Origin of the sequence: Cellulomonas sp. KH9, assembly GCF_900114185.1 — a bacterium.
Classification (GTDB): Bacteria; Actinomycetota; Actinomycetes; order Actinomycetales; family Cellulomonadaceae; genus Cellulomonas.
This window is the reverse complement of the sequence record NZ_FOSE01000006.1, coordinates 57,672-114,442: the sequence shown is the minus strand read 5'-3', so window position 1 is coordinate 114,442 and position 56,771 is coordinate 57,672. Positions and strand designations below refer to the sequence as shown.

The following is a 56,771-nucleotide window of genomic DNA, read 5'->3' as shown; positions in this document are numbered from 1 at the left end:
GCCGCCCCTGCCCGGCGTCCCGGCCGGCGCAGCGCCGCTGCGGCTGCGGGGTCGGACGTTCGGCGTCGACCACCCCGTGGTCATGGCGGTCGTCAACCGCACCCCCGACTCCTTCTACGCCGCGGCGCGCCACGGGGCGGATGCGGTCGACGCCGCCGTCGACCGCGCCGTGGCCGAGGGTGCCGACGTCCTGGACGTGGGCGGTGTGCGTGCCGGTCGCGGGCCCGTCGTCGACGAGGCCGAGGAGATCGCCCGCGTGCTGCCGGTCGTCGAGCGCGTCCGTGACCGGCACCCGGACCTGCTCGTGAGCGTCGACACCTGGCGTGCGGGCGTCGCACGGGCCGCGGCGGACGCCGGCGCCGACCTGCTCAACGACACCTGGGCGGGTCACGACCCGGCCCTGGTCGAGGTCGCCGCCGAGCGCGGGCTGGGAGTCGTGTGCTCGCACACCGGTGGTGCGACCCCCCGCAGCGACCCCTTCCGTGTCACCTACCCCGCGCCGGACGGCGCCGACCCGCTCGACGGCGTCGTCGCGGACGTCGAGCGGACGGTGACGGCTGCGGCCGCCCGGGCCGTGGCGCTGGGCGTGGACCCCGCCTCCGTGCTCCTCGACGCGACGCTCGACTTCGGCAAGACGACCTGGCACTCGTTGCACCTGCTGAGAAACACCCCGAAACTCGTCCGGATCGGGCACCCTGTCCTCGTGGCGATCTCACGCAAGGACGTGGTGGGCGAGACCCTGGACCTCCCGCCCGAGGACAGGCTCGAGGGCACGTTGGCGGCGACGGCGGTGGCGGCCTGGCTCGGTGCCCGGGTCTTCCGGGTGCACGACGTCGCCGCGACCCGGCGGGCGCTCGACATGGTCGCCGCGATCCGCGGCGAGCGCGCACCGCTGCGGGCGCTGCGAGGGCTGCTGTGAGCCCCGCGACCCCCGCGGGCGGGACGCCCGCGGCCCGGACCCCGGCCGGCGGGACGCCGGGCACCGTGGCCACGCCCGACGCCGCGGACGCCGAGAACGCCGAGAACGCCGAGGGTGTCGCGGCCGCAGCGCCCCGGCGTGCCGAGGGACCGGTCCACCGCCTCGCCGGACGGGTGCGGGCGTGGCCCTGGTGGGTGCACGTCCTGCTGGTCTGGGGTGCGTCGCGCCTGCTCGCCGCGGTCGCGTTCCTCGTGACGGCCACCGTCCAGAAGCCCACGTCGTGGACCGCGGGCGACCCGCCGTACCAGCTGTTCGTCGCGGTGCCCTTCGACGCCGGGTGGTACCAGCAGATCGCCGACAGCGGCTACCCGGCCGAGCTGCCCCGCGACGACCAGGGCCTGGTGCAGCAGAACCCGTGGGCCTTCTTCCCGCTGTACCCCATGCTCGTGCGGACCGTCATGACGCTGACGGGCGGCTCGTGGGTGGCGGTCGCCCCCACGGTGGCGCTCGTGCTGGGGGCCGCGGCGATGCTCGTCGTGCACGAGGTCGTCCGGGTCGGCGCACCGCGCGCGGTCGCGGCCCGCCCCGGGCTGCCGCTGGCGACGGTCGCGCTGGTCTGCGCGTTCCCGTCCGCGGCCGTCCTGCAGGTGGCGTACACCGAGTCCACCGCGCTGCTGCTGGTGGCGACGTCGCTGCTGCTGATCGTGCGGCGCAGGTACGGCTGGGCGGCGGTCGCCGTCGTGGCGCTCGGCTTCGCCCGCGCCGTGGCCCTGCCCATGGTCGCGGTGGTCGTGGTGCACGCGGCGGCCCGCTGGTGGCGCGCGCGGCGCGGTGAGGACGACCTCGGCCCGCGCGACGCCGTGGGTCTGCTCGGGCTGACGCTGGCCGCGGGGGTGTCCGGCGTCGCGTGGCCCGCGATCTGCGGGTGGGCGACCGGTGTGCCGGACGGGTACCTGCAGACGCAGGAGGCCTGGCGCGGCGTGCGGGAGGTCACGCCCTTCCTCGGGTGGACGTACGTCCCGCAGTTCTGGCTCGGGGAGTGGGCCGTGCCGGCCATGGTCGCCGGGTTCGGCCTCATGGCGGCCGTCCTGCTCGTGCCGGCCGCGTGGCGGCTGGGCCCCGAGCTCCACGCGTGGTCGGCCGCGTACGTGCTCTACATCGTCGCGGTCATCGAGCCCGGGTCGAGCCTGGCCCGTTTCCTGCTGCTCGCCTTCCCGCTGGGAGCGGTCACCGCCGGGGCGGTCCGGCGCCCGCCGTGGGCGCGGCGCACCTGGTTCGTGGCGGTGCTCGTCGTCATGCTGGCGCTGCAGGCCCTCTGGATCCGGCAGATGTGGGAGTCCAACCCGGCCGGCGACTGGCCACCGTGACCCGTTCGTGCCGCCCGCACCCGGGCGGCGTCCTCGTGCGGTGAACTAGGATGTCCGGTGGACAACCGGCAGATCAGGCGGTTGTCGGGGCGACCCGGCAGCGCGCCGGGCCGGCAACGTACGAGGCGAAGGAGAGGCCCGGATGGCCGCGATGAAGCCGAGGACCGGCGACGGACCGCTCGAGGTGACCAAGGAGGGTCGCGGCATCGTCATGCGCGTCCCGCTCGAGGGCGGCGGACGGCTGGTGGTCGAGCTGAACGCGACCGAGGCCGCCGAGCTGGGCGAGGCCCTCACCTCCGTCGTCGGCTGACGACCTGCGGATGAGCGCCCGCACCACCGGCGTGGCCCCGCGGACCGCGCCGCGCACGCCTCCGACCGTCGACCTGCACGCGGCGACCGTCGTCGACTCCCCGATCCTCGCGGACGGGTCGGTCGACGCGGTCGCGGTGCAGGTGGCCCCGCGGCGTCCGGGCGACGACGCCCTGCAGCCACGCTCCGGCACGCCCCAGGCCGCTGCCCGGTACGGCATCGACCTGGCCGAGCTGGCCGAGCGCGCCGGCCTCACCGGTGCGGCCGGTGAGGCCTTCACCGTCCACCTGCCGCTGCCCGTCGGCTCCTCCGTGGTGCTGCCCTGGGCGGGGCTGCCGCCGCGCATCGTCCTCGTCGGCGTGGGGGACGAGAGCCCCACGGCGCTGCGCCGTGCCGGTGCCGCGCTGGCCCGGGCGACCCGCGGCCTGCGGCGCGTCGCCGCGACCGTCGGCGCGCAGACCCATGACGACGACGCCGCTGCCGCACGTGCCGCGCGCGCCGTGGCCGAGGGCTACCTGCTGGCGGCCTACACCCTGCCGCGCATCGCCGCGGAGCCTGCGTCCCCCGCGCAGGCACCCGCCGACCTGGTGCTGCTGGGCCGCGACGGCCCCGCGGTGCGGGAGGCGGTCACGACCGCCGCGACCGGCGCCGCCGCGACGTGGCTGGTCCGGGACCTGGCGAACACGCCGTCGAACGTCAAGAACCCCGCGTGGATGGCCGACCGCGCCCGGCACCTCGCGTCGAAGGCCGGTCTGGACGTCGAGGTCCTGGGGCCGCGCGAGCTCGCCGCCGGCGGGTTCGGCGGGATCCTGGCCGTCGGCGCCGGGTCCGCCTCCTCGCCCCGGCTCGTCCGCGTCTCGTACACGCCGGCCGGCGGCGACGGCCGCCACGTCGTCGTGGTCGGCAAGGGCATCACCTACGACACGGGGGGCCTGTCGATCAAGCCCCGCGAGGCCATGGTGCCCATGAAGACCGACATGGCGGGATCGGCCGTCGCCCTCGCCACGGTGCTCGCCGCGGCGCAGGCGCAGGTGCCGCACCGGGTCACGGCCGTGCTCCCGCTGGCGGAGAACCACGTGGGCGCGGCGTCGTACCGGCCGGGTGACGTGGTGACGATCCACGGCGGCACGACCGTCGAGATCGCGAACACCGACGCCGAGGGGCGTCTCGTCCTCGCCGACGCCCTGGCCTGGGCCGACGCGACCCTCGACCCGGACGTGCTCATCGACGTCGCGACGCTCACGGGTGCGGCGACGCTGGGTCTGGGCCGTCAGCACGCGGCCCTCTACGGCACGGACGACGCGCTGGTCGCGGGCCTCTCGGCCGCCGGGGAGCGCACCGGTGAGCTCGTGTGGCACATGCCGCTGGTCGCGGAGTACGAGGAGGCCGTGCGCTCGTCGGTCGCGGACCTGCGCCACGTCCCCGAGGACCGCCGGATCGGTGGCGGGTCCATCACCGCCGCGTTGTTCCTGCGCCGGTTCGTCGGGCAGCGCCGGTGGGCGCACCTCGACATCGCCGGTCCCGCGCGCTCGACCTCCGACAAGCACGAGGTCACCGAGGGTGCGACCGGCTACGGCGCCCGGCTGCTGCTGGAGTACCTCTCCGCGCTGGACTGACTGTGAGCACGACGGTGCCGCCGACCCCAGGGTCGGCGGCACCGTCGTGTCCGGGGTCAGGCGCTCGCGCCGACCAGCTGCTCGACGTCGTCCCCCGCGTCGGCCTGCGGCGGGCCCGCGGGGCGGCTGCGCGCGCGTCTCACCGCCGTGCTCGACCAGCCCGACCCGCTGGTCGTGCGGCTGCTGTCCGAGGTGGCCGCCACGATGTGGAAGGTGTCCTGGGACCGCTGGAGCGAGCTCGTCCACGCGGACCCCGGGGCCGACGCCGGCGAGGTGATGCGCCGGTGCTCGGCAGCGCTGCGGGTGGTCGTGCGCTGACGAAGGGGCCGTCGGCGCACGCTCGACGCCTCAGCGGCGGACGGCCACCAGCAGGCCCTCGCCCGTGGGCAGCAGCGCCGGCAGCAGCCGGTCGTCCGCGCGGACGTGGCGCCCGACGTCGCGCACGGTCGTCGTGGCCTCGTCGCGCCGGGCGGGGTCGGCGACGCGGTCGTGCCACAGCGCGTCGTCCACGGCCAGGACGCCGCCGGGACGCAGGAGGCGGACGGCCTGCTCGACGTACCCGGGGTAGTTCTCGACGTCCGCGTCGATCACGACCATGTCGTAGCCGCCGTCCGTGAGCCGCGGCAGCACGTCGAGCGCGCGACCGGAGATGGCCCGCGTGCGGGTGCTGCGCACGCCTTCCTCGGCGAACGCCTCCTTCGCCGCGCGCTGGTGCTCGAGCTCGAGGTCGATCGTCGTCAGGACGCCGTCGGCCGGCATGCCCCGCAGCAGGTACAGCGACCCGACGCCGGCGCCCGTGCCCACCTCGACGACCGCCCGTGCCTGCGCCGCCGCGGCGAGCACGCGCAGCGCGGCGCCCGCACCCGGCAGGACGGGGGTGCACCCGAGGTGGGACGCACGCTCGCGGGCCCGCAGCAGGACGTCGTCCTCGTCGAGGAACTCCTCGCAGTACACCCAGCTCTGCGCCTTGTCGGTGGAGATGACGGCCTCCTCGTCGCGGGCCCCGAGCGGGCTCGTCCTTGCCGGTCAGCGTAGTCCCGCGGCGTCGGCGGTGGCCGGACGCGGTGCGCGTGGCGCAGCCTCGTCACCGAGCGGTTCCGCCCACGACGAACAGGGGTCGAGGACGCTGCCGCGACCTGGGAGACTGAGGCCCAGCACCCGGACCGAGGAGAGTGCCCGTAGATGAGTGCCCAGCCCCCCGAGTGGCAGGCCCCGTCGTGGGAGGAGATCGTCCGCGAGCACTCCGGCCGCGTGTACCGGCTCGCCTACCGGCTGACGGGCAACCGGCACGACGCCGAGGACCTCACGCAGGAGACGTTCGTGCGCGTGTTCCGGTCGCTGCACACGTACAGCCCCGGCACGTTCGAGGGCTGGCTGCACCGCATCACCACCAACCTCTTCCTCGACCAGGCGCGGCGCCGGCAGCGCGTGCGCATCGAGCCGATCGGCGACGACACCGAGCGCTGGACGTCCCCGGACCGGCTGTCGACGCCGGAGCGCGCCTTCGAGGCGGGCAACCTCGACCACGACGTGCAGCGCGCGCTCGACGACCTGCCCCCCGAGTACCGCGCAGCGGTGGTGCTGTGCGACATCGAGGGCCTGTCGTACGAGGAGATCGCGGTGACCCTCGGCATCAAGCTCGGCACCGTGCGCTCGCGGATCCACCGCGCGCGGGCGCGCCTGCGCGTGGCGCTGGAGCACCGCCGTGCCGAGGTCGCCGGGCACGCCGACGTCACGGCCGCGCAGCCGGACCCCGCGGAGGTGGTCCGGTGATGCACCTCGGGTCGCGCATCAGCGCGCTGGTCGACGGGCAGCTCGACGCGGCAGCGACCGAGCGCGCGCTCGCGCACGTCGCGACGTGTGCGGCGTGCGCCCGGGAGCTCGCCGCGGCGCGGGACGCACGCCGCGCCCTCGCGGCGGCCGCCGAGGACCCCGTGGTGCCGACGGCGGACCTCACCGCCCGTCTGCTCTCCCTGTCGACCCAGGCGGTGCCGCCGGCGCCCGGGCCGCGCGACCCGTTCGCCGTCGCGGGTGGCGCGGCGCTGCCGCACGCGGCGACGCACGCCCTGCGCGGCGACGTCGTCAACCGCCGCACCCCGGTGCGCCTCGTGGTCGGGTCCGTCGCGGGCCTGGGTGCGGTCGCCGCCGGGTTGTTCGTGCTGGGGGAGCGGCCGGTCGTCACGCCCACGTCGCACCCCGCCGCGGTGCTGGGCATGCTGGCGCACTCCTCGGCCGGCCCCGCCGCCGGGACGTCCCCGGCCGACGACGACACCGTCGCCTGGTTGCGCGGGCACGGGTGGACCTTCCCCGGGACGCTCCCCGAGGGGTGGAGCGTCGGCGCCGTCACGTGGTCGTCCGGCAGCCCGCAGGTGCTCTCGGTCGAGGTGGAGTGCCCCGGTGGGACGTTCCTCGTCACCGAGCAGCAGGGCCGCCTCGACACGGACGGGCTCGCCGGGGCACCCGTGCGCGAGGTCGGCGGCCGGCAGGTGCACGTGCTGTCCGTCGAGCCGTGGCACGTCGCGTGGCAGTCCGAGGCCACGGTCGTGCAGGTGGTGGCCGCGCAGGACGACGGCGACATCGACGCCCTGGTCGCCGCGTTCCCGTCCGGCGGCTACGACGACACGGTGACCGGACGGATCGGCCGCGGCTGGCAGACCGTCTCGGCCGTGTGGGAGCGCCCGTGACCGCCGGCCTGCCGCCGTACGGCGCCGCAGAGCCCGCCGCCGACCCGGGGGCTCCCGGCGACGCCGCCGTGCCCGTCGCCGTCGCGGCCCCGCAGCCCGTCGCGGCCCCGCAGCCCGTCGGAGCCCCGCAGCCAGCCGCAGCGGAAGCGGCACCCGCCGCGCCCCCGGCGGTCGCGCCCGCGTCCCCGCGTCACCCCGAGGCCCCGGCCGCCGCACCCGCACCGCTGTTCGCCGCACCGTCGTCGTACCGCCGGACGGACGTCGTGGGCGCCCCGGTCACCGGTGCGGTCCCGGGCACGGGGCAGGCGCGCACGCACGGCGACCACCCCGGTGCGGCCCCGGCGCCGGGCACCGTCCCGCTGGTCCCCGGGTTCCCCGGCGCCCCCGGCCACGGCGGTCCGCCGCCGGGTGCCGCGCCGCCCGACGCCCCGCTGCCCGACGCCCCGCGGCGTCGTCGCCGGCGGCGGGTGCTCTCGGTGGCCTGGGTGGCCCCGCTCGTCGCGCTGTCGCTCGCCGCCGGGTTCGCCGGTGGCCTGCTCGGCGCCCGCGCGCTGCCGGACGACGGCCGCCGTGTCGACGCCGGCCTGCCGGTCGTCCTCGAGCCCGGCGTCCCCGTCGACCGCGAGCCCGGCTCGACCGCGGGCATCGCGGCCGGGGTGCTGCCCAGCGTCGTCTCCATCGAGGTGACCACCGCGGACGGCTCCGGCTCCGGCTCCGGGTTCGTCCTGCGCCAGGACGGGTACGTCCTCACCAACAACCACGTCGTCGCCGGTGCGTCCGACGGTGGGCTCGTGGTCCAGTTCTCCGACGGCACGGAGCTGGCGGGCACGGTCGTCGGTGCGACCGGCGACTACGACCTCGCGGTGGTCAAGGTCGACGCGACGGGCCTGACCCCGCTGGCGCTCGGCGACTCGGACGCGGTGGTGGTGGGTGACCCGGTCGTCGCGATCGGTGCGCCGCTCGGGCTGGTGGGCACGGTGACCACGGGCATCGTCAGCGCGCTCAACCGCCCGGTCGTGGCCGGTGACGCGGGGGACACCGCCTTCATCAACGCGATCCAGACGGACGCGGCCATCAACCCCGGCAACTCCGGCGGCCCGCTGGTCAACGCCCGGGGGGAGGTCGTCGGCATCAACTCGGCGATCGCCCAGCTGCCCGGCCGGCTCACCGGTGTCGGCAGCATCGGCCTGGGCTTCGCGATCCCGTCCAACCAGGCGCGTCGCACGGCCGAGCAGCTCATCGAGACCGGCCGTGCCACGTACCCGGTGATCGGTGTGCTGCTGGACCCGGAGTACTCCGGCGAGGGCGTGCGCGTCTTCGAGCAGGACCCGCCGGACACGTCGGCGGTCACCAAGGACGGTCCGGCCGACGTCGCGGGGATCCGCCGCGGCGACGTGATCCTCGCGATCGACGGCCGACCGGTGACCGCGTCGGAGGAGCTCATCGTCTCCATCCGCGCGCGCACACCGGGCGACACGGTCGTGCTGCGCGTCCGGACCGGCGACGACGAGCGTGACGTGCGGGTGCGGCTGGTCGAGGGTCCGTCGGGCTGAGAGCCCGGCCGTCGCGCCCGTCGCGGTAACCTGAGCAGGTGTTCGGGATCAACGGCGGCGAGCTGCTCATCCTGCTGCTCGTCGCCGCCCTGGTGGTCGGACCCGAGCGGCTGCCGGCCTACGCCGAGCAGCTGGCGGGGTGGGTGCGGCGGCTGCGGGACGTGGCCCGCGACACCAAGGACCGCGTCGACGCGGAGCTCGGTGACGGTGACGTGGACTGGGCGGCGCTCGACCCCCGGCGGTACGACCCGCGCCGCATCGTGCGGGACGCGCTCCTCGACGACCCGCCCGCGCACGAGCCGTCCCGGCCCACCGTCCCGCGCCCCGGACGCGCGCGCGCCGCGGCGGCCGGCGCCGCACCGGCGGCCGCGTTCGCCGGCGCGCCTGCGCCACCGGGCGGTCCCGCGCCGTTCGACGACGAGGCGACCTGACCGTCCCGGCGTCCGGCACCGCAGCCCGCTCCACCCGCACCACACCGGCCTCGGCCGACGACCCCCAGGAGGACCCCCGCATGACCCAGGTGCTGTCCTCGTCGCAGCCGGCCACGCCGTCCGCCGCAGGCCGACGGATCTTCTCGGGCATGCAGCCGACGTCGGACTCCCTCCAGCTCGGCAACTACCTCGGGGCGCTGACCCAGTGGGTCGCGCTGCAGGAGACGCACGACGCCATCTACTGCGTCGTCGACCTGCACGCGCTCACGGTGGGGCCGGACCCGAAGGTGCTGCGCGAGCGGACCCGGCGGACGGCCGCGCAGTACCTGGCGGCCGGGGTGGACCCGGAGCGCTCCATCCTGTTCGTGCAGTCGCACGTGCCCGAGCACGCCGAGCTCGCCTGGATCCTCTCGTGCCACACGGGGTTCGGTGAGGCGGGGCGGATGACGCAGTTCAAGGACAAGTCGGCCCGGCACGGCTCGGACGGCACCACCGTCGGGCTGTTCACCTACCCGGTGCTGATGGCGGCGGACATCCTGCTGTACGACACGGCGCTCGTGCCCGTGGGCGAGGACCAGCGCCAGCACCTGGAGCTGACACGCGACCTGGCGCAGCGGCTGAACTCCCGGTTCGGGGCGGGCACGGTCGTCGTCCCCGAGCCGTACATCGTCTCGGCCACCGCCAAGATCTACGACCTGCAGGACCCGACCGCCAAGATGAGCAAGTCGGCCGAGAGCCCCAACGGGCTCATCGAGCTGCTGGACGACCCGAAGGTCGTCGCCAAGCGCATCCGGTCCGCCGTGACCGACGCCGAGCGGGAGATCCGGTACGACCCGGCGACCAAGCCGGGGGTGTCCAACCTCCTGACCATCCTCTCGGCCCTGTCCGGGCGCACGATCCCGTCGCTGGAGGCGGACTACGTCGGCAAGGGCTACGGGGACCTGAAGAAGGACCTCGCGGGGGTCGTGGTCGACTTCCTCACCCCGTTCCAGGAGCGGGTGCGCCACTACATGTCGGACCCGTCGGCGCTCGACGACGTCCTGGCCGACGGTGCCGCGCGGGCCCGCGAGCTCGCCACGCCGACGCTCGAGCGGGTGTACGACCGTTCGGGTCTGCTGCCGCGGCGTCGGACGCGCGCGTGAGGCTTCCCCGGGCCGCCGCGGGCGAGACGGTCGTCGGAGTCGCGATCGCGGTGCCCGAGCCGTTCCGCACCCAGCTGCACGACGCCCGGGTGCGGTTCGGCGACCCCGAGGCGCGCAACATCGTGCCCCACGTGACGCTCGTGGGACCCACCCCGGTGCCGGACGACCGCCTGGCCGCGCTGGACGAGCACCTCGGGACGACGGCCGCCCGCCACCACCCGTTCCGCATCCGGCTGCACGGGACGCAGACGTTCCGGCCGGTGTCCCCGGTCGTGTTCGTCGCGCTGGTCGAGGGAGCCCCCCAGTGCGCGGGGCTGGAGTCGGCGCTGCGCACCGGCAGCCTGCAGGTCGCGACGCAGTTCCCCTACCACCCGCACGTCACGGTCGCGCACGACCTGGACGACGCGGCGCTCGACGCGGCACAGGCCTCGATGGTCGACTACGACGCCGCGTTCGACGTGACCGGGATCCACCGGTTCGTGCACGACGGGACCGGTTGGTGCCCGGTCCGGCGGTTCGCCCTGGGCGCCGCGCCCGACGCCCCGGATGCCCCGGCGGTGGCGCGCGCCTAGATTCGTCGCCATGGATCGGCGCACCACCCGGCACGAGCGGACCGTCGCAGCACCGCCCGCGGGCGCCGGAGCGGCCCACCGGCACGCCACCGAGGAGGCGCCGGACCCGGTGCCCGGACCGCGCTGGGCGTCGGGGTTCCCGGGCCTCGTGCAGCGCGTGCAGGCCCTGCTCGCGTGGTGGCAGCGGACGCGCGTGGCCCGCGCCAACGCCCGGTTCGGCGCGGTCGGCGGCGGGCTGCTCACCGGCGGGATCGCGTACACGACGCTGTTCTCGGTGTTCGCGGGGCTGACGATCGGCTACACCGCGTTCATGGCCGTCCTCGGTGGGAACGCCGAGCTGCGCGCGACGGTCCTGCGGACGATCGGGCAGTCGCTCCCGGGGCTGATCGACACCGGCGACGGCACGGGCCTGCTGCAGCCGGACGAGCTGGAGCTGAGCACGGGGCTCGGCATCGCGGGCGTCGTCGCGTTCGTGGTCCTGCTCTTCACCGCCATCTCCGCGACGGCGGCGCTGCGCACCGCGGTCCGCGCCATGTTCGGCGCGCGCACCGCCGACAACGCGGTGCTGGGCAAGCTGCGGGAGCTGGGCGCGTTCCTCGGGATCGCGCTGGCGGTGCTGCTCTCGGCCGTGCTCGGTATCGCGGTGACGACGGCGGCCGACTGGCTGCTGGGCGTGCTGGGCTGGTCGGACACGTCCGGGCTCGTGGTGCGGGCCGCGGGCGTCCTCGTCGCGTTCGTGGTCGACGCGGCGGTCTTCGTGATGATCGTGCGGGTGCTCGCCGGTCAGGCGCCCGCGCGGCGCGACCTGCTGGGGGGAGCCGCGATCGCCGCGGCCGGGCTCGGCGTCGTGCGGGTCCTCGGCACCTCGGTCGTGGCCGGCTCGGTGCAGCGCAACCCGGTGCTCGCGTCGTTCGCGGTGATCGTGGTGCTGCTGCTGTGGATCAACCTCATCGCCCGGATCGTGCTGCTCGCGGCGGCCTGGACCGCGAACCCGCCGGCGCCGTCACCGGCCGATCAGGTGGACGACGACGCGAGCGCGGCCAGCAGCGCCGCCAGCCGCGCGGCGTAGGCCGCCACCCCGGCCCGGGTGCGCGCAGGCTCACCGACGCGCAGCAGGTTGAGCATCCCCGGGTCGCCGGCTTCCTGACCGGCGGCGATGCGGTCGGCCGACGCGGTCATGCGCACGACCACGTGACGCGCGACGGCCTGCGCGGCAGGCGCCGGTCGCCCCAGCGCGGCCGCCTGCTCCCCGTACGCCCGGGTGAGCAGGCGCAGGCGGCGGGCGCCCTCCTGCGCGCCGGGGTCCGTGAAGAAGGGCACGCCGCTCCAGGCGAGCATCGCCAGGTCGTCCAGCGGGACGCCCGGTCCCGCCACGTCCCAGTCCACGACGCCCACGACGTCGTCCGCGCCGGGCCCGGCGACGAGCATGTTGTACATCGTCGCGTCGTGGTGGCACACGATCTCGCCCGGGGCGAGGTCCCGGTCGTCGAGCCGCCAGCGGACCGGACCCGGCCGCAGGTCCGCGACGGCGTCGTGGAACCGTGCCAGCCAGGCCGCGCCGGACGCGAGACGGGCGTCGCTCACCTCGGCCAGGTCGACCACCTCGCCGGGCAGGTGCTCGAGCACCTCGCGGCCCTGCTCGTCGATCCCCAGCGGCGCGGGCACGCCGTCGAGGCCCCGGGAGCGCACGTGGCTGAGGAGCGTGTGCACGGCGGGCGTCCACGGCCCGGCCGGGCGCCGCACGGTGCGGCCCACGCGCACGGCGCCGCCGACGTTGCCGCCCTGCAGCCGCACCTCGGGGGCGCCGGGGTCGGGCTCGACGTAGCGCGGCAGCGCGTCCAGCCGGTCCCGGGCGTCCGGCGGGTCCGCCGTGCGCTCTGCGGGCGGGGTCTCCGGCAGGACGGGGGGCAGCTCGTCGGCGGGCACGCGTCAGCATGCCACGACGGGCGCCCCCCGCCTGCGGCGGAGGACGCCCGTCGGGCGTGCGTCGGTGGTGCGGTGCGTCAGAAGGCGCGCGTGATCATCGCGCGCTTGACCTCCTGGATCGCCTTCGTGACCTCGATGCCGCGGGGGCACGCCTCGGTGCAGTTGAAGGTCGTGCGGCACCGCCACACGCCCTCCTTGTCGTTGAGGATCTCCAGGCGCTGGGTCCCGCCCTCGTCACGGCTGTCGAAGATGAAGCGGTGCGCGTTGACGATCGCGGCGGGGCCGAAGTACTGCCCGTCGGTCCAGAAGACGGGGCAGGACGACGTGCACGCGGCGCACAGGATGCACTTGGTCGTGTCGTCGTACCGCTCGCGCTGCTCGGGGGACTGCAGGCGCTCCTTGCTGGGCTCGGTGCCCGTGGTGACGAGGAACGGCATGATCTCGCGGTACGACGCGAAGAACGGCTCCATGTCGACCACGAGGTCCTTGATCACCGGCAGGCCCTTGATGGGCTCGACGAGGATCGGCTTGCCCGGGTCCAGGTCCTTGAGCAGCGTCTTGCACGCCAGGCGGTTGCGGCCGTTGATCCGCATCGCGTCCGAGCCGCAGATGCCGTGCGCGCACGACCGGCGGAACGTCAGCGAGCCGTCCTGCTCCCACTTGATCTTGTGCAGCGCGTCCAGGACGCGGTCGGTGCCGTGCACGTCGACCGTGAACTCGTCCCAGCGGGGCTCGGCCTCGAACGGCTCGCCGAACGCCGGGATGGCGTCGTCCGTCGGCAGGAACCGGCGGATCCGCAGCGTGACCTGGAACGACGGGACGGCGCCGGCCTCGGGCGCGGGGGCTTCCACGGTGGCGGTCATCAGTACTTGCGCTCCATCGGCTGGTAGCGGGTGACGGTGACGGGCTTGGCCCCGAGGACCACCTGGTAGCCGTCGAAGGTCTCGGCCCGGCGGAACGACGCGTCGGAACCGGTGACGGTGGCGTCCGCGGCGCCGGCCGCGACCGGACGCCGGTAGGCCATCGTGTGCTGCATGAACCGGGAGTCGTCGCGGTCGGGGAAGTCCTCCCGGAAGTGGCCGCCGCGCGACTCCTCCCGGTTGAGCGCCCCGACGACGACGGTCTCGGCGATGTCGAGCAGGAAGCCGAGCTCGACGGCCTCGAGCAGGTCCGTGTTGAACGTGCGCGTCTTGTCCTGCACCGACACGGCCTCGTACCGCTTGCGCAGCGCCTTGATGTCGGACAGCGCCTGGGTCAGGGACTCGGACGTGCGGAACACCTGGGCGTTCGCGTCCATCGTCTCCTGCAGGTCGCGGCGGATGTCCGCCACGCGCTCGCCGTCGGGCCGGGTCCGGATGGTCTCCAGGTCGGCCTCGACGCCCTCGGCGGCGGCCGGGGGCAGGTCCACGAAGGACGCCGTCGCGGCGTAGGCGGCGGCCGACCGGCCGGCGCGCTTGCCGAAGACGTTGATGTCCAGCAGCGAGTTGGTGCCCAGCCGGTTGGAGCCGTGCACCGAGACGCAGGCGACCTCACCGGCGGCGTACAGGCCCTTGATGACGTCGGTCGGGTTGCGCAGCACCTCGCCCTCGATGTTCGTGGGGATGCCGCCCATGGCGTAGTGCGCCGTGGGGTAGACCGGCACCGGCTCGGTGTACGGCTCGATGCCGAGGTAGGTCCGCGCGAACTCGGTGATGTCCGGGAGCTTGGCGTCGATGTGCGCCGGCTCCAGGTGCGTGAGGTCGAGCAGGACGTAGTCCTTGTTCGGGCCGGCGCCGCGGCCCTCGCGCACCTCGTTGGCCATCGACCGGGCGACGATGTCGCGCGGCGCGAGGTCCTTGATGGTGGGGGCGTAGCGCTCCATGAACCGCTCGCCGTCGGCGTTGCGCAGGATGCCGCCCTCGCCGCGGGCGGCCTCGGAGAGCAGGATGCCCAGGCCCGCCAGGCCGGTCGGGTGGAACTGGAAGAACTCCATGTCCTCCAGCGGGATGCCGCGGCGGTACGCCAGCGCCATGCCGTCACCGGTGAGGGTGTGCGCGTTCGACGTCGTCTTGTAGATCTTGCCCGCGCCGCCCGTGGCGAACACGACGGCCTTGGCCTGGAAGACGTGGATCTCGCCCGTGGCCAGCTCGTAGGCCACGACGCCGGTGGCGTTGACCTCCTCGCCGTCGGGCACGTCGCCCGTCGCGAGGTCGTGGTCCACCAGCAGGTCGAGGACGTAGAACTCGTTGAAGAACTCGACGTCGTTCTTCACGCACTGCTGGTAGAGCGTCTGCAGGATCATGTGACCCGTGCGGTCCGCGGCGTAGCAGGAGCGGCGCACGGCGGCCTCGCCGTGGTTGCGGGTGTGCCCGCCGAACCGGCGCTGGTCGATGCGGCCCTCGGGCGTGCGGTTGAACGGCAGGCCCATCTTCTCCAGGTCGAGCACCGCGTCGATGGCCTCCTTGGCCATCACCTCGGCGGCGTCCTGGTCGACCAGGTAGTCACCGCCCTTGACGGTGTCGAACGTGTGCCACTCCCAGTTGTCCTCCTCGACGTTGGCCAGCGCGGCGCACATGCCGCCCTGTGCCGCGCCGGTGTGGGAGCGCGTGGGGTAGAGCTTGGAGATGACGGCGGTGCGCACGCGCGTCGAGGACTCGAGCGCGGCGCGCATCCCGGCGCCGCCCGCGCCGACGATGACGACGTCGTACTGGTGGGTCTGCATCGGCTGTGAGGCCTTCCTTGCTGGGACGTCCGGGGGTCAGGCCGTGCAGAACGAGGGCAGCAGGTCCGCCGGGCTGTTCGGGGGGCACGGGTCGAACGTGAAGATCACGAGCGTGCCGAGGACGATGACGACGACGGTCGCGGCGTACAGGGCGAGCTTCAGCACCATGCGGGTGCCGTCCTTCTCCGCGTAGTCGTTGATGATCGTCCGCACGCCGTTGGTGCCGTGCAGCATGGCCAGCCACAGCATGAGCAGGTCCCACACCTGCCAGAACGGCGAGGCCCACTTGCCGGCGACGAAGCCGAAGTCGATGGCGCTGATGCCCTCGCCCGCGATCAGGTTCACGAACAGGTGGCCGAAGATCAGGACGACGAGCAGCACGCCCGACGCGCGCATGAACACCCAGCCGTACAGCTCGAAGTTGCCGCGCGTCGTGCGGCGCGACGGGCCCGGGCGCGACGCGCGCGGGGCCTTGGGATCGGCGATGGTGCTCATCAGTGGCCCCCGAAGACGTTCATCAGGTGACGCGGCAGGAAGCCCGCCATCGTCACGACGACCAGGCCCAGGACGACCCACAGCATGACCCGCTGGTACCGCGGGCCCTTGGCCCAGAAGTCCACGAGGATCAGCCGGATGCCGTTGAAGGCGTGGAACACGATGGCGAGCACGAGCCCGGCCTCGCCGATGCCCATGATCGGGTTCTTGTACGTGCCGATCACGTCGTTGTACGCCTCGGGGGAGACCCGGACCAGCGCCGTGTCGAGCACGTGCACGAGCAGGAAGAAGAAGATCGCGAAACCGGTGATGCGGTGCGCGACCCAGGACCACATGCCTTCGCGCCCGCGGTAGAGCGTTCCGGCCGGCCGCGCTGGCGCGGTGGGCGCTGAGGACACGGTGGGGGCCTCCTGTGGCGAGTTCGCGAGCGGACGTCGATGTCCTGAAGTCCCCTCACTGTAATGACCTGCGCCACGTCCGGACCGCGCCCCGAGGGGTGCCGCCGCGGCGCGGCGGGCCGTTTGTGACCAAGCCCACACGCACACCCGGCCCGTCCGGGACCTCCGTCCGTCGCGCGCACCGCACCGCCGGGGCCGGTCCGCGGCGGTGCTCGCGGCACCCGGCCCGGCCGCTACGGTGTCGGCATGCCGGACGCACCCATCGCCGACTTCCACGCCGTCGTCCCCGCCGGGGGCGCCGGTACCCGCCTGTGGCCGCTGTCGCGTGCGGGCCACCCCAAGTTCCTGCTCGACCTCACGGGCACGGGCCGGACCCTGCTGCAGGGCACGGTGGACCGCCTGCTCCCGCTCACCGGCCCGGGCCACGTGCTCGTGGTGACCGGTGCGCGGCACGCCGCCGCGGTCGCCGACCAGCTGCCGGAGCTGGGTGCCGAGCACGTCCTGGCCGAGCCGAGCCCGCGGGACTCCATGGCGGCGATCGGCCTGGCGGCCGCCGTGCTGGCGCGACGGCACGGGCCGGACGTGGTGCTCGGGTCGTTCGCGGCGGACCACGTCATCACCGGTCTGCCCGGGTTCGAGGCGACGATCCGCGAGGCCGTGGCGGCCGCGCGCACCGGCGCCGTCGTCACGATCGGCATCCCGGCCACCGAGCCGTCGACGGCGTTCGGGTACGTGCAGGCGGGCGAGCCGCTCGGCGCGCCCGGTGCGCCCAGCGCCCGGCGCGCGGTCGGCTTCACCGAGAAGCCCGACGCGCAGACCGCGGCCGCGTACCTGGCCGCGGGCGGGTACAGCTGGAACGCGGGCATGTTCGTCGTGCGCGCCGGCGTCCTGCTGGACCACCTCGCGCAGCAGCTGCCCACGCTGCACGACGGGCTGCGCCGCATCGCGGCCGCGTGGGACACCGATGACCGCGACGCCCGGCTCGCCGACACGTGGCCGGGACTCACGCGGATCGCGATCGACCACGCCATCGCGGAGCCGGTGGCCGCCGCGGGCGGGGTCGCGGTGGTGCCCGGCACCTTCGGCTGGGACGACGTCGGCGACTACGCCTCGCTGGGCGCGCTGCTCGGCACCGGCGACGGCGGCCCGACGCTCGGCACGCCGGACGACGTGCTGCGCATCGACGCGGACGGTGCCGTGGTCGCCACCGCCGGGCGCACGGTCACGGTCGTCGGCGTGCCCGACGCCGTGGTGGTCGACACGCCCGACGCCGTGCTCGTCACCACGCGCGCCCACGCCCAGCAGGTCAAGGCGGCCGTCGACGGGTGGCGTGCCCGGGGCCGCGACGACCTGCTCTGACGAGGAGCGGAGGCGGGCTCCGGCGATACCCTCGTCCAATGCCCGCCACGCCCCTCGACCAGCTCGTCCCCGTCAGCGCCCAGGACGTGCCCGCGCTGCGCACGCTCGGCCCGGAGCCGGCCGACCCCGGTGCGCGTGACCTGGCCGACGTCCTGGACGAGCTGCGCGCCGAGCTCGTCGGGATCCGGCGCGACCTGCACGCCCACCCCGAGCTGGGGCGCACCGAGGAGCGGACCACCCGGGTCGTCGCCGAGCGGCTGTCGGCCGCGGGCCTGACGCCGCACCTGCTGCCCGGGTCCGGCCTGTGGTGCGACATCGGCCCCACGGTCGCCGGGTCGGGTGCGCGCCGGGTCGCGCTGCGCGCGGACCTCGACGGGCTGCCCGTGCCGGACACGTGCGGCCTGCCGTGGGCGGCGGAGCACCGGGGCGTCGCGCACGCCTGCGGGCACGACGTGCACACCACCGCGGTGCTCGGCGCGGGGCTCGCGCTGGCGCGGCTCGCGGCGGACGGCGGGCTCGACGTCGGCGTGCGGCTGATCTTCCAGCCCGCCGAGGAGGTGCAGCCCGGCGGCGCCATCGACGTCATCAACGAGGGCGGGCTCGACGGCGTCGGTGAGATCTTCTCGGTGCACTGCGACCCGAAGCTGGACGTCGGCCTGGTCGGCACGCGCATCGGCCCGATCACCTCGGCGTCCGACGAGGTCACCGTCACGGTGACGGGCGAGGGCGGCCACACGTCGCGCCCGCACCTCACGGGGGACGTCGTGTTCGCGCTGGGCCAGGTCATCACGCAGGTGCCCGCCGTGCTGGGCCGGCGGCTGGACCCGCGGTCCGGTGTGAACCTCACGTGGGGTGCCGTGCGCGCGGGGACCGTCCACAACGCGATCCCGGCCACGGGCACCGTCATGGGCACGCTGCGGTGCCTCGACGTGCGGGCGTGGGAGCGGGCGTCGGCGGTGTTCGAGCAGGCCGTGGCCGACGTCGTGCACCCGCTGGGGGTCGAGGTCGAGGTGAAGCACCAGCGCGGGGTGCCGCCCGTGGAGAACCGGGCGGAGAGCACCGCCGTGCTGGAGGCGGCCGCGCACGACATGCTGGGACCGGAGGCCGTGCGGCTGACCGAGCAGTCGCTCGGCGGCGAGGACTTCGCCTGGTACCTCACGAGGGTGCCCGGCGCGATGGCACGGCTCGGCACCCGCACCCCGGGGGGTCGGACGTACGACATCCACCAGGGCGACCTGCGGGTCGACGAGCGTGCCGTGGAGGCCGGCGCGCTGCTCCTCGCGCGGGCCGCCCAGTTGGCGGGTCGGCGGGGTCGCGTCTGATCCGTCCGTATCGACGTGCGGACAGCGCGACCGAGGGGCGGGAACAGGTTGCGAATTCATCACGGAACCTGCAGGGATACCCATCGGTAACAGTTCGGTGACCTGCAGGTGCCTAGGGTCCACAGTGATCAAGCCGACTGGTCGGGCACGTCGGCGGTGCAACGGTGCGCCGTCCGTCAGCCCGGCACCTGTGCGGCGGGACGACGAGAAGTGGGAGACCTGTCGTGAAGAAGATCGTTCGAGTGGCCGCAGTCGGTGGGGCGCTCGCCCTCACGCTCGCGGCGTGTGGCAGTGCACCCGACGCCGAGGAGCCGTCCGCAGGCGGCGACAAGGCCTCCGACTTCAAGGCCTGCGTCGTCTCGGACGCCGGTGGCTTCGACGACAAGAGCTTCAACCAGCTCAGCTACGAGGGCACGAAGGAGGCGACCGAGGAGCTCGGCGCCGGCTTCGCCGAGGTCCAGTCGGACTCCGAGGCGGACTTCGCGACGAACCTCGAGAGCCTCGTCGCCGAGAACTGCAACGCCATCGTCTCCGTCGGCTTCGCGCTGTCGGCCGCCACGGTCGAGTCGGCCGAGGCCAACTCCGCCATCGACTACATCCTGGTCGACGACGCCGCGGACAACGACTTCGACGGCACCAAGGACGCGGACAACATCAAGCCGCTGCTGTACGACACGGCGCAGGCCGCGTTCCTCGCGGGCTACCTCGCCGCCGGCTACTCGGCCGACAACGGCGTGTCGAAGGTCGGCACGTTCGGCGGCCAGCCCTACCCGACCGTCACGATCTTCATGGACGGCTTCAAGCAGGGCGTCGAGTACTACAACGAGGTCAAGGGCGCGGGCGTCCAGCTCGTCGGCTACCAGGGCGGCGACCAGGGCTCGTTCACCGGCGGCTTCGAGGCCAACGACACGGCCAAGCAGGTCGCGGCCGGCATCATCGACCAGGGCGTCGACGTGATCCTGCCCGTGGGTGGCCCGATCTACCAGTCCGCGATGGACGCCATCGCCGACTCGGGCCGTGAGGTCGCGCTCATCGGTGCCGACGCCGACGTCTTCGAGACGGACCCGTCGACGCAGGACCTGGTCCTCACGTCGATCCTCAAGAACATGAAGCTGTCGACCTACGAGGCCGTCCTGGCCGCGGGCGAGGGCGAGTTCGACCCCGAGGCGTACATCGGGACGCTGGAGAACGACGGCGTGGGCATCGCGCCCCTGCACAACTTCGAGTCCAAGGTCTCCCCGGAGCTGGTGACCGAGGTCGAGGACCTGAAGCAGCAGATCATCGACGGCGACATCCTGGTCACCTCGTACCTCTCCGAGTGATCGCCGCGGCACACGCGTGACACCACCCGGACGGGCCGGCGACGGCCCGTCCGGGTGGTCACGTGCGACGATCGCAGGATCCGGCGGCCACCCGTCCGGACCACCAGCACCGCACCGTCCCGACCCGTCCCGAGGACAGTTCCATGAAGCTCGAGCTGCGCGGCATCACCAAGCGCTTCGGCGCCCTGGTCGCCAACGACCACATCGACCTCACGGTCGAGCCGGGCGAGATCCACTGCCTGCTCGGGGAGAACGGTGCGGGCAAGTCCACCCTGATGAACGTCCTGTACGGCCTCTACCAGGCCGACGAGGGCGAGATCCTCCTGGACGACGAGGTCCAGCACTTCGCCGGTCCGGGCGACGCCATGGCGGCCGGCATCGGCATGGTGCACCAGCACTTCATGCTCGTCCCCGTCTTCACCGTCGCGGAGAACGTCATGCTCGGCCACGAGCAGACGACGACCGGCGGCCGGCTCGACCTCGACGCGGCGCGCAGCCGCGTGCGCGAGATCGCCGACCGCTTCGGGTTCCACGTCGACCCCGACGCCGTGGTCGAGGACCTGCCCGTCGGCGTGCAGCAGCGGGTCGAGATCATCAAGGCCCTGTCGCGCGACGCGCGCGTCCTGGTGTTCGACGAGCCCACCGCGGTGCTGACGCCGCAGGAGACCGACGAGCTCATGGACATGATGCGTCGGCTGAAGGCCGGCGGCACCGCCATCGTCTTCATCACCCACAAGCTCCGCGAGGTCCGCGCCGTCGCCGACCGCATCACGGTCGTGCGCCGCGGTGCCGTCGTGGGCGAGGCGTCGCCCACCGCGACGGACGCCGAGCTCGCCTCCCTCATGGTGGGCCGCCCGGTCGAGCTGGTCGTGCACCGCGAGCCGCCCCGCCCCGTCGAGGGCGGGCTGACGGTCGAGCACCTGCAGGTCACCGACGCGCGGGGCACCGTCCTCGTCGACGACGTGTCGTTCGAGGTGCCCGGCGGGGAGATCCTCGTGGTCGCGGGCGTGCAGGGCAACGGGCAGACCGAGCTGGCGGAGGCGCTCGCCGGGCTGCAGGAGTACGTCACCGGCAGCATCCGCCTCGGGGACACCGAGCTCGTCGGGCGCTCGGTGCGCCGCGTGCTGGACGCCGGTGTGGGCTACGTGCCCGAGGACCGCACGCAGGACGGGCTGGTCGCCGAGTTCACCGTCGCGGAGAACCTCGTCCTCGACCGCACCGACGGGCCGCCGTTCGTGCGGGCCGGGGCGCTGCAGCTCCGAGCGCGCGACCGGTTCGCCCGCGAGATGGTGGAGCAGTACGACATCCGCACCCAGGGGATCGACTCCCCGGTGGGCCGGCTGTCGGGCGGCAACCAGCAGAAGGTCGTCGTCGCGCGGGAGCTGTCGCGCGACCTGCGCCTGCTCGTGGCCGCCCAGCCCACACGCGGCGTCGACGTCGGCTCCATCGAGTTCATCCACAAGCGCATCGTCGAGACGCGGGACACCGGTGTCCCGGTGGTCGTCGTCGCCACCGAGCTGGACGAGGCCGTCGCCCTGGGCGACCGGATCCTCGTCATGTACCGCGGCCGTGTGGTCGGCATCGTCCCGTCCGACACCCCGCGCGACGTCCTCGGCCTCATGATGGCCGGCATCGCGCCGAACGAGGGAGAGGCCGCGTGAGCGAGCCCAGGGAACCCGGCGACCAGGGAGTCGCCGACGTGGTCGTGCCCGACACGGTCGTGACCGACGTCGGGAGCGACGACGCCGGGCCGGCGCCGGTCCGCGACACCCGGTGGAACGACGCGCTGCTGCGCGTGACGTCCGGCGGCTGGGCGGTCTCGCTCGGCGCCGTGGTGCTCGCCGTGCTGGCCGGGTCGGTGATGATCGCCTTCACGGACGAGGGCGTGCAGTCGGCGGCCTCGTACTTCTTCTCCCGCCCCGGTGACACGTTCGCCGCCGTCGGCCAGGCCGTCGGTGGTGCGTACGCGGCGCTCTTCCGTGGCGCCGTCTACAACTACACGGCGGACACGTTCGCGCAGGGGATCCGGCCGCTCACGCAGTCGATGACCTACGCGACCCCGCTCATCGCCGCCGGCCTCGGGCTGGCGCTGGCGTTCCGCTCGGGCCTGTTCAACATCGGCGGCCAGGGGCAGATGCTCATGGCCGCGGCGGGCGCGGGCTGGGTCGGGTTCGCGTGGGACCTGCCGGCGGGGCTGCACCTGCTCGTGGCGCTCGTCGTCGGTGTCGCGGCCGGTGCGCTGTGGGGCGGTCTCGCGGGCCTGCTCAAGGCCGCGACGGGGGCGCACGAGGTGATCGTCACGATCATGCTCAACTACATCGCGTTCTACCTGCTGTCCTACCTGCTGGCCACGCCGGGCCTGCTGCAGGCGCCCGGGTCGGCCAACCCCAAGTCGCCGCCCATGGCGGACACGGCCCTGCTGCCGCGGCTGCTGGGCCCGGAGTTCCGCCTGCACCTCGGCTTCCTGCTCGCGCTCGGTGCGGTCGTGCTGACGTGGTGGCTGCTCGAGCGCTCGAGCCTCGGGTTCTCGCTGCGGGCCGTGGGGGAGAACGCCCGTGCCGCCCGCGTCGCCGGCATCCACGTGCCGCGCGCGACGGTGCTGGCGATGCTCGTCAGCGGTGCGCTCGTGGGCCTCGCGGGCAGCACCCAGGTGCTCGGACTCATCACCACCGGCTTCAGCTACGACATCGACGCGGGCATCGGGTTCGACGCGATCACCGTGGCGCTGCTCGGGTCGTCCCACCCCGTCGGGGTGCTGTTCGCCGGCCTGCTCTTCGGCGGCTTCAAGGCGGGTGGGTCCGTCATGCAGGCGTCCGAGGGGATCCCGATCGAGATCGTCCTGGTCGTGCAGTCCCTGATCGTCCTGTTCATCGCGGCGCCGCCGCTGGTGCGGGCGGTGTTCCGGCTCCCGCAGCCGGGCCGTCGGGCACCCGCGGCGACCCGCCCGTCCGGCGCGTCGCGCCGTGAGGAGGTGCAGCGATGAGCACGACGACGGTGGCGCCCACCGAGGCGCCCGGCGGTGCCGTCGGGCACCGCCACGTGACCGTGGTGTCCCGCAAGGGGCCCGTGGTGCTCGGCGTGGTCACCGTGCTGTTCGCGCTGCTGCTGCTGGGGCGTCCGCGCGAGGGCGACGCGACGTTCCGCCTCGCCAGCTCCGGGGACCTCATCAGCCTGCCGAGCGTGCACGTGCCCGGCACCGCGACCGGCTGGGTCTGCGTCGCGGTCATGGCGCTGCTGACGCTCCTGGCCCTGCTGCGGGTCGTCCGTCGGCACAAGGTCCCCGTGTGGGTCTCGGCGCTCTTCGCGGCCGTGTTCCTCATCGGGTTCCTCGCGTGGGCGGCCGCCGGCAGCCCGAGCGACATCCCCGCGGTCCGCGTCATCGGCGGGGCCGTGCTGCTCGCGGTGCCGATCGTGTTCGGCGCCCTGGGCGGTGTGATCGGCGAGCGCGCCGGCGTCGTCAACATCGCGATCGAGGGCCAGCTGCTCGCCGGCGCGTTCTGCGCCGCGGTCGCCGCCTCGGTCACCGGCAGCCCCTGGGTCGGCCTGGTGGCCGCGGTGCTCGCGGGCATGCTGGTCGCCGCCGTGCTCGGCCTCTTCACGATCACGTACCGCGTGAACCAGGTCATCGTCGGTGTCGTGCTCAACGTGCTGGTGATCGGCGTGACCAGCTTCCTGTACTCGCAGGTGCTGGTGCCGAACGCGCAGCTCAACAGCACCACGCGCTTCTCGAACATCGCGATCCCCGGTCTCTCGCACATCCCGGTGATCGGCCCGTCGCTGTTCAACCAGACGGTCGTCGTCTACCTCATGTACCTGGTGGTGCCCGGCGTGTGGTTCGCGCTGTACCGCACCCGCTGGGGCCTGCGGCTGCGCGCCGTGGGGGAGCACCCGAAGGCCGCCGACACCGTCGGCATCAAGGTCGAGCGCACGCGGTACCGGGCGCTGCTGGTGGCGGGCGCGATCGCCGGCGTCGGCGGCGCGTTCTACACGGTCGTGTCGGTATCGGCCTTCGGCAAGGAGATGACCGCGGGTGCCGGGTTCATCGCGCTGGCCGCCGTCATCTTCGGCAAGTGGGACCCGGTGCGGGCCGCGCTGGCGGCCCTGCTGTTCGGGTTCGCCTCGAACCTGGAGGGCGCCCTGAGCATCGTCGGCGCCCCCGTGCCGAGCCAGTTCATGCTGATGCTGCCGTACGTCGTGACGCTGCTCGCCGTGGCGGGCCTGGTCGGCCGCTCGCGCGGCCCGGCCGCGTCCGGCGAGGCCTACGTCAAGGAATGACCGGAGAGGGAGACATGCCCAGCAGCACGCGGACCGTCGACTGGGACGGCCTGCGGGCCGCCGCACGCGACGTCATGACCCGCGCCTACGCGCCGTACTCGCAGTTCCCGGTGGGGGCCGCCGCGCTGGTCGACGACGGGCGGGTGGTCGCCGGCTGCAACGTGGAGAACGCGTCGTACGGCGTCGGCCTGTGCGCCGAGTGCAGCCTGGTGTCGATGCTGCACGTCACCGGCGGCGGCCGGCTGGTCGCGTTCGTCTGCGTCGACGGGCACGGCGACGTGCTCATGCCGTGCGGACGGTGCCGGCAGCTGCTGTTCGAGCACGGCGGGCCCGACCTGCTGCTCGAGACGGTCAGCGGCGTGCGACCCATGAGCGAGGTGCTGCCCGACGCCTTCGGGCCGACGGACCTCACCGTGCGCGGTGGGGGTCAGGACAAGGAGCAGGGATGAGCGAGCAGTTCGACGCCGTCGACGTCATCGTCGCCAAGCGGGACGGGCGCCGGCTGACCGACGGCCAGATCGACTGGGTGGTCGACGCGTACACGCGCGGGGTCGTCGCGGACGAGCAGATGTCGGCCCTCGCTATGGCGATCCTGCTCAACGGCATGGACCGCGCCGAGATCGCGCGGTGGACGGCGGCGATGATCGCCAGCGGCGAGCGCATGGACTTCTCCGGCCTGTCACGGCCGACGGCGGACAAGCACTCCACCGGCGGCGTGGGTGACAAGATCACGCTGCCGCTGGCACCGCTCGTCGCCGTGTTCGGCGTGGCCGTGCCGCAGCTGTCCGGCCGCGGTCTCGGCCACACCGGGGGCACCCTCGACAAGCTCGAGTCGATCCCGGGCTGGCGCGCCGCGCTGAGCAACGACGACATGATGCGCCAGCTCGAGGACGTGGGCGCGGTCATCTGCGCCGCCGGGTCGGGGCTGGCACCCGCCGACCGCAAGCTCTACGCGCTGCGCGACGTGACCGGCACCGTCGAGGCGATCCCGCTCATCGCGAGCTCGATCATGAGCAAGAAGATCGCCGAGGGCACCGGCTCGCTGGTGCTCGACGTGAAGGTCGGGTCCGGCGCGTTCATGAAGGACGCGGAGCGCGCGGGTGAGCTGGCCCGCACGATGGTCGCGCTGGGCACCGACGCCGGGGTGCGCACGGTCGCGCTGCTCACCGACATGTCGACGCCCCTGGGCCTGACCGCGGGCAACGCGCTCGAGGTGCGCGAGTCGGTCGAGGTGCTGGCCGGCGGTGGCCCGGCGGACGTCGTCGAGCTGACCGTCGCGCTCGCGCGCGAGATGCTCGCCGCGGCGGGGCAGCCGGACGCCGACCCGGCGGCGGCGCTCGCCGACGGCCGGGCGATGGACGTGTGGCGCCGGATGATCGCCGCGCAGGGCGGCGACCCGGACGCCGAGCTGCCCGTCGCGCGGGAGCAGGAGCAGGTGCTCGCGGAGAGCGACGGCGTCCTGACGACGCTCGACGCGTACGCCGTGGGCGTCGCCGCGTGGCGCCTGGGCGCGGGCCGGGCCCGCAAGGAGGACCCGGTGCAGGCCGGCGCGGGCGTCGAGATCCACGCCCGCCCGGGGGACACCGTCCGGCGCGGCCAGCCGCTGCTCACCCTGCACACCGACACCCCCGGGCGCTTCGCCCGCGCGCACGAGGCGCTGGTGGGCGGCGTCGTCGTCGACCCGCAGGGCGTGCCCGGTGCCGCCCGCCCGCTCGTGCTCGACCGCGTCGCGGCGGACTGACGTCCGTGCGGCCCGGTCGCGGCACCTGCGCGCCCGGGTCACGATGAGGAACGTCCCCTGCTGCCGCACGACCACGGAGGAGCCATGAGCACCGTCCCCGGAGCACAGTCCTGGCGCGACGCCGGCCTGGCGCCCGTCGACACCGAGCAGCCGCTGACGCTGGCGGACGTCGACGACACCGCCGACGACGACGGGACGGAGCCGGAGGACCACGTCCCCGGCTTCCCCCGGCCGGACCGTGAGGGCCACGCCGAGGAGGCCGACGTGGTCGAGCAGTCCGCCGAGGTCCACCTGGACGACGACGAGGGCGCCGACGCGTGACACCGATCCCTGACGAGCAGGACCTCGACGCGACGCTGCGCGCGCTGCCGAAGGTCCTGCTGCACGACCACCTTGACGGGGGGCTGCGTCCGCGGACGATCGTCGAGCTGTCCGCGGGGATCGGCCACGAGCTGCCGACGACGGACCCGGACGCCCTCGGTCGCTGGTTCGTCGAGGCGGCGGGCTCGGGCTCGCTGCCTCGGTACCTCGAGACGTTCACGCACACCCTGGCGGTCATGCAGACCGCCGAGGGGCTGCGCCGCGTGGCACGCGAGGCCGTGCTGGACCTCGCCGCGGACGGCGTCGTGCACGCCGAGGAGCGGTACGCGCCCGAGCAGCACCAGGAGCGCGGCCTGACGCTGCAGCAGGTCGTCGACGCGGTGCGCGACGGCATCGCGCAGGGCGAGGCCGAGGCGCGGTCCGCCGGGCACGAGATCCGGGTGGTGCAGGTCCTGTCCGCGATGCGGCAGGCGGACCGGTCCGACGAGATCGCCGCGCTCGCGCTGGCGAACCGGGACGCGGGCGTCGTCGGCTTCGACATCGCCGGCCCGGAGGACGGGTTCCCGCCGTCGCGGCACGCCGCCGCGTTCCGCGTCGTGCGGGACGCGAGCTTCCCGGCCACCGTGCACGCGGGTGAGGACGCCGGGCTCGACTCCATGGCGCAGGCGCTGCACGTCGCCGGTGCCGTCCGGCTGGGGCACGGCGTCCGGCTGGCCGACGACGTCCACGAGGGGCCCGACGGGTCCTGGCGGCTGGGGCTGCTCGCGCACTGGGTGCGCGACCGGCGGGTCCCGCTCGAGGTGTGCCCGTCGTCCAACCTGCAGACGGGTGCGGCCGCCTCGGTGGCCGCCCACCCCGTGACGCTGCTGCGGCGCGCGGGGTTCGAGGTCACCGTCAACACGGACAACCGCCTCCAGTCCGGCACGTCGCTGTCGCGCGAGCTGGGGCTGCTGGTGCGGGAGGCGGGGTGGACGCTCGACGACGTGGTCGACGTGACCGTGACCGCCGCCCGGCACACGTTCCTGCACCAGGACGAGCGCCGTGCGCTCGTCGACCGCATCACCGGCCCGGCGGTCCCGCCGGGCGCAGCACGCCCCGGGAGGCACCGCGCATGACCACCGACGACACCCCGACCACGCACGTCCCGCTCGACGCCGTCGGCCTCGCCCGCTTCGTCGACCACACCCTGCTCAAGCCGGAGGCCACGCGGGCCGACGTGGAGGCGCTGGTGGCCGAGGGCGTCGAGCTCGGGGTGTACTCCGTGTGCGTCTCGCCCTCGTTCCTGCCGCTGGAGATCCCCGTCGGGCTGGACGGCGCGCCGGACCTGCTGGTCGCGACGGTCTGCGGGTTCCCGTCGGGCAAGCACCACAGCGACGTCAAGGCGGCCGAGGCGGCCCGTGCGGTCGCGGACGGCGCCGCCGAGGTCGACATGGTCATCGACGTGGGCGCCGCCAAGGAGCGCCGCTTCGCCGACGTCGCCCGCGACATCGCCGCCGTGCGTGCCGCCGTGCCGGCCCCGACGGTCCTCAAGGTCATCATCGAGTCCGCCGCGCTGACGGACGACGAGATCGTGCACGTCTGCCAGGCGGCCGAGGCGGCGGGCGCGGACTTCGTCAAGACGTCCACGGGCTTCCACCCGGCGGGCGGCGCCACGGTGCACGCCGTGCGGCTGATGTCGCAGACGGTCGGTGGGCGCCTGGGTGTCAAGGCGTCGGGCGGCATCCGGACGGCGGCGGACGCGCTCGCCATGGTCGAGGCGGGGGCCACCCGCCTGGGGCTGTCGGGCACCGCAGCCGTGCTGGCGGGCCTCACCGCCGACGGCGACTACTGACGCTCGCGTCCCGGGTCATGAGAGAGGCGTGAGAATCCACCGTCCAGGCGGGTGAATCCGCGCCGATCCGGACGTTTCGGGCGTTGACTGGTCGGCTGAGGGCGGACCATGGTGGACGGTCGTCCGGATGGGCACGTTCACGGCCGACCAGCAGGTCAGCAGCGGGTCCGCCCGGTCCACCCGGACCCCGACGGCGCGCACCGCCGGGAGGAGACGCACGCGGCATGGGCCCGATCAGGCGCGGCACGGTCGTCGTGGCGCTCGTCGCGGCCTTCGTGCTGGGCGCGGCCCTGGCGACCGCCCTCGGGGACAACGGGGCGCACCGGCTCCGGCTCGCCGTCCCCGAGCCCTGGCGCGCCGCGTGGTCCGAGGCGCACGTGCTCGAGGGCGACCGGGTGGCGCTCGCGTGGGGCGCGCGCGCCGGCGCCGACCCGACCGCAGCACCCCGGGCCGTGCGGTTCGACCCGGCCGTCGTCGTCGCCCAGCTCGACGCGCTGCAGGCGCTCGGCGTCGACGACGCCGGGCTGGGTGCGGACGAGGGCCCGCTCGCGGAGCACAAGCTCCTCGTCGTGGTCGACGGGACGTGGGCGCAGGGGCCGGGTGCGGCCACCGCCGTGGACCGTCCCGCGACCGCCGACGTGCCGCCCGGCGACCCGGTGCCGCCCACCCGCGGGGCGGTCGTCGACGGGGTCGCGCTCCTGCGGGTGCAGCCCGACGTGCTGGCGTCCTCCCTCGACCCCGGGGTCGCCGCGGCGGCCGTCGCGACCCCGACGGCGTCGGCCTCCGCCGGGGCGACGCCGACCCGCGCGGGACCCGCCCCGACCGGCGGCGCGGCGCGGTCCTCGGGGGTGCCCGCCGGCACGCCGTGGGAGCTCGCCCGTGGCGTCGCGGAGGCCCTGCAGCACCTCACCGAGGCCGCGCACCCCGGGCACGGCCTCACGGACGAGTCCGCCGCGACCCTGCGCACGGCGGCGTCCGCGTACCTCGCGACGCTCGCGGTCCCCGGCGAGCACGCCGACGTCTCGGACCACCTCCTCGCCCCGCACCTCGCCTGGGGGAGCGCGCGGCAGGGGGCGGCGGGGTGGCTGCTGCTGCAGTACCTCGCCGACCGGTCGTCGCCGCGGCTCGTGGGCGACCTGTGGACCGGCTCCTCCGGCACCGAGCACGTGCTCGGCGCGTACGCGCGGCTCACGTCCTCCAACGCCGCGGCGCTCAACCGGCGGGTGACGCAGTACGCCATGCGCGTCGCCGTCGACGACCTCACGCCGGGCGGGCTGCACGGGGACCTCGACCCCGTCCTCCTCGCGCACCGCACCACCCCCGTGGAGGCCGTGGCGGACGACCCCGGGCACCACCGGGTGACCGGCACGTTCGCGCCCGGTGCGTACGGCTACACGGTGGTGCGGCTCGTGCCCGACGGGTCCGGCACGGACGTGCGGGTCCGGGTGCGCGGGCACGTCGAGAGCGGGGCCGGTGAGCACCGCGGCTGGAGCTTCGGGCTCGTGGCGGTCGGGCCGGGCGGTCCGCGGTACAGCCCCGTCACCGAGGCCACCGACGGTGAGCTGCGGCTCGCGCTGCGCCCCGGCGAGGACGAGGTCTACCTGGTGGTCGCCGCCACGCCGACGGAGGTCGTCGCCTCGGGGCTGGAGACGTTCCCCCGGACCGCCCGCTACCCCTACGAGTTCCGGGTCGCGGGCGCGACGGTGTCCGACCCGGCCGCGGACCTCGTCGCCGAGGGCGGCCACCGGCACCCGCACGGGGGCGGCTGGGTCGACGACACCGCACGCGTCGACCCGGCCGCGTACGTCGCGACCGGTGCCGTGGTGCGGGGTGACGCCGTCGTCGGCCCGGGGGTGCGTCTCGAGGGGCGCGCCTGGGTGGAGGCCGGTGCCGAGCTCACCGGCGACGTGGTCGTCCGCGACGTCGCCCGGGTGCTGGGCTCGGCGCGGCTGTCGGGTGCGGTCGTGCTGGGGGGTGACGCCGTCGTGGGGTTCACGTGCGACGCCGGCGCCTACACCACCTACCGTCCGGGCGCGGTCTGCGACCCGTCCGCGGTGGACACCGACGTGAACCCCGTCGTGCCCCCGTTCGCCCCGGGGGAGACGGCCCTCAGCGACGGCCTGCCCACCGTCTCCCCGTCGAGCGGGCCGACGCCCGACGGGGACACGTCGCCCCCCGTCGCGTCCCCGCCGCACCCGACACCGGCAGCGCCGCCCGCCGCCGCGGATCCCACCCCGGCCGCGCAGCCCGGTGTGGCGGCACCACCGGCTGCCGTGCCCGCGGGCGCCTGCACCGCCACCTACGAGGTGGTGGGCTCCTGGCCGGGCGGCATGCAGGCCCAGGTCACCGTCACCGCGACGACCTCCGGGGTCCGCGGCTGGCTGCTCACCTGGACGCAGCCCGACGGGCTGGAGATCACCGAGCAGTGGGCCGCGCAGATCACCCGCAGCGGGAGCACGGTGACCGCGGAGAACATGCCGTGGAACGGCATCATCGAGAACGGCGGGAGCGTGACCTTCGGGTTCAACGGCACGGCCGAGAGCGACACCGCCCGGTCCGTGCCGCAGGTGCGCTGCACGCGCACCGGCTGAGGCGCTCCCGGCGCGGTCGGGCCGCGGGCCGCCGCCCCGCGGTCAGTCCCCGCTGAGGCCCAGCGCCGCCCGCACGTCGGCCGCCAGGTGGTCCAGGCGCTCGCGTGCCGTGCGGTGCGCGGCGTCGAGAACGCCACGGTCCGCGTCGGCCGCCACGGGGACGACGACCTCGAGGTACGCCTTCACCTTGGGCTCGGTGCCCGAGGGGCGCACCACCACGCGGGTGCCGTCCGCCGTGAGCAGGCGCAGCCCGTCGGTCGGGGGCAGCCCGCCGCGGTCGTCGTCGGTGCCTGCGGCCAGGTCGACGAGCTCGACCACGGGGGAGCCGGCCAGCTGCGCCGGCGGCTGCTCCCGCAGGGCGGACATCGTCGCGCCGATCCGGCCGATGTCGGCGAACCGCGCGCTGACCTGGCCGGTCGCGTGCAGACCGTGGGCACGGGCCAGGTCGTCCAGCGCGTCGACGAGGGTGCGGCCCTCCGCCGCCAGGCGGGCGGCCAGGTCGCACACCCGCACGGCGGCCGACATGCCGTCCTTGTCGCGCACGTGCGCGGGGTCGACGCAGTACCCCAGCGCCTCCTCGTACCCGAAGACCAGGCCGTCGACGCGGGAGATCCACTTGAAGCCGGTGAGCGTCGAGGCGAACCGCAGACCGGCGTCGGCGGCGATCGCCGCCAGCAGCCGGGACGACACGATCGAGCACGCGAGCGTCGGTGCCGCACCGTCGGGGCGCTCGTCCGGGCGCACCCGGGCGGCTGCGTCGGCGCCGAGCAGGGCACCGACCTCGTCGCCCGTGAGCATGCGCCAGCCGTCGGCCTGCGGCGTCTCCGGCCCGCGGGCCGGGATGTGCGCGCGGGGGTCGATGAGGGCGACGGCGCAGCGGTCGGCGTCGGGGTCGACGGCCACGACGAGGTCGGCCCGCATCGCCGCGGCGAGTGCCAGCGCGAGGTCGGTCGCGCCCGGCTCCTCGGGGTTGGGGAAGGCCACCGTGGGGAAGTCCGGGTCCGGCTCCGCCTGCTCGGGCACCAGCGTGACGTCCGTGAAGCCCGCGCGGGTCAGCACGTCGCGCGTCAGGGCGCCACCCACCCCGTGCAGCGGGGTCACGACGACCTTCAGGCGGGCACGGTGCTCGGGGTCGCCGCCCGGGGCGACGGCCGCTGCGTCGGCGGCGTACGCCTCGACCACGTCCTCGCCGAGGACGGTCCAGCCGGACGCGGCCCGCGGCACGGCCGCGACGGACGGCACGCGGGCGATCGCGGCCGCGATGGCGGTGTCCGCGGGCGGCACGATCTGCGCGCCCTGCCCGGCGCCGGTGACGACGCGTCCGCCGAGGTAGACCTTGTACCCGTTGTCCTGCGGCGGGTTGTGCGACGCGGTGACCATGACGCCGGCGTCGGCCCCGGACCGCCGGACGGCCGAGGCGAGCACCGGGGTCGGCAGCGGCCGCGGCAGCAGCAGCACGTCGATCCCGACCGCCGTCATGACCGCCGCGGTGTCGAGCGCGAACGTGTGCGAGTTGTGGCGGGCGTCGTAGCCGACGACCACACGCGGCGGTGGGGTGGCGCCCTCGAGCTCACCGGTGAGGAAGTCCGCCAGCCCGGCGGCCGCGCGGATGACGACGGCGCGGTTCATGCGGTGCGGTCCGCCGCCCAGCTCCCCGCGCAGCCCCGCGGTGCCGAACTGCAGGAGCCCCGAGAACCGGTCCTCGAGGTCGGCGCGGGCGGCCCGCGCCTCCTGACGTGCCAGGTCGGCGACCGGGTCGTCGGCCCCGGGACCGGGCGTGTCCTGCGCGGTCCGCAGCAGCGACGTCAGCTCGTCGGCCGTCCGCGGGTCCGGGTCGTCGGCGACCCAGGCCTCGACCCGGCGCACCAGGTCGTCCCAGGCGTCGCCCTGCGCCGGGTCGGCGGTCGGGCTCTGGTCGGTCGCGGCGGGCGCCGGGGCGTCCCCGCGCAGCACGTCGTCGTGGTCCGTGGCGCTCACGGACACCAACCTACTGGCGGGGCCGCGGCCCGGCATCGTCACCGCGTGCGCCTCACAACCGCCGCACGACCTCCGCGAGCAGGGCGCTGATCCGGGGTCCGGCGGCGCGTCCGGCCTCGAGGACCTCGGCGTGGTCGAGCGGCTCGGGGCTGATGCCCGCGGCCAGGTTGGTGACCAGCGAGATGCCGAGCACCTCCAGGCCCGCGTGCCGCGCGGCGATGGCCTCGAGGGTGGTCGACATGCCGACGAGGTCGCCCCCGATGCGGCCGGCCATGGCGACCTCCGCGGGCGTCTCGTAGTGCGGGCCGGGGAACTGGACGTACACGCCCTCGTCGAGCGACGCGTCGACCTCCCGCGCCACGGCGCGCAGCCGCGGGGAGTACAGGTCGGTGAGGTCCACGAAGGTCGCGCCCTCCAGCGGGGACGTCGCCGTGAGGTTGATGTGGTCGCGGATCAGCACGGGCGTGCCCGGCCCCCACGCCAGGTTCAGGCCGCCGCAGCCGTTGGTGAGGACGACCGTCGACGCGCCGGTGGCCGCGGCGGTCCGCACGCCGTGCACGACGCGGCGCACGCCGCGCCCCTCGTACAGGTGCGTGCGCGAGCCCAGCACCAGCGCGTACCGGTCGGGCCGGGTGCCGTCGCCCGCGATCCGGACCGAGCGCAGCGTGCCGACGTGGCCCGCCACCGCGGCGCGCGTGAACCCGGGGACCTCGTGGCTCGGGATCTCGGCGACGGTCTCACCGAGCAGGTCCGCCGCGCCTCCCCAGCCGGAGCCGAGCACGAGCGCGACGTCGTGCCGCGCGACGCCGGTGCGCTGCGCGATCACCTCCGCCGCGAGGCGTGCCACGTCGAAGGGGTCGGTCGTCGGGTCGTCGAGGCTGGGCAGCGCGCCACCGGTCAGGTCGCGGGCGGGGGAGACGTCGGTCATGGGAACAGGCTAACCACGTGCCGGCCGGGCAGGATGGGGCCCGTGACCAGCGAGCAGACCTCCGCAGCCCCCGACCAGCCGCAGGTGCCGGCCCTCACCGCCGCGTCGACCGTCCGCGAGGCACCGGACGACCCGCCCGCCGGGCACGTCGTGATCGTGGGCGGTGGCCCGGGCGGCTACGAGGCCGCGCTCGTCGCGCGCCGCCTGGGCGCCCGCGTGACCGTCGTCGAGCGTGCCGGCCTCGGTGGTGCGGCGGTCCTCACCGACGTGGTGCCGTCCAAGACGCTCATCGCGACGGCCGAGTGGATGACCATCGCCGACCGCGCACCGGAGCTGGGGATCCGGCTGGACGCGCTCGCGGCCGTCGGTGCGGGGGCGTCCGGTGCCGGGGCCGGGACCGCGCTGCGCCACAGCATCGACCTGCAGGCGGTCAACGCGCGGGTCAAGCAGCTGGCGACCGCGCAGTCCGACGACATCCGGGCGCGGCTGGCGCGCGAGGGCGTCGACGTCGTCACCGGCACGGGTCGGCTGCTCGACCCGGCTCGGGTGGCCGTGACCGGTGCGGACGGCCGGGAGCACGAGCTCGCGGCCGACGTGGTGCTGCTGGCCACCGGCGCCACGCCGCGGGTGCTGCCCGACGCGCGCCCGGACGGCGAGCGGATCCTCACGTGGACGCAGATGTACGACCTCGACGAGCTGCCGGAGCGCCTCGTCGTCGTCGGGTCCGGCGTGACGGGCGCGGAGTTCGCCGGTGCGTACACGTCGCTCGGGGCGGACGTGGTCCTGGTGTCGAGCCGCGACCGGGTGCTGCCGGGGGAGGACGCCGACGCCGCCGAGCTCATCGGGCGGATCTTCACCCAGCGCGGCATGACGGTGATGTCGCGCTCGCGCGCGTCGGCCGCGCGCCGGACCGCCGACGGCGTCGTCGTGACCCTGGAGGACGGCCGCACCGTCGAGGGCTCGCACGTGCTGCTCGCGGTGGGCTCGGTCCCCACCACGCGGGGGCTCGGGCTCGAGGAGGCCGGTGTGCGCCTCACGCCGTCCGGGCACGTCGAGGTCGACAAGGTCTCGCGCACCAACGTGCGCGGCGTGTACGCCGCCGGCGACTGCACCGGCGTGCTGCCGCTGGCCTCGGTCGCGGCCACGCAGGGGCGCATCGCGATGTCGCACGCGCTGGGCGACGCGGTCCGGCCGCTGTCGCTGCGGGGCATCTCGGCCAACATCTTCACGGCGCCCGAGATCGCCACGGTGGGGCTCTCCGAGGCGCGGCTGCGCGAGACGGGGACGCACTACCGCACCAGCACGCTGCCGCTGTCGCGCAACCCCCGCGCCAAGATGCTGGGCGTCCGCGACGGGTTCGTGAAGATCTTCGCCCACGCCGGCACCGGCACGATCCTCGGTGCCGTCGTGGTAGGCCCGCGGGCGAGTGAGTCGATCTTCCCGCTCACCCTGGCGGTGACGCACCGGCTCACGGCCGACCAGGTGGCGGAGGCCTCCACGGTGTACCCGTCGATGTCCGGGACGATCGGTGAGGTGGCGCGCATGCTCCACCAGCGGGCGATCGACTGACGGCGCGGCCGGCGCCGCCGGCGCGGTCGCCCGTCAGCCGTCGAGGCGGGCCCGCAGGAGCGGCCAGGCGTCGGCGAACGCCGGCAGCAGGTCCCGGTCGGCGACCTCGTCGACCGGGACCCAGGCGACCGTGATGCTCTCGGCGTCGGTCACGGCGGGCTCGACCGGGCCGCGCGCGTCGCCCAGCACGGTCGTGTAGCTCCAGTCCGGGTGGTGCAGCACGTGCTCGCCGCGCACCCGCACCGCACCCGGGTCCACGCCCGCCTCCTCCTGCGCCTCGCGCAGCGCGGTCTGCACGGCGGTCTCGTCGGGCTCCCGTGCGCCCCCCGGCAGGCCCCAGGTGCCGCCCTGGTCGCTCCAGGGCGCGCGGTGCTGCAGCACCACGTCGGTGGCGCGCCCGGTGTCGTCGCGCCGGACCAGCAGCAGCCCGGCGGCCCCGTGCAGGCCCCAGTGCCGCCGTCCGCAGGCGCACTGCACCCACCCGTCGCCGGGGCGACGGGGGTGCGGGCCCGTGCGCGGCGCGGTCAGCCGACGATCTCGCAGATCGCGCTGCCGGCGCTCACGCTGGAGCCGACGCCGGCGGTGAGCGAGCGCACCGTGCCGGCGCGGTGCGCGACCAGCGGCTGCTCCATCTTCATGGCCTCCAGGACCACCACCAGGTCACCCTCCGCGACCTGGGCGCCCTCCGCCACCGCGACCTTGACGATCGTGCCCTGCATGGGCGAGGCGAGCGTCGTGCCGTTCGAGCCGCCGCTGCGTCCGGCCCGCGGGCGCGACGTGCGCCGCGGACCCGCGCCGGGGCGGGCACCGGCGCCCCCGCGACCCGGGCCGGTCCCGGAGGTGCGTCCGAGCCCCAGGGCGGCCGGCAGCACGACCTCGAGCCGCTTGCCGCCCACCTCGACGACCACGCGCTCCAGCGCACCGTCGGGCAGCTGCGCCTCCTCCTGCGCCGGGGCGGGGCGTCCCAGCCCGGCGACGGTCTGGGCGAACTCCGTCTCGATCCAGCGGGTGTGCACGGTGAACGGCGTGGTGTCGTCCGCCGGGACGAACGCCTCGGACTCCAGGACAGCGCGGTGGAAGGGCACGACGGTCGGGATGCCGACCACCTCGAGCTCGGCGAGCGCGCGGCGCGCCCGCTCGACCGCCTGGCGGCGCGTCGCACCCGTGACCACGAGCTTGGCGATCATCGAGTCGAACAGGCCGGACACGGTGTCGCCCTCGACGACGCCGGAGTCCACGCGCACACCGGGGCCGGAGGGGAAGCGCAGGCGGGAGATGCGGCCGGGCGCCGGCAGGAACCCGGCGGCCGGGTCCTCGCCGTTGATGCGGAACTCCAGCGAGTGCCCGCGGGTGACGACCTCGGTGTAGCCGAGCGGCTCGCCGGCGGCGATGCGCAGCTGCTCACGCACCAGGTCGATGCCGCTGATCTCCTCGGTGACGGGGTGCTCGACCTGCAGGCGGGTGTTCACCTCGAGGAACGAGACCGTGCCGTCGGCGCCCACGAGGAACTCGCAGGTGCCGGCGCCCACGTACCCGGCCTCCCGCAGGATCGCCTGCGACGCGGCCACGAGCGTCTGCTGCTGCGCGTCGGTGAGGAACGGTGCGGGCGCCTCCTCCACCAGCTTCTGGTGGCGGCGCTGCAGCGAGCAGTCGCGCGTCGAGACGACGACGACCGTGCCGTGCGCGTCGGCGAGGCACTGCGTCTCGACGTGCCGCGGCCGGTCCAGGTACCGCTCGACGAAGCACTCGCCGCGGCCGAACGCCGCGACGGCCTCCCGGACCGCGGACTCGTACATCTCGTCGATCTCGTCGGCCTCGCGTGCGACCTTCAGACCGCGCCCGCCGCCGCCGAACGCGGCCTTGATGGCCACGGGCAGCCCGTGCTCCGCCGCGAACGCGTGGATCTCCGCGACGTCGCGGACCGGCTCCGGCGTGCCCGCGACGAGCGGTGCGCCGGCGCGCTGGGCGATGTGGCGGGCACTGACCTTGTCGCCCAGCGCCTCGATCGCCGCGGGCGGCGGGCCGACCCACACGAGGCCGGCGTCGGTCACGGCCTGCGCGAACTGCGCGTTCTCCGACAGGAAGCCGTAGCCGGGGTGGACGGCGTCGGCGCCGGAGCGCCGGGCGACGTCGAGCAGCTTGGGGATGTCGAGGTACGTCTCGGCCGCGCGGGCGCCGTCGAGGGCGTACGCCTCGTCCGCGACGTGCACGTGCAGCGCGTCGCGGTCGGTGTCCGAGTAGACCGCGACGGAGGCGACACCGGCGTCGCGGCAGGCACGGGCGATGCGGACGGCGATCTCCCCGCGGTTCGCGACGAGGACCTTGGTGATGAGGGGCACGGCTCACGGTAGCGCGCCAGAGTCGCAGGTCCTGGCTGCGTCGCGGGCCCGCGTCGCAAGACTGGGGCAACCCCCAAGCCCTGCGCGGGCACCTTGTAGGAACCCACCACCGCGCGCGCCGACGGCGGGCGGGACGCGCCCGCGTGCGGTGCGGTCAGCGCTGCCAGAGCGCGGGGACGGTGAGGTCGATGTCCGCCAGCAGGTGGCGCAGCAGGGGCAGGCTCACGCCGACGACGGTGTGGTGGTCGCCCTCGATGCGCTCGACGAACGGTCCGCCGAGACCGTCGATCGTGAAGGCGCCGGCCACGGTCAGCGGCTCTCGCGTCGCGACGTACGCCGCGATCTCGTCGTCCGAGAGGTCCGCGAAGTGCACGACGGTCGAGGCGGTCGCGCCGAGCGTCGCCCGCGTGCCGCCGTCGGCCGGGTCGCGCTCGTCGACCAGCCAGTGGCCCGTGTGCAGCACGCCGCTGCGCCCGCGCATGGCCTGCCAGCGGGCCACCGCGTCCTGCGCGTCGACCGGCTTGCCGAGCACCTCGCCGTCGAGCTCGAGCATCGAGTCGCAGCCCAGCACGACGACGTCCTCGTCCTGCCAGCCCTCGACGTCGAGCTCGTCGAGACGCCGGGCCACGTCCTCCGCCTTGGCCTGCGCGAGCACGAGCACCGCGTCCGCCGGCTCCAGGTCGCCGAAGCGCTCGCGGGCCGCGGCGAGGACCGCGTCCTCGTCCACGCCGGACACGGCGACCAGCGGGGCCAGGCCGGCAGCGGTGAGGCTCGCGCGGCGGGCGGGGGAGGCGGAGGCGAGCAGCAGGCGGGTCACGGCCCGACCCTAACGGCCCGCTCCCGCGCGGGCCGCGCCGCCCGCGCCCACGGCCCCGCGTGGGCGCGGGACGTGGGACCTGCGTGGCACCCAGGTGTGCAGGGCAGAATGGCGCACCGGATGCAGGGCGAGGAGGCCACGGTGATGGACACGACCAGGGGCGTGCGCGACGGTGACGTCGCCGAGCCGGAGCACGACGACGTGCTCGACGACGAGCTCGGCCTGCCCGACGACCCGGACCTGCTCGAGCCCGCGCCCCCGGCGTGGCGGCGACGCACGGCGATCGAGATGCTCGTCTCGGGTCTCATCGGCCTCTACACGTCGTTCGTGCTGTCGTACGAGGCGATCCCCATCGCGGTGGCGAAGGCCACCAGCACGACGGCGACGCTGAGCTGCGACCTCAACTCGGTCATCTCGTGCGGCAAGGTCGGGGCCAGCTGGCAGGCGGAGCTGTTCGGCTTCCCCAACGCGTTCCTGGGCATCGCGGCCGAGGCGATCGTCATCACCGTCGCGGTGGCGATGATCGGCGGCGTCGTCTTCCCGCGGTGGTTCATGCTCAGCGCGCAGGCGGTCTACACGGCCGGGCTGGTGTTCGCCTGGTGGCTGTTCCAGCAGTCGTTCTTCGTCATCGGCGCCCTGTGCCCCTGGTGCCTGCTGATCACCGCCACCACGACCCTGGTGTGGGCGGGCCTCACCCGCGTCAACGTGCGCGACGGCCACCTGAACCTGCCCGGCCGCGCCGGGCCGTGGGGCCGGCGGTTCGTCGCGTCCGGCAACGACTGGTTCGTCACCGTGGCCGTGCTGGTGCTCTTCGTCGCCGTCGTCTTCGCCAAGTACGGCTGGACGCTGCTCTGAGCGGTGCGGTGGGGGCGGGTGCGCCCGCCCCCACCGGCACGCGTCAGGACGTGAGCGCCGTCGGCAGCACCGCCAGCGGCACCGACCCGAGCGAGAGCGCGCGGGCGTGGAAGTCACGCAGGTCGAACACCCGGCCGCGCGCGGCGGCGTCGGCACGCGCCGCGTCGCGGTACTGCTCCCACAGCCGCTGCCCGACCTTGTACGACGGCGCCTGACCCGGCCAGCCCAGGTAGCGGGTGTACTCGAACCGCACGAACGACTCCGGCATCTGCACGTTCGCGAGCAGGAACTCCCAGCCGGACTGCGGGGTCCACGTCCCCACCTCGGCCGGGGCCGGCAGGCCCAGGTGCATCCCCAGGTCGAACACGACTCGCGCCGCGCGCAGCCGCTGGCCGTCGAGCATGCCGAGCCGGTCGCCCGGGTCGTCGAGGAACCCGAGGTCGGCCATGAGGCGCTCGGCGTACAGCGCCCAGCCCTCCCCGTGGCCCGACGTCCAGGCGACGAGCCGGCGCCACGAGTTGAGCGTGGCGCGCTCGAAGACGGCCTGCGCGATCTGCAGGTGGTGCCCGGGGACGCCCTCGTGGTAGACGGTCGTGCGCTCGCGCCACGTCGAGAACGACGTGACGTCCGGCGGCACCGACCACCACATCCGACCCGGGCGCGCGAAGTCGTCGCTGGGCCCCGTGTAGTAGATCGCGCCCGTGCTCGACGGCGCGATACGGCACTCCAGCGTGCGGACCGGCGCAGGGATGTCGAAGTGCGTGCCGTCGAGCGCCTCGATCGCTGCGTCGGACGTCGCCTGCATCCAGCCGCGCAGCGCGTCGGTGCTCGCGAGCTGACGGTCGGGGTCCGCGTCGAGCAGCGCCGCGGCCTGCTCGACGGTCGCACCGGGGCCGGCGACCTGCGCCGCGACCTCGGTCTGCTCGGCCTGCACGCGGGCCAGCTCCTCCAGGCCCCAGGCGTACGTCTCGTCGAGGTCCACGTCGGCGCCCAGGTGGTGGCGCGACCACAGCGCGTAGCGCTCACGGCCCACGGCGTCGGCCTCGGGGGCGACGGGCGCCAGCTCGTCCGCGAGCACCTGCGCCAGGTCGCCGTACGCGGCCCGGGCCGCGGCCGCCCCGCGCTCCAGGTCGGCGTGCAGCGGGTGGTCGTCGCCCAGCACGCGGCGGGCGTCCGCACCCCGGACCAGTCGCGTGAACGGAGACGACTCGGGGTGCGCCGCCTCCCGGGCCTGCCCGATCACGGCCTCCACCTGGCGCACGGCGGCGACGTCGCCCCGCGCGGCCGCGGCCCGCAGGGCCGTCACGTACGAGGCCAGCGACGCGGGCACCCGGGCGAGCCGCGCGGCGACGTCGTCCCACGCCTGCTCGCTGTCGGTGGGCATGAGGTCGAACACCTCGGCCACCTGCTGCGACGGCGAGGCCAGGTTGTTGAGCATGCGGTCGTTCTCACCGGCGTCCTGCAGGTCGATGCCGGTGCGCAGCGACCAGTGCATGGCCGCCACCGTGACCTCGTCGACGGCGTCCGCGGGGGACAGGCCCTCGAGGGCGAGCAGCGTCGAGCGGGCGCGGTCGGCGCGCTCCGCGGACGCCTCCGGCGAGAAGTCCGTGAGCTCGCGGTCGTGCCCCAGGACGCCCAGCTGCGTGGCGCTGATCGGGTCGAGCCGGGCGAGCGCCGTCACGTAGGCGTCGGCGACGGCGTCGACGGGGCTGGTGGGGCGGGACGCGGGCGCTGGTGTCGTCACCCGGGCCACCCTACGGCGGGGCGTCGCGCGCTCCCAGGGGGTCGGTGGGCGGGGTGGTGCCCGCCGCGACGTCAGGGGTGCAGGCTCCAGCGCCACGCGTCGGGCCCGCGGCCGGGCAGCGCACCGGCGCGCGGCCGGGGGGCGGTCCAGCGCGCCCGGGCCGACCGGGCGGCGCCGTCGGTGTCCGACGCGGGTGCGGCGTGGTGCGCGCTCGCCGCGACCAGGCCGGCCACGAGCGCGGCGAGCTCCACGTCGTCGGGCGTCCCGCGCACCACCTGCACGTGCGGGTCGACCCGCACCGCCGTGGCGGGCTCCTGCCCGGTGGTCACAGGTCGTCCTCGTCGTCGTCCTCGTCGTCCAGCAGCACGGGGGTGCCACGCCCCGCGCCCCACTCGCCCACGACGTAGCCCCGCTCCGTCAGGGTGTGGGCGATCTGCGCACCGCCGTCGTCGACGAGGTCGATGACGGCGTCGAGCGTGAGGTCGCTGACGGTCGACGGCAGCTCGACGACGAACCCCAGGTGGAACGTGTCGTGGTCACCCGGTGCGACGGGGGCGTCCGCGTCGGCGTCGGCGTCGTCCCAGGTCATGCCGGTCAGGTCGGCGTGCAGCCCGAGCCGCGCGTGCAGCAGGTCGTACAGGCGGGCGTTGAGCGTGCCCACCCGGCCCTCGAGCGCCAGGACCCGCGGGTCCTCGTCCGCCTCGCGCGCGCCGAACTCGGCCCGCACGCCCACCGCCGTCTCGACGTACGCGTGCAGCGCCTCGGCGAGCTCGTCCACCGTGGCGTGCAGGTCGCGGGCGTCCACGCCCGCCAGCGGCTCGCGGCCGTGCGACGCCGGGTCGTGCTCGTCGGGGTGGTCGTGCTCGTGCTCGCTCATGCCGGGCTCCTCACAGCGGGATGTTGCCGTGCTTCTTGGGCGGCAGACTCGCACGCTTGGTGCGCAGCAGCCGCAGGGACCGCACCACCTGGGCGCGGGTCGCCGAGGGCTCGATGACGTCGTCCACGTAGCCGCGGTCGGCCGCGTCCCACGGGTTCACGATCGCGTCCTCGTACTCGGCGGTCAGGCGGCGCCGCTCCGCCTCGACGTCGCCACCGGCCTGCGCCACGGTCTGCAGCGCGCCGCGCTGCAGGATGTTCACCGCCCCGCCGGCGCCCATGACGGCGATCTGCGCGGTCGGCCAGGCGAGGTTCACGTCCGCGCCCAGCTGCTTGGAGCCCATGACGATGTACGCGCCGCCGTAGGCCTTGCGCGTGATGACCGTGACCAGCGGGACCGTTGCCTCCGCGTACGCGAAGATCAGCTTCGCGCCGCGCCGGATGATGCCGTTCCACTCCTGGTCGGTACCGGGCAGGAACCCGGGGACGTCGACGAACGTCAGCACGGGGACCCCGAAGGCGTCGCACGTGCGCACGAAGCGCGCGGCCTTCTCCGCCGCGTTGATGTCGAGCGTGCCCGCCATGTGCATCGGCTGGTTCGCCACGACGCCCACCGGCTGGCCCTCGACGTGGCCGAACCCGACCACGACGTTCTGCGCGTACAGCGACTGCACCTCGAGGAAGCTGTCGTCGTCGAGCACCGTCTCGATGACCGTGTGCATGTCGTACGGCTGGCTGTCCGAGTCCGGGACCAGCGTGTCGAGCGCGAGGTCCTCGTCGGACGGCTCCAGGTCGGCCTCGTGCGCGTAGGCCGGCGGGTCGGCCAGGTTGTTGGTCGGCAGGTACGCCAGCAGGGTGCGCACCCAGTCGATCGCGTCGTCCTCGTCCGAGGCCATGTAGTGCGCGACGCCGGAGCGGGTCGAGTGCGTCGTCGCGCCGCCCAGCTCCTCGAAGCCCACGTCCTCGCCCGTGACGGCGCGGATCACGTCCGGGCCGGTGATGAACATGTTCGAGGTGCCGTCCGCCATGACGATGAAGTCGGTCAGCGCGGGGGAGTACACCGCCCCGCCCGCCGACGGCCCGAGGATCAGGCTGATCTGCGGGATCACGCCCGAGGCCGCGACGTTGCGACGGAAGATCTCGGCGAACTGGGTCAGGCCCGCGACGCCCTCCTGGATGCGGGCGCCGCCGCCGTCGCTGATGCCCACCAGCGGCACCCCGGTCCGCAGCGCGAGGTCCATCACCTTGGTGATCTTCTGCCCGTGCACCTCGCCCAGCGACCCCCCGAAGACGGTGAAGTCCTGCGAGTACACGCAGACCGGCCGCCCCTCGACCGTGCCGTGGCCGACGACGACGCCGTCGCCCGCCACGCGGCGGTCGGCCAGGCCGAAGTTGGTGGAGCGGTGCCGGACGAACGCGTCGAGCTCGACGAACGAGCCGGGGTCCAGCAGCGCCTCGATGCGCTCGCGGGCGGTCTTGCGACCGCGGGCGTGCTGCTTGGCCGCGGCCTTCTGCTCGGCGACGTCGACGGCGGCCGCGCGGCGCGCGCGCAGGTCGTCGAGCAGGCCGGCGGTGGTGCGGGCCGGTGCGGCGGGGCCCGTCGGGGCGGGGTCCGTGGGGCCGGGTCGCGCGGTGGGGTCGTCCTGGGTCACCCGACGAGGCTAGTTGTGGACGTCCACCAGCACCGTGCACCCCGCCGACCGTGTTGGTGGCGGACCGCTGTGGGGACCCCACAACCGGGCGTCCGCGCCGTGCGTCCCCGTGCTCGCAGCACGCGCCTCGCGCCTCCGTGCCGCCGTGCCGCCGTGCCGCCGTGCCACGCGCCGCGCCGCCTCGCGCGTCCGCGCCCCGCGCCACCCCGTGCCCGGCACGCGCACCCCCCCCGCCACGCGGCTCGTGGGGCGCGGGTGCGGGGGGCTGGGACATGATGGCGCGATGACCGACCGCCCGCCCCTGCAGGTCGCCGCGCTGCGTGAGCTGCTGCTCGCCCCCGCCGGACCGCTGGCCCGCCTCGACGTGGTGCCGGAGACCGGGTCCACCAACGACGACGTCGTGGCCGGCCTGCGCGACGACCCCGACGCCTGGCCGCACGCGAGCCTGCTGGTCACCGAGCACCAGGTCGCCGGCCACGGCCGCGCGGGACGCACCTGGACGTCCCCCGCGAGGGCCGCGCTGACCTGCACGTTCGTCGCCCGTCCGCGCTCGGGCCCCGCGACGTACGGGTGGCTGCCGCTGCTGGCCGGGCTGGGTGCGGTGCGCGCGCTGCGGGCGACGGCCGGTGTGCGGGCGGTCCTCAAGTGGCCCAACGACGTGCTGGTCGAGCTCGGTGAGGACGTCGAGTCGCTCGACGGCTGGGGCACCGCCCGCAAGGTCGCCGGCGTGCTGGCGCAGGCGGTGCCGCAGGTGCAGGGCGTCGCCGTCGGGATCGGGCTCAACGTCGACCAGTCCCGCGACGAGCTGCCCGTGCCGTGGGCGACGTCCCTCGCCCTGGCCGGGGCCCGGTCGGCGGACCGCGCGAGCCTGCTGGTCGCGCTGGTCGGCGCGCTGGACCAGGTCGCGCGCCGCTGGGTCGAGCACGACGGTGACGCCGTCGCCGCGGGCCTCGTGGACGAGGTCGCCTCCGTGTGCTCCACCGTCGGACGGCCCGTGCGGGTGGAGCTGCCCGGCGGTGACGTGCTCACGGGCACCGCGACCGGGCTGGACGACGACGGCGCGCTGCTGGTCCGCGACGCGCAGGGCGTCGGGCGGCGGGTGCTCGCCGGGGACGTCGCGCACCTGCGGGTGATGGGGGACACAGGGTCGTGAACTAGGCTACGACCCGTGCCGGGAGGTGTGCGGGACAGCGGGCGGCCCGGGGCCGGTGCGCCCGACGAGCAGCCGCGTCCTGCCCCGCCGACGGGGACCACCGAGGCCCTCGACGAGCTGCTCCTGGGCGGTCCGCGCACGCTGAGCGCGCGCGACCTGGCACGTCGCACGGGCATCGAGCTCGAGGTGGTGCGGATCTTCTGGCGCACCCTCGGGCTGCCGAGCAGCGGCGACGACGAGGTCATGTTCACCGAGCGGGACGCGCAGGCGCTGGCCCTCGCGCGGGCGCTGATCGAGGAGCACGGGCTCGAGCCCTCCACGGTCGTGACCGTGATCCGGTCGTTGGGGCACACCTCCGACCGGCTGGCGCTGTGGCAGGTCGAGGCGCTGGTCGAGGACATGGAGACGCGCTTCGGGCTGGACGACACGTCCGCCCGCCTGCTGGTGCTCGACCGGCTGCGGGACCTCGCCCCGCTGCTCGAGCAGCAGCTGCTGCACTCCTACCGCCGCCAGCTCGCCGCCGTGGCCGACCGCTACGCGGCCGAGTTCGGTCACCTGCGGGACGTGGCGACCGACGGCAACCTGCTGCCGCTCGCCCGCGCGGTCGGGTTCGCGGACATGGTCTCGTTCACCCGGCGCACCGCCGGCCTGGGCTCCACGGACCTGTCGCACTTCGTCCAGCGCTTCGAGACCGCCGCGCGGGACGTGGTCGTCGGGGCCGGTGGGCGGGTCGTCAAGACGATCGGGGACGCGGTGCTCTTCATCGCCGACACCCCCGGGGTGGGGGCTGCGGTCGCCCTGGGCCTCGCCGACGCCTTCGGGACGTCGCTGGACGTCGAGGCCGCGAAGGGCGCCGGCGGGCTGGCGGAGGGCGCGCGGGGGGTCACCCCCGTGCGGGTGGGACTGGTCTGGGGCAGGGTGCTGTCCCGGTTCGGTGACGTCTTCGGGCCGAGCGTCAACCTCGCGGCCCGCCTCACGGACGTCGCGGACCCCAGCTCGGTGCTGGTCGACGCGGCCACGGCGCAGGTGCTGGGCGGCGACCCGCGCTTCCGCCTCACCGAGCAGCCCGCCCGGGAGCTGCCGGGGGTGGGCGAGGTCGTGCCGTACCGGCTGGAGTCCGCCCGGCGCTGACCGACGCGCTCAGCCGAGGTCGGGCCCCGCGGGCGTGAGGAGATCGGGACCGTCGTTGGCCACCGCGTTGACGCGGGTGGACACGGGGGTCGCCCGCAGCGGGGGCGGGTCGACGGTCAGCAGCTCGCGAGCGTCGTCGGCGCCCACCGCGGGGTCGAGCCAGGCGGACCACGCGTCGGGCGGCAGGATCAGCGGCTGCCGGTCGTGGATCGCGGCCAGGGCAGGCGTGGCCGGGCGCGTCACCACGGTGACGGACACGATCCAGCGCGCCGGGTCGTCGTCCGCCCGGGCGGGGTCCCGCCAGAACTCGTACAGCCCGGCCAGCGCGGCGACGTCACCGTCGGCGGGGTGGATCCAGAACGGCTGCTTGGGTGCACGGCGACGCGGCGCGCCGGCCGGCGGCTGCGGGCCGGCCTGCCACTCGTAGTAGCCGTCCGCCGGCAGCAGCGCGCGCCGGGCGGCGAACGGCTTGGCGAAGGCGGGCTTGTCCGGCAGGGTCTCGACGCGCGCGTTGATCATGCGGTTGCCGATGGACGGGTCCTTGGCCCAGGACGGCACCAGGCCCCACCGGGCCACCCGCAGCTGGCGGGTGATCTCACCCGTCGCCCGGTCGGCGCGCTCGACGACCATCCGGACGCCGTCCGTCGGGGCGACGTTCCACGAGGGCGGCAGCAGCCGCACGTCGTCCGCGACGGTCGCCACGGCGAACTCGTCGGCGATCGCCTGGTCCTCCCGGAAGGACGCGTACCTGCCGCACATGCTGGTCAGCGTGCCACCCGGCACCGACACCCGCAGCGTGGGGCGCGTTCGCGTGTCGAATCGATTCGTGAACCGTCGCCGTCGGTGCCACGATGGAGGGCGATGCACCAGCCAGATCACCGCACCGCACCCGCCGGCCCCGCACCGGCGAACCCCGCACCGGCCGACCTCGCGGCCGTCCCCGTCGCCCCGGGCGGCGGCGGTGCGACGCCCACGGACGACGCACCCCGGTACCGTCCCGACGCCCGCCACGTGCTGCTCCTGGGCGCGATGTGCGCGCTGCCCGCGGTCTCCACCGACATCTACCTGCCGTCCCTGCCGGACGTGGCGCGCGACCTGGGCACCTCCGCCGCCGCCGCGCAGCTGACCATGACCGGCATGCTGATCGGCGGCGCGGTGGGCCAGCTCGTCATCGGCCCGCTGTCCGACCGCCTCGGGCGGCGCACCCCCGTGCTCGTCGGCGTCGCGCTGCACGTCGTCGTGTCCCTGCTGTGCGCGGTCGCACCCGCGATCGTCCCGCTCATCGCGCTGCGCGTCCTGCAGGGGTTCTTCAACGCCTCCGCGACGGTCGTGGCCATGGCCCTCATCCGGGACCGGTTCGTCGGGTCGGACGCCTCGCGCCTGATGTCCCGGCTCATGCTGGTGATCGGTGTCGCCCCGTTGTTCGCACCGTCCCTGGGCGGGGTCATCGCCGGGCAGTGGGGCTGGCGGGCCGTGTTCGTCGTGCTGGCCGTGCTCGGCGTGGGGCTGTGGCTCGTCGTCGCGCGCCGCATGCCCGAGACGCTGCCGGTCGAGCGGCGCCGGCCCAGCGGCGTGCGGGCCGCGCTGTCCGGGTACGCGCACCTGCTGCGGGACCGGCACTTCGTCGCGCTGGCCGTGCTGCCGGGCCTGACGATGGCCGTGCTCATGACCTACGTCGTCGCGTCGCCGTTCGTGCTGCGCGTCGGCTACGGCCTCACCGAGCAGCAGTTCGCCCTGCTGTTCGCGGTCAACGGCGTCGGCCTGGTGCTGGGGGCGCAGGTCAACGCGGCACTGGTGCGCCGCGTGGCGCCCATCCGGATCCTGCGGGTCGCGGTCGTGCTGACCGTGCTGCTCACCGCGGTGCTGCTCGCGGTCACGCTCACCGGGGCCGGCGGGCTGTGGTCGCTCGTGGTCGTGCTGTGGCTGGTGCTGGCGCTCGTCAACTTCGCGCCGCCCAACGCCACCGCGATCGCCCTGGGCCGGCACGGCGCGATGGCCGGCACCGCGGCCGCCTTCATCGGGTCGCTGCAGGCGGGCACGGGCGGTGTCGTCGCCAACCTCTCCGGCGTGCTGGGGGGCGGACCCGTCGCGATGGCCGCGGTCATGCTCGCCTCGGCCACCGTGGCGCTCGCGGTGCTGGCGCTGGCCACCCCGGCGTTCCGCCGCGGCGGTGCCTGGCAGCAGCTCGCCTGAGCCGGGCCGGCGGGCCGGTCAGGTCAGGTCCGGTCCGGTCCGGTCGTCAGCCGAACGCGCGGGACAGCCGGGCGACGGCGTCCTCCAGGACGTCCCGGCGCTTGACGAACGTGAAGCGGACCCAGGTCCGCAGCGCGGCGTGCGTCGGTGACCCGGCACGCGTGAACGCGGTGACGGGCACCGCGACCACCCCGGCGCGCCCCGGCAGCGCGCGGCAGAACGCCGCACCGTCCGTGGCGCCCAGCCCGGCGGCGTCGGCCAGCACGAAGTAGGTGCCGTCGGGGCGGACCACGTCGAAGCCCGCGTCGCGCAGGCCGTCGCTGAGCAGGTCGCGCCGCTCCGCGAGCGACACCACCAGCTCGTCGACCCAGGCGAGGGCCGCCGGGTCCGTCAGCGCGTGCGCCACCGCCGGCTGGAAGGGTGCACCCGACACGTAGGTGAGGAACTGCTTGACCGTCCGCACCGCCGCGACGAGCGCGGCCGGCCCGGTCACCCAGCCGATCTTCCACCCGGTGAACGAGAACGTCTTGCCGCTCGACGACACCGTCAGGGTGCGCTCCGCCATGCCCGGCAGCGTCGCCACGGGCACGTGCGCGACGCCGAACACCAGGTGCTCGTAGACCTCGTCGGTCACCACGAGCAGGTCGTGCTCGACGGCGACGCGCGCCACCGCCGCCAGCTCGTCGGCGCGCAGCACGGCACCGGTCGGGTTGTGGGGGGAGTTGAGCAGCAGCAGCCGCGTGCGCGGTGTGACCGCGCGCTCCAGGGCGGCGACGTCCAGCCGGAAGCCGTCGGCGGTCGGGCGCAGGGGTGCGGTGGTGTGCGTGGCGCCCGCCATGGCCACCACCGCGGCGTAGGAGTCGTAGTACGGCTCGAGCGTGAGCACCTCGTCACCCGGGGACGCCAGCGCCAGGACCGCGGCGGCGAGCGCCTCCGTCGCCCCGGTCGTGACGAGCACCTGCGTCCCGGGATCGACCTCCAGGCCGTAGCGCACGCGCTGGTGCGTGGCGACGGCCGCACGCAGCTCGGCGGTGCCGGGGCCGGGCGGGTACTGGTTGACACCGTCGAGGATCGCGTCGGCGGCCAGCCGCGCGACCGCGTGCGGGCCGTCGACGTCGGGGAAGCCCTGGCCGAGGTTGAGCGCGCCCGTCCGGGCGGCGAGCGCGGACATCTCCGCGAAGACCGTCGGCCGGGCGGTCCCGTCGGGGTCCAGCAGGCCCGTCGCCGCCGCCACCTGCTGCCACCGCGTCGTCACGGCGCGAGCATAGGCGCACGGCGTGCTGACGGCCGGCCGCTCGGGCGGCCGGACCGGCTGGGTCGGCTCAGAACGTGCCGGCGGCCGAGAGCAGGCCGACGACGACGAGGAGCGCGAGCGACAGCCACGCGGTCACGACCCACCACTCGGCACGGTGGCGGCGGACCTCCCGGGTGTGCGTGCGAACGGCCATACCTCCACGATCGGCAGATGGGCGCCCGCGGACGACGTCCCGGAGGGCGGGTCGTGGATTTCACCCGCTCGCCGGGGCAACCTGCGGGACGCCGACGACAGAGGGGGCGACGGCCCGGTCGTGCCGGGCCGTCGCACGGGTCACTGCGTCGCGGACCGCAGGTCCTGCCCGAGGGCGTCCAGGTGGCCGCCGAGGGTCTGCAGCGCACCGCCGGCCTCGTCCCCGGCGCCCGCGGCGGCCGCGTCGAGCTCGGCGCGTGCGGCGTCCACCTTGGCGCGGGCGTCGTCGATGGCCTGCGCGGACGCCTGCGCGCCCTCGGCCTGCGCCTTCTCCAGCGCCGCCTGGGCCTCGTCGACCGCGCCCTGGGCGTTGGTGACGGCCTGGTCGGCCTTGCCGCGGGCCTCCTCGTCGAGCCCGCTGAGCGAGCTGCGGGCCTCGTCGACGCTCGCCCGTGCCTCGTCGGCGTGCGTCCGGGCGGTCGCCAGGACCTCCTCGAGCTTGTCCCCGGCCGCCGTGATCTCGTCCGCGGCGCCCTGGGCGGCGCTCGCGACGTCGTCCGCCGCCCCCTGCACGGTGCCGTCGCTGCAGGCGGCGAGCCCGAGCGTCAGCGCACCGGTGGCGGCGAGAGCCGTGAGCAGGCGCGGGGCGCGGCGGGGTGCCGCGGTGGTGGTCGGGGGACGGCGGACGGATGTCGCGGGCGCAGCCACAGGGACGCCTCCTTCGTCGGGGGACCGGCCGAGTCGACCGGGCGTCCAGTTTGCCCCGACATCGTCCGCTCCGCGCGGCGGGAGCGCCGGCCGGGACGACGACGCCCCCGCCGGCAGGGCCGGCGGGGGCGTCGGAGCGGTGACGGGGGCGCCGCCCCGTGGGGTGGGGCGCTGGACCGTCGGGGAGTCGGTCAGGCCTCCGACCGCTCGCGGCGGCCCCGGACGTCCTCCAGCGACGTTCCGTAGTAGGCCGCGGTCATGATGTCCTTCATGTCGCCGATCATCGGCATGCGCGGGTTGGCGGGAGCGCACTGGTCCTCGTAGGCGCCCATGGAGACCTCGTCGAGGCGGCTGATGAACTCCTGCTCGTCCACGCCCTGCGCCTGGAACGACGCGGGGATGCCGACCTTGGCGCGCAGCGCCTCGACGGCCAGCGCGTAGGACTCGACGCCCTCCTCCGGCGTGGAGGCCGGCAGGCCGAGCGTCTGCGCGATCTGCTGGAACCGCTCGGGAGCCACGTAGGACTCGTACTTCGGCCAGCTCGTGAGCTTGGTCGGGACGGTCCCGTTGTAGCGGATCACGTGCGGCAGCAGCGTGGCGTTCGTGCGGCCGTGCACCAGGTGGTACGTCGAGCCGATGACGTGCGCCATGGCGTGCACGATGCCGAGGAACGCGTTGCCGAACGCCATGCCGGCGATGGTCCCGGCGTTGTGCATCTTCTCGCGGGCGTCCTGCGTGGCCGGGTCGGTCGGGTCACCGTTCACCGACTGCGCGAGGTTGTCGAAGATCAGGCGGATCGCCTGCAGCGCCATGCCGTCGGTGAAGTCGTTGGCGTAGACCGACACGAACGCCTCGGTGGCGTGCGTCAGGGCGTCGAAGCCCGAGTCCGCCGCCAGCGAGCGCGGCATCTTCGAGGTGAGCACCGGGTCGATGATCGCGACCGTCGGGGTCAGCGCGTAGTCCGCCAGCGGGTACTTCTTGCCCGCGTCGGGGTCGGAGATGACCGCGAACGGCGTGACCTCGGCGCCCGTGCCCGACGTGGTCGGGATGCAGACGAGCTTGGCCAGGTCGCCCAGGACCGGGAACTTGAACGCGCGCTTGCGGACGTCGAAGAACTTCTGCTTGAGGTCGGAGAAGACGATCTCCGGGTGCTCGTACAGCAGCCACATGACCTTCGCGGCGTCCATGGGCGAGCCACCGCCGAGCGCGATGATCGTGTCGGGACGGAAGTGGCGCATCTGCGCGGCGCCCGCCTGGACGGTCTTGACGGACGGCTCCGGCTCGACCTGGTCGATGATCTGCACGGCCACGGTGTTGCCACGGCGGCGCAGGACGTCGAGGACCTTGTCGACGAACCCGAGGGTCGTCATGGTCGCGTCGGTGACGATGGTGACGCGCTCGACGTCCGCCATGTCCGCGAGGTAGCGGATGGCGTTCGGCTCGAAGTACGTCTTGGCGGGGACCTTGAACCACTGCAAGTTGTTGTTCCTCCGGCCCACGCGCTTGACGTTGATGAGGTTCACCGCCGACACGTTGTTCGACACCGAGTTGTGGCCGTAGGAGCCGCAGCCCAGCGTCAGCGACGGGATGAACGCGTTGTAGATGTCGCCGATGCCGCCGAGCGACGACGGGGCGTTGCAGATCACGCGGATCGCCTTGACGCGCTTGCCGAACTCGACCGTCAGGGCGTCGTCGCGCGTGTGGATCGCGGCGGAGTGGCCCAGGCCGTCGAACTCGACCATCTGCTCGGCCAGCGCGAAGCCCTCCTCGGTGGTGGTCGCGCGCAGCACGGCCAGCACGGGGCAGAGCTTCTCGCGGGTCAGGGGCTCGTGCGGGCCGACGCCGGTGACCTCGGCGAGGATGATCGACGTGTCGGCCGGCACGGTGAACCCGGCCTGCTCGGCGATCCACACCGGCGACTTGCCGACGACCGCGGGGTTGAGCTTGGCGCCGCCGCAGTTCTCGCCGCCGGCCTCGACGCCGAAGATGAAGCGCTCGAGCTTCGCCTTCTCCGCCGGGGTGGCCCGGTACGCGTGCAGCTTGGCGAACTCGGCCATCGCGGCGTCGTAGATCTCGTCGTCGAGGATCGCGGCCTGCTCCGAGGCGCAGATGACGCCGTTGTCGAAGGCCTTGCTGAGGACGATGTCGTTGATCGCCCGGGCGAGCTTCGCGGACTTCTCGACGTACGCCGGGACGTTGCCGGCGCCGACGCCCAGGGCCGGCTTGCCGCAGGAGTACGCGGCCTTGACCATCGCGTTGCCACCGGTCGCGAGGATCGTGGCGACGCCCGGGTGGTTCATGAGCGCGCCGGTCGCGGCGAGCGACGGGGTCTCGACCCACTGGATGCAGTGCTCGGGGGCACCGGCGGCGACGGCGGCGTCGCGGACGATCCGCGCGGCCTCGACCGACGAGCGCTGCGCGTTCGGGTGGAACGCGAAGATGATCGGGTTGCGGGTCTTCAGCGAGATGAGCGACTTGAAGATCGCGGTCGACGTCGGGTTGGTCACCGGGGTGATGCCCGCGATGACGCCGACGGGCTCGGCGATCTCGGTGATGCCGTTGAGCTCGTCGACGTTGATGACGCCGACGGTCTTGAGGTTGGCCATCGAGTTGGTGACGTGCTCGCACGCGAAGATGTTCTTGACGGCCTTGTCCTCGAAGACGCCGCGCCCGGTCTCGTCGACGGCGAGCTTGGCGAGGTTGCCGTGCTGGTCCAGCGCCGCGACCGCACCCTTCTTGACGAAGCGGTCCACGTCCTCCTGGGTCATGGACGAGAACTCCGCCAGGGCCTTGGTGGCGTTGGCGACGAGCCGGTCGACGGCCTGCGCGACCTCGTCGACCTCGGCGACGCCCAGGGCGGTGCCGGCGGGCTGCGCGGTGGGGGCGGTGGTCGAGGCCGCCTCGGCCGGCGCGTCGGCCGCGGCCTTGGCGCGGGTGCTCTTCTTGGTGGTCTCGGACACCTGGACTCCCCGGGTAGAAGTGAGAGGGGGGCGGACGCTGGAGGCGGTCCGTCGCTGGCTCTGACGCTAGGGATCAGGGGCTGAGAAAACGTGGGATGAAAGTCCCCGCGGTGTGATCCACGCCGCTCCCGTACCTCCCTCGCGCCGCCCCGGGAGGACCTCCGTCCCGCCCCGACCGCCCGTCGGGGCCGCCGGACGCGTCGCCTCGCGGGTGTCGGACCCCGGTGGCACGGTGGGCCCATGAGCGACGTCCTGCCGCACTCCACCGTCACCGCCGCCGTCGACGCCCGGCACTGGCGCGTCCTGCTCGAGACCCTGCGGGCGACGTTCCGCACGCCCGACTGGGCGACGGGTGCCGAGCTGGTCGCCCGGGTCGCGCGGGCCGCCGACGCCGCCGACCACCACCCGGACGTGCTGCTGCGGTACGGCCAGGTCACCGTCACCACCAGCAGCCACGACGTGCACGGCCTCACCCAGCGCGACGTCGACCTCGCCGCCGCCGTCACCGCGATCGCCGACGAGCTGGGCCTCGAGGCGGCGGTGCCCGCCGGCGAGGTGCTCGAGATCGCGGTCGACGCGCTCGACATCCCCGCGGTCCGGCCGTTCTGGAAGGCCGTGCTCGGCTACGACGACGTGCCGGGCGACCCGGACGCGCTCGCCGACCCGGCCGGGACGGGCCCGGCGGTGTGGTTCCAGCAGATGGACGCGCCGCGGCCCCAGCGCAACCGCATCCACGTCGACGTGACGGTGCCGCACGACGTGGCCGAGGAGCGGGTCGCGGCGGCCGTCGCCGCCGGTGGTCGGCTGGTGTCGGACGCCGCCGCGCCGGCGTTCTGGGTGCTGGCCGACCCCGAGGGGAACGAGGCCTGCGTCTGCACGTGGCAGGCGCGGCCGACGGCCTGAGCGTCAGGCGAGCCGCCGCCGCAGGGTGCCGCGCACGTCGAGCGGCTCGGCGGCGTGCAGCAGCGGGGTCCGGCCCGCCACGTCGACGCCCAGCGGCAGCGTCATGGTGTTCGTCGTGATGTCGCACTCCGCGGGTGAGAGCCGCCACGGCGCGTGCGCCACGCCGCCGACCCACAGTCGGCGCGGCGCGCGGGGCGCCAGGTCGCTGGTGTACATCCGGTACCGCTCGGTGAGGAAGTGCTCGAGCGTGCCGGGCTCGGACGTGCGCGCCGGGCCGGTGCGGGCGTAGACCGCGCGGAACGCGGCCGCCGGCGCGCGCGGGTCGGTGCGGTCGCTGGCGTAGCGGACGGTCCCCGCCGACTCCTCGAGCCGCATCCGTGCGCGGTGGTAGGCCAGGCTCATCGTGGCGCGCCCGACGGCGACGCCGGTGGCGCTGGCGGCGTCCAGGCTGAAGAACCACACCCCGGGCTCGCCGCGGTACGTCACGTAGGTGCGCACGTTCAGCTCGTGGAACGCCCCTGGCCCGAACCCGAGCGGCGGTGCGAGCCGCGGCCGCACCACCGGCATGGTGAACGGGACGACCGCGAGCCAGGCGTCCCCGTCGAAGGTGTCGATGTCGAGGGCCGGCGGGACGTGCGGCCGCAGCGACGCCGCCGGCACCGGCCAGTGGCAGAACAGCAGGCGGGACCAGCGCATCGCGACGGCCCACGGTGCGCGGGGGAGGGGGTCGGGCGTCACCCGGGCACGGTAGCGCCGGGCGGCGACCGGCCGCGCCGCCCGGACGGGTCAGACGGCCTCCGGGCGCTTCCTGCGTGCGAAGCGGGCCGGCAGCTCGGGGCCGTCCCACACCTGGATCGACCGCCACACGGACGCGGCGATCGGCACGGCCAGCACGGCCCCGGTGATGCCGGCCAGGACCGTGCCGGCGGTCAGCGCGAACAGGATCACCAGCGGGTGCAGCGACAGCGAGCGGCCCATGACGACGGGCTGCAGGAAGTCGCCCTCGAGCTGGTTCACGACGACCACGATCACGACGACGACCAGCGCCTGGACGGGCCCGGCGGCCACGAGGGCGACCAGCGCGGCAAGGATGCCGGCGACGGTGGCGCCGACCAGCGGGATGAACGCCAGCAGGAACACGAGGACGGACAGCGGGATCACCAGGGGCACGCCGACGATCGCGAGCCCGACGCCGATGCCGACGGCGTCGACGGCGGCGACGATCGCCGTGCCCCGCACGTACCCGCCGAGCGCGCGCACGGTCGCGTCGCCGACCCGCTGGCCGCGCCGGTACCGCTCGCCCTCGAACGGGCGCAGCAGGAACTCCCAGATCCTCGGCCCGTCCTTGAGGAAGAAGAACAGGACCACGACCATGATGAAGAACCCGGCGACGAAGTCGGCGGTCTGCGAGACCCCCGCGATCGCGCCCGACCCGACGGCGTCGGACTGCAGCAGGCCCACGGCCGACTCCCGCACCGAGGCGATCTGCTCGTCGGTGATGTCGAACGGCAGGCTCTGCACGTACGCCTGCAGCTCGTCGAACCCGTCGAGCGCCTGGTCGCGCAGGTCCTCCCACTGGTTCACGACCGCCCGGACGACGAGCCAGACGATCCCTCCGAGCAGTGCCACCAGGCCGAGCAGGGCGATCCACGTCGCGAGCAGCGAGGGCACGCCGCGCCGGCGCAGGGTGCCGACCACCGGCGAGATCGCGGACGCGAGCACGAGAGCGATGAGCACGGGGATGACGACGAGCGTGAGGCGGGTCAGCGCGAACACCACGACCGCGACCACGGCCAGGACGGCCAGGACCTGCACGGCGCGGGTGCCCGCCCGCCCCAGGCCGTCGGCCCACAGGACACCCGCGGTCCGGGTGGGGGCGGCCGGTCGCGCGGGCGCGTCCTCGACCTGCTGCGGCGGGGGGCGGCGTCCGAACAGACCCATCGATGTCCTCCAGGTAGCGGCCGGCGACGTCCGGCGGCACAGACGCTAGGGGGGTCGGCGGCGCACCGCGCGTCGAGGCCGCCCGCTACGCCCGCGCGGACACCAGCGACGCACCCCAGCCGAAGGCGCGTCCGAGCTCCGCCTCCGTCGGCCCGGTGGTGGTGCCGGTGACCTCGAAGGACGTCGGCGGGGCGACGAGCCTCCCGGACAGCGCCTGCAGCCGCTCGGCGATCGCGTGCGCGGCCGAGCCGCTGTCCGCAGTGCCCCAGGACGTGTCGAACGCGGCCACCGGGGTGCCGGCCACCAGGGCCGGCGCCGAGGTGAGCCAGCGGTCCAGCCCGGTCAGGCCGGAGACGGTCCGACCGTGCGCGCGGGCCTGCGTGCGGGAGTCGTTGGTGCTCATGCCGCGCAGGTGCGTCGGTCCTCCGACGGCCAGCAGCAGCACGTCCGTCGCGCGCCACGGTGCGCGCTCCCCGTCGCCCACGACCCGGCCGACCTCGACCACGTCGACCGCCAGGCCGCACGACGCGATGCCCGCAGCGACCGCCTCCGCGATCGCCAGGGTGCCGCCGAACATGGACTCGAACACCACCATCGCTGTCATGGCCCCACGATCCTCGCGTCCGGTGCCTCGGCGCCGCGGCCGTAGGTCCCTGGACGTGCGGGACGTCGGCAGGTGTCAGGGGGTGGCGTGCGCCGCGCC

General features: G+C 75.0%; 54 protein-coding genes (2 of these 54 cut by a window edge). 30 read left to right on the top strand and 24 right to left on the bottom strand.

Features of this window, described 5'->3' with window-relative positions; translation table 11 throughout:
• From folP to BMZ16_RS19455, 5 genes are all read left to right on the top strand, one after another.
• Positions 1–919 carry the 3' portion of a dihydropteroate synthase gene (gene folP / locus BMZ16_RS18220; RefSeq protein WP_089803221.1) on the top strand. 8 nt of this gene lie to the left of the window's left edge, so only the last 919 of its 927 coding nucleotides appear in the window; its start codon lies beyond the left edge, outside the window; its stop codon occupies positions 917–919.
• Positions 916–2,286 carry a hypothetical protein gene (locus tag BMZ16_RS18215; protein WP_177199776.1) on the top strand — a complete coding sequence of 457 codons (1,371 nt, stop codon included), beginning with the start codon at positions 916–918 and terminating at the stop codon, positions 2,284–2,286. Before folP ends, BMZ16_RS18215 begins: the two co-directional genes overlap by 4 nt.
• Positions 2,287–2,428: 142 nt before the next feature.
• Entirely contained in the window at positions 2,429–2,596 is a 168-nt protein-coding gene (locus BMZ16_RS18210; protein WP_013116243.1) for a DUF3117 domain-containing protein, read from the top strand.
• Positions 2,597–2,606: 10 nt separating this feature from the next.
• The gene (locus BMZ16_RS18205; RefSeq protein WP_089803164.1) at positions 2,607–4,211 is read left to right on the top strand and encodes a leucyl aminopeptidase family protein; all 1,605 of its coding nucleotides are present in this window, start codon (positions 2,607–2,609) and stop codon (positions 4,209–4,211) included.
• Positions 4,212–4,358: 147 nt separating this feature from the next.
• Positions 4,359–4,529, top strand: a complete 171-nt coding sequence (locus BMZ16_RS19455) for a hypothetical protein (protein ID WP_177199775.1) — start codon at positions 4,359–4,361, stop codon at positions 4,527–4,529.
• A 30-nt stretch (positions 4,530–4,559) separates the two neighbouring features.
• On the opposite strand, the gene BMZ16_RS18200 is transcribed toward BMZ16_RS19455, so the two are convergent.
• Complete coding sequence (locus BMZ16_RS18200) at positions 4,560–5,192, bottom strand: O-methyltransferase (protein ID WP_089803162.1); 633 nt, start codon at positions 5,190–5,192, stop codon at positions 4,560–4,562.
• A gap of 201 nt (positions 5,193–5,393) precedes the next feature.
• Here BMZ16_RS18200 and sigE point away from each other — a divergent pair, with 201 nt between their 5' ends.
• The 7 genes from sigE (at position 5,394) to BMZ16_RS18165 (ending at position 11,662) form a co-directional block, all read left to right on the top strand.
• Entirely contained in the window at positions 5,394–5,984 is a 591-nt protein-coding gene (gene sigE / locus BMZ16_RS18195; protein WP_089803160.1) for an RNA polymerase sigma factor SigE, read from the top strand.
• The gene (locus BMZ16_RS18190; protein ID WP_089803219.1) at positions 5,984–6,895 is read left to right on the top strand and encodes a zf-HC2 domain-containing protein; all 912 of its coding nucleotides are present in this window, start codon (positions 5,984–5,986) and stop codon (positions 6,893–6,895) included. The genes sigE and BMZ16_RS18190 overlap by 1 nt, the downstream gene beginning before the upstream one ends.
• Positions 6,892–8,448, top strand: a complete 1,557-nt coding sequence (locus tag BMZ16_RS18185; protein ID WP_255366802.1) for a S1C family serine protease — start codon at positions 6,892–6,894, stop codon at positions 8,446–8,448. The genes BMZ16_RS18190 and BMZ16_RS18185 overlap by 4 nt, the downstream gene beginning before the upstream one ends.
• A 38-nt stretch (positions 8,449–8,486) precedes the next feature.
• Positions 8,487–8,879, top strand: coding sequence for a twin-arginine translocase TatA/TatE family subunit (locus BMZ16_RS18180; protein ID WP_089803158.1), 393 nt, complete (start codon positions 8,487–8,489; stop codon positions 8,877–8,879).
• A gap of 80 nt (positions 8,880–8,959) precedes the next feature.
• On the top strand, positions 8,960–10,021 hold the full coding sequence (gene trpS, locus BMZ16_RS18175; RefSeq protein WP_089803156.1) for a tryptophan--tRNA ligase: 1,062 nt from the start codon (positions 8,960–8,962) through the stop codon (positions 10,019–10,021).
• Positions 10,018–10,593, top strand: coding sequence for a 2'-5' RNA ligase family protein (locus BMZ16_RS18170; RefSeq protein ID WP_089803154.1), 576 nt, complete (start codon positions 10,018–10,020; stop codon positions 10,591–10,593). The genes trpS and BMZ16_RS18170 overlap by 4 nt, the downstream gene beginning before the upstream one ends.
• Before the next feature lie 10 nt (positions 10,594–10,603).
• Positions 10,604–11,662 (top strand): YihY/virulence factor BrkB family protein, encoded by a 1,059-nt coding sequence (locus BMZ16_RS18165; protein ID WP_089803152.1) that lies wholly within the window; start codon positions 10,604–10,606, stop codon positions 11,660–11,662.
• On the opposite strand, the gene BMZ16_RS18160 is transcribed toward BMZ16_RS18165, so the two are convergent.
• The 5 genes from BMZ16_RS18160 to sdhC form a co-directional block, all read right to left on the bottom strand.
• Positions 11,608–12,519, bottom strand: a complete 912-nt coding sequence (locus BMZ16_RS18160) for a phosphotransferase (RefSeq protein ID WP_255366801.1) — start codon at positions 12,517–12,519, stop codon at positions 11,608–11,610. The genes BMZ16_RS18165 and BMZ16_RS18160 overlap by 55 nt on opposite strands.
• A 77-nt stretch (positions 12,520–12,596) precedes the next feature.
• The gene (locus tag BMZ16_RS18155; protein WP_089803150.1) at positions 12,597–13,382 is read right to left on the bottom strand and encodes a succinate dehydrogenase iron-sulfur subunit; all 786 of its coding nucleotides are present in this window, start codon (positions 13,380–13,382) and stop codon (positions 12,597–12,599) included.
• The gene (gene sdhA / locus BMZ16_RS18150) at positions 13,382–15,220 is read right to left on the bottom strand and encodes a succinate dehydrogenase flavoprotein subunit (RefSeq protein WP_089803148.1); all 1,839 of its coding nucleotides are present in this window, start codon (positions 15,218–15,220) and stop codon (positions 13,382–13,384) included. The genes BMZ16_RS18155 and sdhA overlap by 1 nt, the downstream gene beginning before the upstream one ends.
• A 36-nt stretch (positions 15,221–15,256) precedes the next feature.
• Positions 15,257–15,715: a succinate dehydrogenase hydrophobic membrane anchor subunit gene (locus tag BMZ16_RS18145; protein ID WP_089803146.1), complete on the bottom strand. Its 459-nt coding sequence runs from the start codon at positions 15,713–15,715 to the stop codon at positions 15,257–15,259.
• Positions 15,715–16,113: a succinate dehydrogenase, cytochrome b556 subunit gene (sdhC, locus tag BMZ16_RS18140; RefSeq protein ID WP_089803144.1), complete on the bottom strand. Its 399-nt coding sequence runs from the start codon at positions 16,111–16,113 to the stop codon at positions 15,715–15,717. Before sdhC ends, BMZ16_RS18145 begins: the two co-directional genes overlap by 1 nt.
• Before the next feature lie 246 nt (positions 16,114–16,359).
• Between sdhC and BMZ16_RS18135 the strand changes: the two genes are divergently transcribed.
• From BMZ16_RS18135 to BMZ16_RS18080, 12 genes are all read left to right on the top strand, one after another.
• On the top strand, positions 16,360–17,472 hold the full coding sequence (locus BMZ16_RS18135; protein WP_089803142.1) for a mannose-1-phosphate guanylyltransferase: 1,113 nt from the start codon (positions 16,360–16,362) through the stop codon (positions 17,470–17,472).
• 38 nt (positions 17,473–17,510) lie between these two features.
• Positions 17,511–18,794, top strand: a complete 1,284-nt coding sequence (locus BMZ16_RS18130) for an amidohydrolase (RefSeq protein ID WP_089803140.1) — start codon at positions 17,511–17,513, stop codon at positions 18,792–18,794.
• A gap of 224 nt (positions 18,795–19,018) precedes the next feature.
• Positions 19,019–20,116, top strand: a complete 1,098-nt coding sequence (locus BMZ16_RS18125; protein ID WP_089803139.1) for a BMP family lipoprotein — start codon at positions 19,019–19,021, stop codon at positions 20,114–20,116.
• A gap of 143 nt (positions 20,117–20,259) precedes the next feature.
• Positions 20,260–21,777 (top strand): ABC transporter ATP-binding protein, encoded by a 1,518-nt coding sequence (locus BMZ16_RS18120; RefSeq protein ID WP_089803136.1) that lies wholly within the window; start codon positions 20,260–20,262, stop codon positions 21,775–21,777.
• Entirely contained in the window at positions 21,774–23,099 is a 1,326-nt protein-coding gene (locus BMZ16_RS18115; protein WP_089803135.1) for an ABC transporter permease, read from the top strand. The genes BMZ16_RS18120 and BMZ16_RS18115 overlap by 4 nt, the downstream gene beginning before the upstream one ends.
• Complete coding sequence (locus BMZ16_RS18110) at positions 23,096–24,391, top strand: ABC transporter permease (protein WP_089803133.1); 1,296 nt, start codon at positions 23,096–23,098, stop codon at positions 24,389–24,391. Before BMZ16_RS18115 ends, BMZ16_RS18110 begins: the two co-directional genes overlap by 4 nt.
• Before the next feature lie 14 nt (positions 24,392–24,405).
• Positions 24,406–24,840 (top strand): cytidine deaminase, encoded by a 435-nt coding sequence (locus tag BMZ16_RS18105; RefSeq protein WP_089803131.1) that lies wholly within the window; start codon positions 24,406–24,408, stop codon positions 24,838–24,840.
• Positions 24,837–26,132, top strand: coding sequence for a thymidine phosphorylase (locus tag BMZ16_RS18100; RefSeq protein ID WP_089803129.1), 1,296 nt, complete (start codon positions 24,837–24,839; stop codon positions 26,130–26,132). The genes BMZ16_RS18105 and BMZ16_RS18100 overlap by 4 nt, the downstream gene beginning before the upstream one ends.
• A gap of 84 nt (positions 26,133–26,216) precedes the next feature.
• Complete coding sequence (locus BMZ16_RS18095) at positions 26,217–26,453, top strand: hypothetical protein (protein ID WP_089803127.1); 237 nt, start codon at positions 26,217–26,219, stop codon at positions 26,451–26,453.
• Complete coding sequence (locus BMZ16_RS18090) at positions 26,450–27,568, top strand: adenosine deaminase (RefSeq protein ID WP_255366800.1); 1,119 nt, start codon at positions 26,450–26,452, stop codon at positions 27,566–27,568. Before BMZ16_RS18095 ends, BMZ16_RS18090 begins: the two co-directional genes overlap by 4 nt.
• Positions 27,565–28,284 carry a deoxyribose-phosphate aldolase gene (deoC, locus tag BMZ16_RS18085; protein ID WP_089803125.1) on the top strand — a complete coding sequence of 240 codons (720 nt, stop codon included), beginning with the start codon at positions 27,565–27,567 and terminating at the stop codon, positions 28,282–28,284. Before BMZ16_RS18090 ends, deoC begins: the two co-directional genes overlap by 4 nt.
• A gap of 224 nt (positions 28,285–28,508) precedes the next feature.
• A complete protein-coding gene (locus tag BMZ16_RS18080) occupies positions 28,509–30,875 on the top strand; it encodes a DUF6055 domain-containing protein (protein ID WP_089803123.1) in 2,367 nt (788 codons plus the stop codon).
• Between the two features lie 42 nt (positions 30,876–30,917).
• Here BMZ16_RS18080 and BMZ16_RS18075 read toward each other — a convergent pair whose 3' ends face one another.
• Positions 30,918–32,741 carry a phospho-sugar mutase gene (locus BMZ16_RS18075; protein WP_255366805.1) on the bottom strand — a complete coding sequence of 608 codons (1,824 nt, stop codon included), beginning with the start codon at positions 32,739–32,741 and terminating at the stop codon, positions 30,918–30,920.
• A 163-nt stretch (positions 32,742–32,904) separates the two neighbouring features.
• Entirely contained in the window at positions 32,905–33,780 is an 876-nt protein-coding gene (locus tag BMZ16_RS18070) for a purine-nucleoside phosphorylase (RefSeq protein ID WP_089803121.1), read from the bottom strand.
• 33 nt (positions 33,781–33,813) lie between these two features.
• Between BMZ16_RS18070 and BMZ16_RS18065 the strand changes: the two genes are divergently transcribed.
• Positions 33,814–35,349 (top strand): NAD(P)H-quinone dehydrogenase, encoded by a 1,536-nt coding sequence (locus BMZ16_RS18065; protein WP_089803119.1) that lies wholly within the window; start codon positions 33,814–33,816, stop codon positions 35,347–35,349.
• A gap of 33 nt (positions 35,350–35,382) precedes the next feature.
• On the opposite strand, the gene BMZ16_RS18060 is transcribed toward BMZ16_RS18065, so the two are convergent.
• The 3 genes from BMZ16_RS18060 to BMZ16_RS18050 all read right to left on the bottom strand — a co-directional run bounded on the left by BMZ16_RS18060 (position 35,383) and on the right by BMZ16_RS18050 (position 38,505).
• Positions 35,383–35,826: an NUDIX hydrolase gene (locus BMZ16_RS18060; RefSeq protein WP_255366799.1), complete on the bottom strand. Its 444-nt coding sequence runs from the start codon at positions 35,824–35,826 to the stop codon at positions 35,383–35,385.
• Between the two features lie 47 nt (positions 35,827–35,873).
• Positions 35,874–37,688, bottom strand: coding sequence for an acetyl/propionyl/methylcrotonyl-CoA carboxylase subunit alpha (locus tag BMZ16_RS18055; RefSeq protein WP_089803115.1), 1,815 nt, complete (start codon positions 37,686–37,688; stop codon positions 35,874–35,876).
• Between the two features lie 154 nt (positions 37,689–37,842).
• Positions 37,843–38,505 carry a Maf family protein gene (locus BMZ16_RS18050; RefSeq protein WP_089803113.1) on the bottom strand — a complete coding sequence of 221 codons (663 nt, stop codon included), beginning with the start codon at positions 38,503–38,505 and terminating at the stop codon, positions 37,843–37,845.
• Between the two features lie 144 nt (positions 38,506–38,649).
• Here BMZ16_RS18050 and BMZ16_RS18045 point away from each other — a divergent pair, with 144 nt between their 5' ends.
• Positions 38,650–39,360: a vitamin K epoxide reductase family protein gene (locus BMZ16_RS18045; RefSeq protein WP_255366798.1), complete on the top strand. Its 711-nt coding sequence runs from the start codon at positions 38,650–38,652 to the stop codon at positions 39,358–39,360.
• Between the two features lie 43 nt (positions 39,361–39,403).
• On the opposite strand, the gene BMZ16_RS18040 is transcribed toward BMZ16_RS18045, so the two are convergent.
• The 4 genes from BMZ16_RS18040 to BMZ16_RS18025 form a co-directional block, all read right to left on the bottom strand.
• Positions 39,404–41,104: a DUF885 domain-containing protein gene (locus BMZ16_RS18040; RefSeq protein WP_089803209.1), complete on the bottom strand. Its 1,701-nt coding sequence runs from the start codon at positions 41,102–41,104 to the stop codon at positions 39,404–39,406.
• 71 nt (positions 41,105–41,175) lie between these two features.
• A complete protein-coding gene (locus BMZ16_RS18035; protein WP_255366797.1) occupies positions 41,176–41,433 on the bottom strand; it encodes an acyl-CoA carboxylase epsilon subunit in 258 nt (85 codons plus the stop codon).
• Positions 41,430–41,981, bottom strand: coding sequence for a hypothetical protein (locus BMZ16_RS18030; protein ID WP_089803109.1), 552 nt, complete (start codon positions 41,979–41,981; stop codon positions 41,430–41,432). The genes BMZ16_RS18035 and BMZ16_RS18030 overlap by 4 nt, the downstream gene beginning before the upstream one ends.
• Before the next feature lie 10 nt (positions 41,982–41,991).
• On the bottom strand, positions 41,992–43,632 hold the full coding sequence (locus BMZ16_RS18025) for an acyl-CoA carboxylase subunit beta (RefSeq protein WP_369822666.1): 1,641 nt from the start codon (positions 43,630–43,632) through the stop codon (positions 41,992–41,994).
• A 283-nt stretch (positions 43,633–43,915) separates the two neighbouring features.
• Between BMZ16_RS18025 and BMZ16_RS18020 the strand changes: the two genes are divergently transcribed.
• Entirely contained in the window at positions 43,916–44,785 is an 870-nt protein-coding gene (locus BMZ16_RS18020) for a biotin--[acetyl-CoA-carboxylase] ligase (protein ID WP_089803107.1), read from the top strand.
• A 15-nt stretch (positions 44,786–44,800) separates the two neighbouring features.
• Positions 44,801–45,916: an adenylate/guanylate cyclase domain-containing protein gene (locus BMZ16_RS18015; protein WP_089803105.1), complete on the top strand. Its 1,116-nt coding sequence runs from the start codon at positions 44,801–44,803 to the stop codon at positions 45,914–45,916.
• 9 nt (positions 45,917–45,925) lie between these two features.
• Here the strand turns inward: BMZ16_RS18015 and BMZ16_RS18010 are convergent, their stop codons facing one another.
• Positions 45,926–46,675 (bottom strand): SOS response-associated peptidase, encoded by a 750-nt coding sequence (locus BMZ16_RS18010; RefSeq protein ID WP_089803203.1) that lies wholly within the window; start codon positions 46,673–46,675, stop codon positions 45,926–45,928.
• Between the two features lie 102 nt (positions 46,676–46,777).
• Between BMZ16_RS18010 and BMZ16_RS18005 the strand changes: the two genes are divergently transcribed.
• The gene (locus BMZ16_RS18005) at positions 46,778–48,109 is read left to right on the top strand and encodes a multidrug effflux MFS transporter (protein ID WP_089803103.1); all 1,332 of its coding nucleotides are present in this window, start codon (positions 46,778–46,780) and stop codon (positions 48,107–48,109) included.
• A gap of 46 nt (positions 48,110–48,155) precedes the next feature.
• On the opposite strand, the gene BMZ16_RS18000 is transcribed toward BMZ16_RS18005, so the two are convergent.
• From BMZ16_RS18000 to adhE, 4 genes are all read right to left on the bottom strand, one after another.
• Positions 48,156–49,364, bottom strand: coding sequence for a pyridoxal phosphate-dependent aminotransferase (locus tag BMZ16_RS18000; RefSeq protein WP_089803101.1), 1,209 nt, complete (start codon positions 49,362–49,364; stop codon positions 48,156–48,158).
• Between the two features lie 67 nt (positions 49,365–49,431).
• On the bottom strand, positions 49,432–49,557 hold the full coding sequence (locus BMZ16_RS17995) for a molybdopterin oxidoreductase (protein WP_089803099.1): 126 nt from the start codon (positions 49,555–49,557) through the stop codon (positions 49,432–49,434).
• Positions 49,558–49,697: 140 nt separating this feature from the next.
• Entirely contained in the window at positions 49,698–50,264 is a 567-nt protein-coding gene (locus BMZ16_RS17990) for a hypothetical protein (protein WP_089803097.1), read from the bottom strand.
• 191 nt (positions 50,265–50,455) lie between these two features.
• Positions 50,456–53,224, bottom strand: coding sequence for a bifunctional acetaldehyde-CoA/alcohol dehydrogenase (gene adhE, locus BMZ16_RS17985; RefSeq protein WP_089803095.1), 2,769 nt, complete (start codon positions 53,222–53,224; stop codon positions 50,456–50,458).
• Positions 53,225–53,464: 240 nt separating this feature from the next.
• Between adhE and BMZ16_RS17980 the strand changes: the two genes are divergently transcribed.
• Positions 53,465–54,127, top strand: a complete 663-nt coding sequence (locus tag BMZ16_RS17980; protein WP_089803093.1) for a VOC family protein — start codon at positions 53,465–53,467, stop codon at positions 54,125–54,127.
• A gap of 3 nt (positions 54,128–54,130) precedes the next feature.
• Here the strand turns inward: BMZ16_RS17980 and BMZ16_RS17975 are convergent, their stop codons facing one another.
• The 4 genes from BMZ16_RS17975 to BMZ16_RS17960 all read right to left on the bottom strand — a co-directional run.
• The gene (locus BMZ16_RS17975; RefSeq protein ID WP_089803091.1) at positions 54,131–54,865 is read right to left on the bottom strand and encodes a YqjF family protein; all 735 of its coding nucleotides are present in this window, start codon (positions 54,863–54,865) and stop codon (positions 54,131–54,133) included.
• A 48-nt stretch (positions 54,866–54,913) separates the two neighbouring features.
• A complete protein-coding gene (locus BMZ16_RS17970; RefSeq protein WP_089803089.1) occupies positions 54,914–56,068 on the bottom strand; it encodes an AI-2E family transporter in 1,155 nt (384 codons plus the stop codon).
• A gap of 85 nt (positions 56,069–56,153) precedes the next feature.
• The gene (locus tag BMZ16_RS17965; RefSeq protein WP_143082892.1) at positions 56,154–56,672 is read right to left on the bottom strand and encodes a flavodoxin; all 519 of its coding nucleotides are present in this window, start codon (positions 56,670–56,672) and stop codon (positions 56,154–56,156) included.
• A 75-nt stretch (positions 56,673–56,747) separates the two neighbouring features.
• Positions 56,748–56,771: the final stretch of a hypothetical protein gene (locus tag BMZ16_RS17960; protein ID WP_143082891.1), read on the bottom strand. Its footprint extends 672 nt past the window's final position; the window shows 24 of its 696 coding nt (coding positions 673–696); its start codon lies off the right edge, out of view; its stop codon occupies positions 56,748–56,750.

Bases quoted from the DNA above. Each gene is read 5' to 3' on its own strand.
- BMZ16_RS18045 (WP_255366798.1), top strand. From the start codon at position 38,650: ATGGACACGACCAGGGGCGTGCGCGACGGTGACGTCGCCGAGCCGGAG.
- BMZ16_RS17995 (WP_089803099.1), bottom strand. From the start codon at position 49,557: ATGGCCGTTCGCACGCACACCCGGGAGGTCCGCCGCCACCGTGCCGAG.
- BMZ16_RS18120 (WP_089803136.1), top strand. From the start codon at position 20,260: ATGAAGCTCGAGCTGCGCGGCATCACCAAGCGCTTCGGCGCCCTGGTC.
- BMZ16_RS18100 (WP_089803129.1), top strand. From the start codon at position 24,837: ATGAGCGAGCAGTTCGACGCCGTCGACGTCATCGTCGCCAAGCGGGAC.
- BMZ16_RS18070 (WP_089803121.1), bottom strand. From the start codon at position 33,780: ATGACCGACGTCTCCCCCGCCCGCGACCTGACCGGTGGCGCGCTGCCC.
- BMZ16_RS18105 (WP_089803131.1), top strand. From the start codon at position 24,406: ATGCCCAGCAGCACGCGGACCGTCGACTGGGACGGCCTGCGGGCCGCC.
- trpS (WP_089803156.1), top strand. From the start codon at position 8,960: ATGACCCAGGTGCTGTCCTCGTCGCAGCCGGCCACGCCGTCCGCCGCA.
- BMZ16_RS18095 (WP_089803127.1), top strand. From the start codon at position 26,217: ATGAGCACCGTCCCCGGAGCACAGTCCTGGCGCGACGCCGGCCTGGCG.
- sdhA (WP_089803148.1), bottom strand. From the start codon at position 15,220: ATGCAGACCCACCAGTACGACGTCGTCATCGTCGGCGCGGGCGGCGCC.
- deoC (WP_089803125.1), top strand. From the start codon at position 27,565: ATGACCACCGACGACACCCCGACCACGCACGTCCCGCTCGACGCCGTC.
- BMZ16_RS18065 (WP_089803119.1), top strand. From the start codon at position 33,814: ATGGGGCCCGTGACCAGCGAGCAGACCTCCGCAGCCCCCGACCAGCCG.
- BMZ16_RS18020 (WP_089803107.1), top strand. From the start codon at position 43,916: ATGACCGACCGCCCGCCCCTGCAGGTCGCCGCGCTGCGTGAGCTGCTG.
- BMZ16_RS18210 (WP_013116243.1), top strand. From the start codon at position 2,429: ATGGCCGCGATGAAGCCGAGGACCGGCGACGGACCGCTCGAGGTGACC.
- BMZ16_RS18155 (WP_089803150.1), bottom strand. From the start codon at position 13,382: ATGACCGCCACCGTGGAAGCCCCCGCGCCCGAGGCCGGCGCCGTCCCG.
- BMZ16_RS18130 (WP_089803140.1), top strand. From the start codon at position 17,511: ATGCCCGCCACGCCCCTCGACCAGCTCGTCCCCGTCAGCGCCCAGGAC.
- BMZ16_RS18030 (WP_089803109.1), bottom strand. From the start codon at position 41,981: ATGAGCGAGCACGAGCACGACCACCCCGACGAGCACGACCCGGCGTCG.
- sigE (WP_089803160.1), top strand. From the start codon at position 5,394: ATGAGTGCCCAGCCCCCCGAGTGGCAGGCCCCGTCGTGGGAGGAGATC.
- BMZ16_RS17980 (WP_089803093.1), top strand. From the start codon at position 53,465: ATGAGCGACGTCCTGCCGCACTCCACCGTCACCGCCGCCGTCGACGCC.
- BMZ16_RS18110 (WP_089803133.1), top strand. From the start codon at position 23,096: ATGAGCACGACGACGGTGGCGCCCACCGAGGCGCCCGGCGGTGCCGTC.
- BMZ16_RS18005 (WP_089803103.1), top strand. From the start codon at position 46,778: ATGCACCAGCCAGATCACCGCACCGCACCCGCCGGCCCCGCACCGGCG.
- BMZ16_RS18080 (WP_089803123.1), top strand. From the start codon at position 28,509: ATGGGCCCGATCAGGCGCGGCACGGTCGTCGTGGCGCTCGTCGCGGCC.
- BMZ16_RS18165 (WP_089803152.1), top strand. From the start codon at position 10,604: ATGGATCGGCGCACCACCCGGCACGAGCGGACCGTCGCAGCACCGCCC.
- BMZ16_RS18145 (WP_089803146.1), bottom strand. From the start codon at position 15,715: ATGAGCACCATCGCCGATCCCAAGGCCCCGCGCGCGTCGCGCCCGGGC.
- BMZ16_RS18010 (WP_089803203.1), bottom strand. From the start codon at position 46,675: ATGTGCGGCAGGTACGCGTCCTTCCGGGAGGACCAGGCGATCGCCGAC.
- BMZ16_RS18205 (WP_089803164.1), top strand. From the start codon at position 2,607: ATGAGCGCCCGCACCACCGGCGTGGCCCCGCGGACCGCGCCGCGCACG.
- BMZ16_RS17965 (WP_143082892.1), bottom strand. From the start codon at position 56,672: ATGACAGCGATGGTGGTGTTCGAGTCCATGTTCGGCGGCACCCTGGCG.
- BMZ16_RS17970 (WP_089803089.1), bottom strand. From the start codon at position 56,068: ATGGGTCTGTTCGGACGCCGCCCCCCGCCGCAGCAGGTCGAGGACGCG.
- BMZ16_RS18135 (WP_089803142.1), top strand. From the start codon at position 16,360: ATGCCGGACGCACCCATCGCCGACTTCCACGCCGTCGTCCCCGCCGGG.
- BMZ16_RS18190 (WP_089803219.1), top strand. From the start codon at position 5,984: ATGCACCTCGGGTCGCGCATCAGCGCGCTGGTCGACGGGCAGCTCGAC.